At 43.3% G+C, this 57671-nt stretch carries 50 protein-coding genes (2 of these 50 cut by a window edge); 28 read left to right on the top strand and 22 right to left on the bottom strand.

What is annotated here, in order from left to right; all coding sequences use genetic code 11:
- Both csaB and glgX read left to right on the top strand, forming a co-directional pair.
- Positions 1 to 209: the final stretch of a polysaccharide pyruvyl transferase CsaB gene (csaB, locus tag NG798_RS13670; protein ID WP_261223692.1), read on the top strand. 832 nt of this gene lie to the left of the window's left edge; 209 of the gene's 1041 nt are visible here — the last part of the coding sequence; its start codon lies off the left edge, out of view; the stop codon is at positions 207 to 209.
- Between the two features lie 262 nt (positions 210 to 471).
- Positions 472 to 2598 carry a glycogen debranching protein GlgX gene (glgX, locus tag NG798_RS13665; protein ID WP_261223690.1) on the top strand — a complete coding sequence of 709 codons (2127 nt, stop codon included), beginning with the start codon at positions 472 to 474 and terminating at the stop codon, positions 2596 to 2598.
- A 102-nt stretch (positions 2599 to 2700) separates the two neighbouring features.
- Here glgX and NG798_RS13660 read toward each other — a convergent pair whose 3' ends face one another.
- From NG798_RS13660 to NG798_RS13645, 4 genes are all read right to left on the bottom strand, one after another.
- Positions 2701 to 2895: a hypothetical protein gene (locus tag NG798_RS13660; RefSeq protein ID WP_261223688.1), complete on the bottom strand. Its 195-nt coding sequence runs from the start codon at positions 2893 to 2895 to the stop codon at positions 2701 to 2703.
- A 249-nt stretch (positions 2896 to 3144) separates the two neighbouring features.
- Positions 3145 to 3342: a hypothetical protein gene (locus NG798_RS13655; RefSeq protein ID WP_261223686.1), complete on the bottom strand. Its 198-nt coding sequence runs from the start codon at positions 3340 to 3342 to the stop codon at positions 3145 to 3147.
- Between the two features lie 188 nt (positions 3343 to 3530).
- On the bottom strand, positions 3531 to 3959 hold the full coding sequence (locus NG798_RS13650; RefSeq protein ID WP_261223684.1) for a M48 family metallopeptidase: 429 nt from the start codon (positions 3957 to 3959) through the stop codon (positions 3531 to 3533).
- A gap of 103 nt (positions 3960 to 4062) precedes the next feature.
- The gene (locus NG798_RS13645) at positions 4063 to 4419 is read right to left on the bottom strand and encodes an iron-sulfur cluster assembly accessory protein (protein ID WP_261223682.1); all 357 of its coding nucleotides are present in this window, start codon (positions 4417 to 4419) and stop codon (positions 4063 to 4065) included.
- A 336-nt stretch (positions 4420 to 4755) separates the two neighbouring features.
- Between NG798_RS13645 and NG798_RS13640 the strand changes: the two genes are divergently transcribed.
- The 3 genes from NG798_RS13640 (at position 4756) to NG798_RS13630 (ending at position 8844) form a co-directional block, all read left to right on the top strand.
- On the top strand, positions 4756 to 6450 hold the full coding sequence (locus tag NG798_RS13640) for a DUF6930 domain-containing protein (RefSeq protein ID WP_261223680.1): 1695 nt from the start codon (positions 4756 to 4758) through the stop codon (positions 6448 to 6450).
- A 344-nt stretch (positions 6451 to 6794) separates the two neighbouring features.
- Positions 6795 to 7877 carry a hypothetical protein gene (locus tag NG798_RS13635; RefSeq protein ID WP_261223677.1) on the top strand — a complete coding sequence of 361 codons (1083 nt, stop codon included), beginning with the start codon at positions 6795 to 6797 and terminating at the stop codon, positions 7875 to 7877.
- Between the two features lie 43 nt (positions 7878 to 7920).
- Entirely contained in the window at positions 7921 to 8844 is a 924-nt protein-coding gene (locus NG798_RS13630; protein ID WP_261223675.1) for an RluA family pseudouridine synthase, read from the top strand.
- 162 nt (positions 8845 to 9006) lie between these two features.
- Here NG798_RS13630 and NG798_RS13625 read toward each other — a convergent pair whose 3' ends face one another.
- From NG798_RS13625 to NG798_RS13615, 3 genes are all read right to left on the bottom strand, one after another.
- A complete protein-coding gene (locus NG798_RS13625) occupies positions 9007 to 9765 on the bottom strand; it encodes a phycobilisome rod-core linker polypeptide (RefSeq protein ID WP_261223672.1) in 759 nt (252 codons plus the stop codon).
- Between the two features lie 216 nt (positions 9766 to 9981).
- On the bottom strand, positions 9982 to 10596 hold the full coding sequence (locus NG798_RS13620; RefSeq protein ID WP_261223670.1) for a hypothetical protein: 615 nt from the start codon (positions 10594 to 10596) through the stop codon (positions 9982 to 9984).
- A gap of 16 nt (positions 10597 to 10612) precedes the next feature.
- Entirely contained in the window at positions 10613 to 11209 is a 597-nt protein-coding gene (locus tag NG798_RS13615; protein WP_261223668.1) for a phycobiliprotein lyase, read from the bottom strand.
- Positions 11210 to 11434: 225 nt separating this feature from the next.
- Here NG798_RS13615 and NG798_RS13610 point away from each other — a divergent pair, with 225 nt between their 5' ends.
- Complete coding sequence (locus NG798_RS13610) at positions 11435 to 11605, top strand: NblA/ycf18 family protein (protein ID WP_261223666.1); 171 nt, start codon at positions 11435 to 11437, stop codon at positions 11603 to 11605.
- Between the two features lie 79 nt (positions 11606 to 11684).
- Here the strand turns inward: NG798_RS13610 and pstB are convergent, their stop codons facing one another.
- Positions 11685 to 12491, bottom strand: coding sequence for a phosphate ABC transporter ATP-binding protein PstB (gene pstB, locus NG798_RS13605; RefSeq protein WP_261223664.1), 807 nt, complete (start codon positions 12489 to 12491; stop codon positions 11685 to 11687).
- 957 nt (positions 12492 to 13448) lie between these two features.
- Between pstB and NG798_RS13600 the strand changes: the two genes are divergently transcribed.
- From NG798_RS13600 to NG798_RS13590, 3 genes are all read left to right on the top strand, one after another.
- Positions 13449 to 14018 (top strand): biotin transporter BioY, encoded by a 570-nt coding sequence (locus NG798_RS13600; RefSeq protein ID WP_261223653.1) that lies wholly within the window; start codon positions 13449 to 13451, stop codon positions 14016 to 14018.
- A gap of 101 nt (positions 14019 to 14119) precedes the next feature.
- On the top strand, positions 14120 to 14608 hold the full coding sequence (gene lspA / locus NG798_RS13595) for a signal peptidase II (RefSeq protein WP_261223651.1): 489 nt from the start codon (positions 14120 to 14122) through the stop codon (positions 14606 to 14608).
- A gap of 279 nt (positions 14609 to 14887) precedes the next feature.
- Positions 14888 to 17185 (top strand): PBP1A family penicillin-binding protein, encoded by a 2298-nt coding sequence (locus NG798_RS13590; protein ID WP_261223642.1) that lies wholly within the window; start codon positions 14888 to 14890, stop codon positions 17183 to 17185.
- A 337-nt stretch (positions 17186 to 17522) separates the two neighbouring features.
- Here the strand turns inward: NG798_RS13590 and NG798_RS13585 are convergent, their stop codons facing one another.
- Positions 17523 to 18059, bottom strand: a complete 537-nt coding sequence (locus tag NG798_RS13585; RefSeq protein WP_261223639.1) for a DUF937 domain-containing protein — start codon at positions 18057 to 18059, stop codon at positions 17523 to 17525.
- Between the two features lie 271 nt (positions 18060 to 18330).
- On the opposite strand from NG798_RS13585, the gene NG798_RS13580 reads away from it, so the two are divergent.
- The 4 genes from NG798_RS13580 to NG798_RS13565 all read left to right on the top strand — a co-directional run bounded on the left by NG798_RS13580 (position 18331) and on the right by NG798_RS13565 (position 21667).
- Positions 18331 to 19998: a YcjF family protein gene (locus NG798_RS13580; RefSeq protein WP_261223637.1), complete on the top strand. Its 1668-nt coding sequence runs from the start codon at positions 18331 to 18333 to the stop codon at positions 19996 to 19998.
- A 114-nt stretch (positions 19999 to 20112) separates the two neighbouring features.
- Complete coding sequence (locus tag NG798_RS13575; protein WP_261223933.1) at positions 20113 to 20373, top strand: sulfiredoxin; 261 nt, start codon at positions 20113 to 20115, stop codon at positions 20371 to 20373.
- Between the two features lie 140 nt (positions 20374 to 20513).
- Positions 20514 to 20984, top strand: a complete 471-nt coding sequence (locus tag NG798_RS13570; protein ID WP_375338966.1) for a Dps family protein — start codon at positions 20514 to 20516, stop codon at positions 20982 to 20984.
- A 71-nt stretch (positions 20985 to 21055) separates the two neighbouring features.
- Positions 21056 to 21667 carry a helix-turn-helix domain-containing protein gene (locus NG798_RS13565; protein ID WP_261223624.1) on the top strand — a complete coding sequence of 204 codons (612 nt, stop codon included), beginning with the start codon at positions 21056 to 21058 and terminating at the stop codon, positions 21665 to 21667.
- An 11-nt stretch (positions 21668 to 21678) separates the two neighbouring features.
- Here the strand turns inward: NG798_RS13565 and NG798_RS13560 are convergent, their stop codons facing one another.
- Complete coding sequence (locus tag NG798_RS13560; RefSeq protein ID WP_261223622.1) at positions 21679 to 22449, bottom strand: DUF1350 family protein; 771 nt, start codon at positions 22447 to 22449, stop codon at positions 21679 to 21681.
- Between the two features lie 511 nt (positions 22450 to 22960).
- Between NG798_RS13560 and NG798_RS13555 the strand changes: the two genes are divergently transcribed.
- Positions 22961 to 24895, top strand: coding sequence for a PAS domain S-box protein (locus tag NG798_RS13555; protein ID WP_261223620.1), 1935 nt, complete (start codon positions 22961 to 22963; stop codon positions 24893 to 24895).
- Positions 24896 to 24973: 78 nt separating this feature from the next.
- On the opposite strand, the gene NG798_RS13550 is transcribed toward NG798_RS13555, so the two are convergent.
- Complete coding sequence (locus NG798_RS13550; protein WP_261223618.1) at positions 24974 to 25234, bottom strand: hypothetical protein; 261 nt, start codon at positions 25232 to 25234, stop codon at positions 24974 to 24976.
- 289 nt (positions 25235 to 25523) lie between these two features.
- Here NG798_RS13550 and NG798_RS13545 point away from each other — a divergent pair, with 289 nt between their 5' ends.
- The 3 genes from NG798_RS13545 to NG798_RS13535 all read left to right on the top strand — a co-directional run bounded on the left by NG798_RS13545 (position 25524) and on the right by NG798_RS13535 (position 28917).
- Complete coding sequence (locus NG798_RS13545) at positions 25524 to 27056, top strand: NupC/NupG family nucleoside CNT transporter (protein ID WP_261223617.1); 1533 nt, start codon at positions 25524 to 25526, stop codon at positions 27054 to 27056.
- Between the two features lie 157 nt (positions 27057 to 27213).
- Entirely contained in the window at positions 27214 to 27819 is a 606-nt protein-coding gene (locus tag NG798_RS13540) for a DUF3318 domain-containing protein (RefSeq protein ID WP_261223931.1), read from the top strand.
- 381 nt (positions 27820 to 28200) lie between these two features.
- Positions 28201 to 28917, top strand: a complete 717-nt coding sequence (locus tag NG798_RS13535) for a methyltransferase (RefSeq protein ID WP_261223616.1) — start codon at positions 28201 to 28203, stop codon at positions 28915 to 28917.
- A 52-nt stretch (positions 28918 to 28969) separates the two neighbouring features.
- Here NG798_RS13535 and NG798_RS13530 read toward each other — a convergent pair whose 3' ends face one another.
- The 5 genes from NG798_RS13530 to NG798_RS13510 form a co-directional block, all read right to left on the bottom strand.
- Positions 28970 to 30085 carry an iron-containing redox enzyme family protein gene (locus tag NG798_RS13530; RefSeq protein WP_261223615.1) on the bottom strand — a complete coding sequence of 372 codons (1116 nt, stop codon included), beginning with the start codon at positions 30083 to 30085 and terminating at the stop codon, positions 28970 to 28972.
- Positions 30086 to 30298: 213 nt separating this feature from the next.
- Positions 30299 to 31588 carry a hypothetical protein gene (locus tag NG798_RS13525; RefSeq protein ID WP_261223613.1) on the bottom strand — a complete coding sequence of 430 codons (1290 nt, stop codon included), beginning with the start codon at positions 31586 to 31588 and terminating at the stop codon, positions 30299 to 30301.
- Between the two features lie 24 nt (positions 31589 to 31612).
- A complete protein-coding gene (locus NG798_RS13520) occupies positions 31613 to 33364 on the bottom strand; it encodes a glycosyltransferase (protein WP_261223611.1) in 1752 nt (583 codons plus the stop codon).
- A gap of 15 nt (positions 33365 to 33379) precedes the next feature.
- Entirely contained in the window at positions 33380 to 34582 is a 1203-nt protein-coding gene (locus tag NG798_RS13515; RefSeq protein ID WP_261223609.1) for a glycosyltransferase, read from the bottom strand.
- A 4-nt stretch (positions 34583 to 34586) separates the two neighbouring features.
- Complete coding sequence (locus NG798_RS13510) at positions 34587 to 36239, bottom strand: glycosyltransferase family 39 protein (protein ID WP_261223607.1); 1653 nt, start codon at positions 36237 to 36239, stop codon at positions 34587 to 34589.
- Positions 36240 to 36359: 120 nt separating this feature from the next.
- Here NG798_RS13510 and NG798_RS13505 point away from each other — a divergent pair, with 120 nt between their 5' ends.
- The 8 genes from NG798_RS13505 to NG798_RS13470 all read left to right on the top strand — a co-directional run bounded on the left by NG798_RS13505 (position 36360) and on the right by NG798_RS13470 (position 47808).
- The gene (locus tag NG798_RS13505) at positions 36360 to 37073 is read left to right on the top strand and encodes a TVP38/TMEM64 family protein (protein WP_261223605.1); all 714 of its coding nucleotides are present in this window, start codon (positions 36360 to 36362) and stop codon (positions 37071 to 37073) included.
- A gap of 6 nt (positions 37074 to 37079) precedes the next feature.
- A complete protein-coding gene (locus tag NG798_RS13500; RefSeq protein WP_261223602.1) occupies positions 37080 to 39053 on the top strand; it encodes a glycosyltransferase family 39 protein in 1974 nt (657 codons plus the stop codon).
- Between the two features lie 8 nt (positions 39054 to 39061).
- Complete coding sequence (cofH, locus tag NG798_RS13495) at positions 39062 to 40243, top strand: 7,8-didemethyl-8-hydroxy-5-deazariboflavin synthase subunit CofH (RefSeq protein WP_261223600.1); 1182 nt, start codon at positions 39062 to 39064, stop codon at positions 40241 to 40243.
- Between the two features lie 9 nt (positions 40244 to 40252).
- Positions 40253 to 41959 carry a DUF3352 domain-containing protein gene (locus tag NG798_RS13490; RefSeq protein WP_261223598.1) on the top strand — a complete coding sequence of 569 codons (1707 nt, stop codon included), beginning with the start codon at positions 40253 to 40255 and terminating at the stop codon, positions 41957 to 41959.
- A gap of 3 nt (positions 41960 to 41962) precedes the next feature.
- Positions 41963 to 42841 carry an ABC transporter permease gene (locus NG798_RS13485; RefSeq protein ID WP_261223597.1) on the top strand — a complete coding sequence of 293 codons (879 nt, stop codon included), beginning with the start codon at positions 41963 to 41965 and terminating at the stop codon, positions 42839 to 42841.
- 158 nt (positions 42842 to 42999) lie between these two features.
- A complete protein-coding gene (locus NG798_RS13480; RefSeq protein WP_261223595.1) occupies positions 43000 to 44454 on the top strand; it encodes a glycosyltransferase in 1455 nt (484 codons plus the stop codon).
- A gap of 67 nt (positions 44455 to 44521) precedes the next feature.
- Positions 44522 to 46762 carry a tetratricopeptide repeat protein gene (locus NG798_RS13475; protein ID WP_261223593.1) on the top strand — a complete coding sequence of 747 codons (2241 nt, stop codon included), beginning with the start codon at positions 44522 to 44524 and terminating at the stop codon, positions 46760 to 46762.
- 152 nt (positions 46763 to 46914) lie between these two features.
- Positions 46915 to 47808, top strand: coding sequence for an ROK family protein (locus tag NG798_RS13470; protein ID WP_261223591.1), 894 nt, complete (start codon positions 46915 to 46917; stop codon positions 47806 to 47808).
- A gap of 51 nt (positions 47809 to 47859) precedes the next feature.
- Here the strand turns inward: NG798_RS13470 and NG798_RS13465 are convergent, their stop codons facing one another.
- Positions 47860 to 48078: a hypothetical protein gene (locus NG798_RS13465; RefSeq protein WP_261223589.1), complete on the bottom strand. Its 219-nt coding sequence runs from the start codon at positions 48076 to 48078 to the stop codon at positions 47860 to 47862.
- A 39-nt stretch (positions 48079 to 48117) separates the two neighbouring features.
- Positions 48118 to 49755: a CTP synthase gene (locus NG798_RS13460; RefSeq protein ID WP_261223587.1), complete on the bottom strand. Its 1638-nt coding sequence runs from the start codon at positions 49753 to 49755 to the stop codon at positions 48118 to 48120.
- Positions 49756 to 50126: 371 nt separating this feature from the next.
- Between NG798_RS13460 and NG798_RS13455 the strand changes: the two genes are divergently transcribed.
- Positions 50127 to 51872 carry an N-acetylmuramoyl-L-alanine amidase gene (locus NG798_RS13455; protein ID WP_261223585.1) on the top strand — a complete coding sequence of 582 codons (1746 nt, stop codon included), beginning with the start codon at positions 50127 to 50129 and terminating at the stop codon, positions 51870 to 51872.
- 54 nt (positions 51873 to 51926) lie between these two features.
- Here the strand turns inward: NG798_RS13455 and NG798_RS13450 are convergent, their stop codons facing one another.
- A complete protein-coding gene (locus NG798_RS13450; protein ID WP_261223583.1) occupies positions 51927 to 52943 on the bottom strand; it encodes a hypothetical protein in 1017 nt (338 codons plus the stop codon).
- 74 nt (positions 52944 to 53017) lie between these two features.
- On the opposite strand from NG798_RS13450, the gene NG798_RS13445 reads away from it, so the two are divergent.
- Positions 53018 to 53584: a YIP1 family protein gene (locus NG798_RS13445; protein ID WP_261223581.1), complete on the top strand. Its 567-nt coding sequence runs from the start codon at positions 53018 to 53020 to the stop codon at positions 53582 to 53584.
- Between the two features lie 34 nt (positions 53585 to 53618).
- Here the strand turns inward: NG798_RS13445 and NG798_RS13440 are convergent, their stop codons facing one another.
- The 3 genes from NG798_RS13440 to NG798_RS13430 all read right to left on the bottom strand — a co-directional run bounded on the left by NG798_RS13440 (position 53619) and on the right by NG798_RS13430 (position 57381).
- Positions 53619 to 54185 (bottom strand): cold shock domain-containing protein, encoded by a 567-nt coding sequence (locus tag NG798_RS13440; protein WP_261223579.1) that lies wholly within the window; start codon positions 54183 to 54185, stop codon positions 53619 to 53621.
- A 148-nt stretch (positions 54186 to 54333) separates the two neighbouring features.
- A complete protein-coding gene (locus NG798_RS13435) occupies positions 54334 to 56448 on the bottom strand; it encodes a TIGR00300 family protein (protein WP_261223578.1) in 2115 nt (704 codons plus the stop codon).
- A gap of 369 nt (positions 56449 to 56817) precedes the next feature.
- The gene (locus NG798_RS13430; protein WP_261223576.1) at positions 56818 to 57381 is read right to left on the bottom strand and encodes a hypothetical protein; all 564 of its coding nucleotides are present in this window, start codon (positions 57379 to 57381) and stop codon (positions 56818 to 56820) included.
- 144 nt (positions 57382 to 57525) lie between these two features.
- Between NG798_RS13430 and NG798_RS13425 the strand changes: the two genes are divergently transcribed.
- Positions 57526 to 57671 carry the 5' end (the start) of a glycosyltransferase gene (locus NG798_RS13425; RefSeq protein ID WP_261223574.1) on the top strand. The gene runs 1255 nt beyond the window's last position, so 146 of the gene's 1401 nt are visible here — the first part of the coding sequence; the start codon lies at positions 57526 to 57528; its stop codon lies off the right edge, out of view.

Raw genomic sequence — 57671 nt, 5'->3', positions numbered from 1 at the left:
TTGGCCTCAGCTATGACCCAAAAGTAAAGCAATTGATGACAGAATTAGACATCCCTGGCTACGAATTATCACAACTTCCTGATAATTCCCTTGCCATTAGTACCGCTTGGATCGAACATTATGCTAATGGGGAAGCTTTAATGCCGGTGCAAATAAAAGCGCTTATAGATCGCGCTCACATCCATCAAGAAATCTTACATCAATTGTAGGGCTATAGGGCGATGCTCTGCCCACGATTAGGGATGCCGACAGAGTATCACCCTACTTACATATTGACAAAAAAATAAAATTGTGCTTTTTTCTTTTCAAAATTTAGAAGCGCCCATAAATTTAATTTCAGCACCTACCTTGAGATAGAAGCAAAGCCAACTACAAAAAAGATACATTAAATGCCATGCCGGCTGAAAGCTCAAACAGCTTGGCACTCCCAAGGACTTTACTGAACAATCTCTCATACCAAAATAGTCATATATGCACTTAGAACTCTGGCCGGGTAATGTTTATCCTCTCGGTTCCTATTGGGATGGAAAAGGAACAAACTTCGCCCTTTTTACCGAAAACGCCACAAAAGTTGAACTTTGTTTATTTGACAAAGACGGCAAAGAAGAACGTCTCGAACTCAAAGAATATGATAACCAAACTTGGCATGGTTATATCCCCGGAGTAGCCCCCGGACAACAATATGGTTTCCGCGTTCATGGCCCCTATGAACCCAATAACGGCCATCGTTTTAACCCTAATAAACTTGTCCTTGATCCCTATGCCAAAGAAATCGATGGAGACTTTACCGACAGCCCCGAAATTTTTGGTTATGCGATTGGGGATGAAGAGGAAGATTTATCTTACAACGAAGTAGATAGCGCCCCATTTGTTCCCAAAGCAGTTGTTATTGATGATACCTTTGATTGGGAAGGCGACCAACTTTTACGGACTCCTTTTCACGAATCAATTATTTATGAAGTTCATGTAAAAGGCTTTAGCAAACTGCAACCCAATATCGAAGAAGAATATCGCGGAACTTATGCGGGGTTAGCACATCCTGCTAGTATTGCTCACTTGCAATCTTTGGGAATTACCGCAGTAGAATTGTTGCCGGTTCATCACTTTTTTAGCCATCCGGGGTATCTCACCGGCAAAGGTTTAAAAAATTATTGGGGTTACGACAGTCTGAATTTTTTTGCCCCCTATAAAGGCTACAGTTCTGACCAAACGCCGGGGGGTGCAGCCCGCGAATTTAAGGAAATGGTAAAAGCCTTACATAAGGCCGGTATTGAAGTCATTTTAGACGTGGTTTATAACCACACCGGCGAAGGCAACCACATGGGCCCAACGCTATCATTTCGTGGCATCGATAACGTCAGCTATTACCGCACAGTAGAAGGTGATGCGCGTTATTATATGGACTTCACCGGCTGCGGAAATTCTCTCAACGTACGTCATCCTCAAGTGCTGAAACTAATCATGGATAGTTTGCGCTACTGGGTATTAGAAATGCACGTTGATGGCTTCCGTTTTGACTTGGCATCAGCGTTAGCACGAGAATTGTATGATGTCAATAACTTGTCGGGATTTTTTAACATTATCCACCAAGATCCAGTTTTGGCAGATGTGAAATTAATTGCCGAACCTTGGGACTTGGGAACTGGCGGTTATCAAGTGGGTAATTTCCCCTTACTCTGGTGTGAATGGAACGGGAAATATCGTGATTGTGTACGCGATTTTTGGCGCAGTGAAGATCAAACCTTGGGCGAATTTGCCTATCGTTTCACCGGCAGTTCTGACCTCTATCAAAGCAACGGACGTAGCCCCTATGCCAGCATTAACTTTATCACAGCCCACGATGGTTTTACGCTGGCAGATTTGGTGAGCTATAACGAAAAACACAACGAAGCAAACGGTGAAAATAACTGCGATGGCGAAAGCCATAACCGTTCGTGGAATTGTGGTGTAGAAGGCGAGACAGATGACCCAGATGTGTTGGCGACGAGGGAACGCCAAAAACGCAATTTCTTGGTAACGCTATTTCTATCTCAAGGTATCCCGATGATTGTTTATGGGGATGAGATGGAACGCAGCCAAAAGGGTAATAATAATGCCTATTGCCAAGATAATGAGATTGCTTGGATTAATTGGGATTTCCCCAAAGAAAAAGAAGAGTTGTTAGATTTTACTCGTCAACTTATTTTCTTCCGCCGCAAACATCCGGTTTTCCGCCGCCGCAAATGGTTCCAAGGCCGGCCTATTTATGGCAAAACCATCAGCGATATTGGTTGGTATAACTACGATGGTAGCGAAATGGGTGATGAAGAGTGGAATAGCGGTTTTGCGAAGTCAATGGCGGTGTTTTTAAACGGCCAAGAAATTACTCGTGTTAATGCTAGAGGTCAACGCATTATGGATGAGAGTTTCTTGGTGATTTTTAACGCTTACTGGGAAATGCTGGACTTTAGTTTGCCAGAGGTGATGCAAAAGGATCAGTGGGAGGTTGTCATTGATACCAAAGAACCGACTTTTGTTAAGGAAGGGTTGATTTATACGGATGGTAAAAAAGTGCCGGTTACTGGCCGGTCGGTGGTGGTCTTACGCCGGCTTACCTAATGCTTTGCCAAAATAAACCCTTGTAACTAAAAACCCGGTTTCTTGCGGAAACCGGGTTTTTTATTGCTGGAATGTTAAAAAAACAATGTTTATTAACTTTTCTCAAACTAAGTTATCTCCCATCTCTTCACAGCTTTCTAAGCTCTCCGGATCGACATAGTGGCAAACTGCCTCATCGAAGCAAATTAAGGCCCATCCCGCCTCATCTATTCCCATGAGTTTATAGCTTGTGTCTTGGATAAAAAATCCTTTGTGATTACGGGTTTCTGGCTTGACTGCTACATCTTGACCGGTCATAATTATTTAGGCTCCAATTTTATTTGATGGTTTTTAAACAGATAAAAAAGTTTTATCGTTGTGGTTATAAAATCCTATCATTAAATCCGTGCGTTTTGGGTTAATTTATGTTAATAACTATACTAATTTTTGTTAAGTAATGCTACAATATATAACAAAGCAACCCCAAAAAAAATTTGGCTGCACTTTAATCAGTACAGCCGTCCATTTTTTAGATTCAGAAACGTTCTTTCAAAGCTGGACGTGCATTTATTCTGCACTACCACCGCCCTTGTTAGGTTTTTGGAGGTTATCAGGATCAACATAGTGACATACAGCATCATCAATGCAAATTAAGGCCCAGCCAGATTCATCAATACCCATTAGCTTATAGGAGGCCGGTTGAATAAAAAAGCCTTTGTGATTGCGGGTTTGGGGTTTGATATTAACGTTATTCTCAAGGCTCATCGTTTTCTCCTGCGGTTTACATAAGTTAAGGTTTTGAAAGCTATAGGATTTTCTAATCCTTAAGTAAACCACAGTTTATCATTAGAATTTGACTTTTTGAGTGAAGTTATTTAAATAAATATTACGAAATCTAAATAAAACCAGCGTTTTAGACACTCAAAAGAGCACAAAACGCTGGAAATAAAAATTTAGCCTTCATACAACCAAGCTTTGACGCGCTGTAAGCTTGGCCATTCGGGTTTTCTGGTTAATCCTTCGTCGAGACTTTGAAGCAGTTCAGTTTTCAATTCTGAGGAAACCATAATTAACTGCATAGCGGTGTCAACATGGGGACGAACACCTTTTTGCTTAGTTTCGAGCATAGCGATAGCCAAATTCACCCGTGCTTGAGGATCGTGGGGATTGAGTTTGACAGCTTTTTGAGCCGCTTTTAATGCTTGAGCAGGTTTGTTATCTAGCAGATAAAGCCAAGCCAAACAAGTCCAAGAGGAGCTATTTTTGGAGGAGCGGTCGCAAATATCTTTAAAAAGAGGAATTAGAGTAGTGGGCCCCTCACCGGCTTTATAGCGTTCAAGACCTTGGTCAAAAAGAGCTTCGGGAGTTTGAGTTTGATTCATAAACAAGAGTTTGGTGGGCAATCGGCCACTATTAATAATCAAGGGTGGGTGGCCGGTAGTGGTTGGCCGGTGAGTGGAGCAGAGCCCCACCCCCTAAAAAATCTTAAGCCGAAAAAGACTTGCCACAACCGCAAGTTTGATTTGCGTTGGGGTTGGTGAACTGGAAACCACCGCCGATCATAGCATTGCTATAGTCGAGTACCAAACCATAAAGATAAAGCATACTGCGCTTGTCGCAGAGTACCTTAAATCCGTCATAGTCAAAGACCTCATCTTCAGGACGGATATTGCTGACATCTTCAAAATCCATCATATAGGACATCCCAGAGCAGCCACCTTGACGTACACCCACCCGCAGACAAAGATCCTTCCCTTGGCTTTGCCGTAATGAAATCACTTGACGCAAGGCGGCTTCAGTCATTTGAATGCCCCGTTGGGGGGTCTGAGTTGCTTGTGTCATTTTTTTTAAAACTCCTAGTGGCGTAGAGTGGATACTGCATTTACCTCTAGATCTATTGTATCGACTTCTCTAGCACCAGATTATTGATCGCTCAGATACACCCTTAAAGGCAAAAAACTCTCTATGCTTGTAATAGTCGCTTTCAATAGAGCCGCTCACCACCGGCCGGTTTTTTTAAGCCGCTGTAATTGGGGAGTAGTTTATTAAATTAGCGCATCCTATCCATTGCATAGCCCTTGATCGTAGCATTACCGACCGCCCGCCGCCTTGATGGGGTTCTGTTGGTTAAACCGCTTCCTCGTGTAAGATTATTTGTCCATCCTGTTGCCGGAGTCTATGACTGCTCTCAATCACTCTACTCGCCGTCGCCTGCAAAAATTACCCCAAATTCCCAGCGTGTGGGAGGGTGATCGCCGCCCCTTGTCGCCACAAACTGCGGATGATTTAGAATGGGTACCCAGGGAAGCCGACCGACCAGGCGAGTGTATTCTTTGGGTCGATGGTTCTCAGGGTTTTGTCCGTTCAATGGACATGGTGACGCCAGAGATCGGCTCTGAAGCCGTTGTTCGCACGCTGTTACGGGCAATGGAACACCCCCATAACCCGGCTCAACCCGCCCGCCCGCAAAAAATTGTTGTCCGCGACCGCCAATTGCAATTTTATTTACGCGGTGTCCTACAGGGTCTGGAAATTTCTATTGAATATGTCCCTGAATTGCCTCTTATTGATGAAATTTTCCGCAGTTTTCAAGAAGTAGTAAATAATAACCCGCCTACCGTACCGCCACAATATGCTAAGGCGCTTACGGAAAAGTCTTTTGATATTTGGCAGGATGCTCCTTGGGAGTTGTTGGGCGATCACCAAATTCTCAGTATTGAGTTGAAAAAGTGGGATATTGATACGCTCTATGTCTGCGTTTTGGGAATGTTGGGCGTCGATTATGGGGTGTTGTTCTATCGCTCTCTTGAATCGCTACGTCGCTTCCGCGCCTCGGTTTTGTCTCACGATTCTGCTGAAGGTTTAGAAGAAGCTTTTCTCGGTCAAGATTGCTTGTTTTTGAGTTATGAAAGTGCCGAGGAGACTGATGATGAAGATGAAGAGGATTTTGATTTAGCAGATTTGCCTTTATCGGAAATTAAACCGTCTTTTGGTAATCTTCATCCTTTGGAAGGTTTGCGCTCTTTTTTATATGAGGAAGAAGCGCTGGTGGTTTGGGTTGCTCTGGAAGCTTTACATCGTTTTTGGCGCAATGCTCAACACAAACTTGATGAGGAAAATTTGCCGGTTTTGACCAGTAAGTTTCGCATTTCTTTACCTCCGTTTGCTAAGAAAAAAAAGGGCGAAAAGGCTGGGGAGGGTGAAACTCCCCAATCAGAAACTATTTCTGTGAAGGTTTCGACTGAGCCGGAATTAGAACAGGAATTGTTAATGATGGTTCAGGGCGATTTGGAGGAGGATTTTGATGAGGATGAGGAAGATTACCAGCCTTTGTTACGAGATGATTTAGTGCCTGATAATTCATTTCTCAGTTTAGGAATGATGCCTTGGGAAACTGTCCAAAATTTAAGAAATGGCCCTGCTCATCACTTTTCTGTGGCTTCTGTTCAGACTCTTGGCGAAGGATTGCCTATTGTTTTAATTCAAACTTCTCGTCCTAAAGCTAAGGCGATGATTCAAGAGTTGCAAGAGGCCGGTGGGTTAAAAGGTATTTGCTTTAATCCCGGCGAAGATCCTTTTAAAGAAGTTAGTTACGATTTAGGTATTCTCCAAACAGAGGATGGTCAGCTTCATTTGTTTGGTGAGTTTGTTGAGGATGATCCGACTCATGTTGCTGCTCGCAAAAAATGGGAGCAACGTTGTAAAAAAACTAAGGGATTTTGTGGTTTGGTGATTGCTCAGGGTCTTACCGGCGCTGCGAGAGGAAATCCCCAAATTAAGGATATGCTTGGTTTGTTTGAGGTGCGGTGTATCTCCCCTAAAGAGTTAGGAATAGGCAAGCTCCAGCTTGTCTCTCAGTTTGATTTTGAATAATTCTGCTGATCTTGACTTTTATTGTTGTTGAGTTCTGTGGGGAGTTTGGCTCTTATTCTTTTTGGGTGGGGGCCCGTGTCCTTTTCTTTTCAATATTTAATGTTAAATTGTAAAAGTGTGGCGGGGTACGAGTTTAGTGTAAATTCCGTGTGTCGCGTAAAATTATATCCGCTTGAATGATTATTCTTTCACAAAAGAATAGTCGTAGTATCTCACAAAATCACCAAAATAAAATCTTCTATTAGGCTGATATAATTCGGAGCGGAAAAATTCTAACATTTGTTTAATGTTCTCCCCGCCTTACTGCCCCACAAAACGGTAAACCTTGACGATACCAGACAAGTATGGTGAACCCTATTAATCCTCGTTACGCTTCCTATATTCGCTCTCCAGAGAAACCTACGTCAAAGACGGTGGCATCTTTTGCACAGCAATGGGCCAAAAAATATGTCCAAAGTCAGGACAGCGATTTGCAAAAATCTGATTTTTCTACAACACCCGATCAGACAAGAAAAACTGGCTTTGCTAAACGGCTGGAAAATGCCGAAAATCTGCGCCATTCTTTAAGGTTGGCTGTCTCGCTGGCGTGGACAAAAACTGAGACGATTTTGGCAGTGGCGATTAAGCAAAACCAAATTGATCCTCAATTAGTCAATGGATGGGAAATAGCGGCGGATGCTCATAAAATTTATGAGAAACTTTTAGAGTATTATTCCGACGGGGAAACGCCAGAGGCTCTTTCTCTAGCGGTGGGAAAAGAATTACTTCGTTTAACTCAAAGTTATCGCACTCCTGATCCGCGAGTGTTGGGATTTGTGAATTTATTATTCCACCACACCGGCCTATTATTGCTCCAAGAAGTTCCAGAGTTTGAACAAACGCTGCTCGCGGATTATATTAAGGTGATTGAAGAGCACCTCAATATGCCTTTAGTACGACTTTATGCAGCAGCGGCTACCCATCCTCCCGATTCACCGGCCTTATTAGCGGTCATTCAATTGTTGCCTGATATTGGTGAAATTGCTAAATTTGTTAGCGGTCGAATTCAAAAAATGTATCCCAACTACCGCAGTTTTACAGGCAAGTTGAGCGATGTAATTGTTCATCGTTCCAGCCTCCGAGATATAGAAATGTTCCAGGTTTACTTGTGGACTTGCGTATTGGAGGGGAATTTGTCGGCGCTCAAAGACGAATTATTCCCTTTGTGTGTATTACTATATCCGGCTTTGAAGGTAGACTGGGAATTGGTGCGGCAAATGCTTTATTTGCTGGCGCAAGAAATTTCTGGCCACTTAAGTGAAGAACAGCGCTCATTATTTGTGCCCTATTTTAATGCGTGTTGGGAGATGTTCGCGCCCGAAGTTTTTAGCCAAGAAAACCGGCAGGAAACATCGATTGAAGGGTTGGCAAATTGGGTGGCTGGGTAAGGAAAAGTCAATTGGTGCTCTGACCATTTATCAATAATTAACTGTGACCGAAATTAATCTACAAGTCGAACATCCCAACCCCCGACTCGACCGCTATCTGGCCGAACACCTGAGAGATTTTTCTCGCTCCCGAATTCAAGACCTCATAGCACAAGGAAGCGTAAAAGTCAATAGCCAAACCCAAACTTCTAAAAAAATCGCTGTTGGTGCCGGCGACATTATCGAGATTACTATCCCGTCAGCGCAGCCCTTGGAACTGGAAGCCACCGATATTCCGCTGGATATTCTCTATGAAGATGACCACCTAATCATTATCAATAAACCGGCCGGCCTTGTGGTTCATCCAGCAGCCGGTCACGAAAACGACACGCTGGTAAATGCTTTGCTCTACAGATGCCCCAACCTGGCCGGTATTGGCGGAGTGCAGCGACCGGGGATAGTCCACCGGCTCGATAAAGACACTACCGGCGCGCTGGTGGTGGCAAAAACAGACCTTGCTCATCAACATCTGCAAGCCCAACTCAAAGCAAAAACAGCCCGCCGAGAATATTTAGGTATTGTGTACGGAGCTCCAAAAACGGAAACCGGCACAATTGATCAACCGATAGGCCGGCACCCAGTAGACCGCAAAAAAATGGCTGTGGTAGCGGTGGAAAAAGGCGGACGTGCCAGCGTCACCCATTGGCGAATTAAAGAACGCCTCGGCAATTATACTTTAATGCTATTTCAACTAGAAACCGGACGTACTCATCAAATCCGAGTTCACAGTGCCCAGATTGGCCATCCCATTGTCGGCGATCCAATTTATGGCAAAGGTCGTTCTCTTGGCGTGAATATCCCCGGACAAGCTTTGCACGCCGTGCGCTTACAATTACAACATCCCGTAACAGAAGAACTCATAGAAGCCATAGCGCCGCCACCAGAGAGTTTTACAACGCTTTTAGAAGTCTTACGCCGGCGCCGGTAGGGGTCAGTGGTGGAGGTGGAGCGGCTGTAGACCGGCCTCAAAAATCCCCAATAAAAATTTAGGGGCCAGCTTCTAGGTACTGCTGAACGCGGCAATAATACCCGCCCATAGCAACTAGATTCTAGCCCCTAAAACTAAGCCAAAACCTTCAACAAGAGAAGATTAACGACGGCGAGGAACAGCGCTTTCGTAGTTGAGGTTAAACACAGAAACGCGGGGAACATTGGTAATGTTAGGCGCAACTTCCCGTGCCATACCCAAGTAGCGGTTGGGATCGCCCTCTTTGGCTTGTTTTTCTTGGGGAGTAAAGCGGCGGACTTGGTTTTGCCAAATCACTTGAGGGAAGCCCAACTGAGAACGATGGTATTCACCATAGCGGGGAGTTTTCAGGTTAAAGGGAGTTTCACCTTTGGCCCGTTGGGGGAGAATGCGGCGCAGTTGGTAGGGCACCGTATGGTCACCAAAGTTGTTTAAGTATTCATCGCTATCGAGCAAGGCATTGATAAAGCCATCTAAGCCTTTAGTAGCCAGCACAATAGACCATGCAATTTTTTCGCGTTCGCTGTACACATCGCGGCCTAAAACGCGCTGTACGCACAACTCAACAAAGCGGTAATTGCTGTTGGGTTCGTAGTTTAGCCGGCGGAAAGCGTCAGAAGTTGCCAAACCGCGAATGAAGTCCCGGACGGTGATTTGACCGTATTTAAGCTGAGATTCCAACAAAGTTTGACGGTTGCTTTTGAGGATTTGGTGTTCGCTGAAAATTTGGCGGTATGCAGCCCAAATTAAATCATCGACTTCTGCCGGGTCTAGCACGTTTTCAGTGGTATAAATTCTCGGCTTTTCTTCACCCGGTGTTTCATAGCCGGCAACGCGCTGGTTTTGACTTTTGGGTGTGTATTCTAGCAATGGAATAGCCACGTCCGAATCTCCGTTATCTCAAAAATTTGTTTGTCAGTTGTCTGAGGCAGGCACAGGGGCACTGCCCGTACAATTCTCAGTTGCCGTTTGTTTTTAACTTTTGACCCCTGAGTTTTGACGGCTGACGTTATAGCAGACAACACTCAGGTTAAGGGATTTGGGCGATCTGCGGCTTACTTTTCTGAAGAAATGCAACAATCTGTAACATTTTTTGTCTTAAGCATTCGCGCCGCCGCGCCAAAAAGCCAAAGGGTCAGCGACCGGCGGGCAATGGGGCCAATTTTGTAACCAGATTTCTTGCTGTTTGGCCTCCATTCCTTCGGTGTAAGGCGGTTCTAAGCCTAAACCCAGGCAAAGATGCTGAATAGTTGCTAAAAACTGCCCTTGGTGGCCGGCGGTGCCTAAATGAGCGTGAGCATATTCGTGGGCAACAACGCTCAACCAGTCGGGCCGGTGAAGGCGTCCAGCGTCGATTAAAATTGCCACAGGCTCGACTTTAAGATTACAAAACGCATCTACACCCAACTTTTGCGCTAAAGGTGCAGCAAAAATTTGAATCTTTTTCCGTTGTTCTGGATAAAAGCAGCTATGACAAGCTTGCAAATATTCTCCCAGTTCAGCATTCACCGGCTCAATATTTTTGCCAATCCAGCTACAGATGCGGATACGCTCAACAATATCCTCACTCAACGCGATCATGTCTGACTCTAAAGCCAGCCTTCGCATTGTCTTAAGATATTCCGTACCCTTCTCTACAGCATCACAACAGACCACCCCCTCTTCAGATTTTTGCTCAAAACCTGTCAACCATCTGCGTTCATCTGCGTTCATCTGCGGTAAAAAACAACTACCAACCCAAAACCGAATAAAATTCTTGACTGTTGCTGGCCGGCTGGCTGGTTGCTTGAGAATTCTCCGCCTCTGCAATAACGCGGGTTTCGGTACAAAAAGACGCAGTGCTAAATCCGCCAAATCGTTTAACTGTGCTGGTTCTCATCCGCACATTCGGTGCGGCAAACCAAAACCGCTCGACGGAACTCATGGTTTCATATTCGGTAATTAATATCAACGCACCGTCTTCATCAACAATATACTCACCGGCCACCGGCACAATCTCGGCATAACCGCGTTCGCGTAACATTTTGCCTTTGTTGGGGTCTTCTGCATCCGGCACAATGGCAAAGACGGTTTCGCCGCTATGATTTTCGTCTTCTTTGTCCCACTGCATTACTCCCTGCCATTTCACAAAGGCTCCACCGGCTGCTAAATTGGGAGCGACTCCGTGTAATTCACAGATTTCTGCAACTTTTGGGTCATCGGCGGCTAGGGTTTCGACGGTGATTTCGGAATCTCCTAGCTCGGCTCGTCTAAAAGGTAGATGGTGGGTGCCGCGTTGTGATATCCATTTTCCGGCACTTTTTTCAAAAAACTCCATTGCATTCATTTTTGTTATCTTCCTTTTTTTCAACCAGGAGTGCGGCTTTCTCGTTTTTTATGATATAGCTTCGCGGCTTGGGTTTAATTTTGTGTTGGCTGCGATCTTGTAATGTATATTACCAACTCTTTGTCAAGCCTCTGTTACGATAATTTACAATTAAGTCGAGACAAAGAGGCGGGCAACCACGTCCTCTTATGTGTCAGCCAATAACAAGCAGAGGAGTGAATGGTTATGGAACTTCCTACGCAACTCACTTTAGAGCAAGAATTCAAAATGCAAATTTTGCGCGAACAAGTCAAGAATTTGAGCAGAGAGCAAGCTCAAGATTATTTGATTGAAGTCCTCAAACAAAATATGGTGAAAGATAATCTATTTAAGCACTTCTTGAAAAAAGCGGCCTAGAAACATTGGCCAATGGCAAAAATCCCCCCTTTTTGAAGGGGGGTATCGCAGGCTCATGGTGATTCATTAATGGACAAATTTAACCAAACCGGCCACTGACATATTCTTGGGTGGCTTCTTTGGCGGGGTTGTGGAAAATTATTTGCGTTTCGTCGTATTCAACCAAATAGCCAACTCTACCGCCTTTTTGGGTTGGTTCGACGTTAAAAAATGCTGTCATGTCGGAGACGCGAGAGGCTTGCTGCATATTGTGCGTCACGATAACAATTGTGTACTGTTGTTTGAGTTCGTGCAGCACTTCTTCAATTCTGAGGGTGGAAATCGGATCGAGTGCAGAGCAGGGTTCATCCATTAAAATTACATCGGGTTGAACTGCTAAAGCTCTGGCAATACAAAGACGTTGTTGTTGACCCCCCGATAAGGCTAAACCGCTTTGGCGGAGTTTGTCTTTGACTTCTTCCCACAAAGCGGCTTGTTTGAGAGAACGTTCTACGAGTTCATCCATATCACCTCGGTAGCCGTTGATACGGGCTCCAAAGGCGACGTTATCGTAGATTGATTTGGGGAAGGGGTTGGGTTTTTGAAAGACCATCCCGATGCGCCGGCGGAGTTCTACGGGATCGATATCTGAGGCGTAAATGTTTTGTCCGTTGTAGGAAATTCCGCCGTTGGCTTTAAATCCTTTAATGAGGTCGTTCAGCCGGTTGTAACAGCGCAAAAGGGTACTTTTACCGCATCCTGACGGGCCAATAAAGGCAGTAATTTTGTTTTTGGGAATATCTAATGAGACATTCTTGAGGGCGAGAAAATTTCCGTAATAGACGGATACATCTTCTGTGCGTAAAACGTTGGACGTGGGTCTTTCGAGCAGGGAATTAGAAGCCATAAAATATCTAAATAGTGGGTTAGGATTCGCAGTGCTATTTCCCTCAATATCGCAGTGCTAGTACGGGCGAGGATACCTACAGATATCTGCTAAGCGCCTAAATCTAGGTGAACCGGCCCCTCCGAACTGTGACGGTTAGGGAAATTTAGTAACTTGGTTGCTATGTCTTTTCTGCTAGGTTTTGCTACGAACGAATCCGACAGTCTGGGACGGTAGTTTGATGGGAAGATTTTAGACCATTACCTCAATGAATCTCACCGTCAAAGATCATGGAATTCTACAGTCATCTAAAATCTGCGTTTTTTGGGTGTCTTCTTTAAGGCTCAGCCAGCGACTTTGGGGTGGCGGTGAGTCTTGCGTTGACTTGTTTGCCCTTCAGTTTTTGAGGCTGAAATGCGGCTGTGTTGTTTTTGAAACAGGCGAGTGACCTGGTGAGAATTTCATGGTTGGTAAATTTTTACTGTATTTATTATCACCATTAGTGTCTCTGTGTTTAATTTTTTAGGCCGGCTTTATTGGTTAAGTTTCTTTAAAACCGCCTGGGCGACTGCGGAGCATTGCTTTGATTTTTAGCTGCATTAGCTGGGTTTCCGCCTTGGCAGGATAATTTTTGTTTTTTTGGCCAACCCCTTGACAAAATTATTAAATTGTGAATTTTGACTGCCAAAAAAGGGAGATGCCAATGGCTAATTATACAATCGGCAGGTTTAAAAAATGTTAAGGGCAGTTTAAGAATAGGTAGTGGGAGCGAATATCTGCCGGTGGGGGAATACTGTTGATGTCGAGTTAGAGTGATAAAATGCCTATGCACTTAGGCTATCAAACAAATTAATGCCATGTTGCTCTTTCTAGTTTTGGTTTTACCGGCTCTGGCTAACACTGGCTAAGAAGCTGAAACTGCTACTTACAAAAGTAGTCAGCATAAAGTTAAATTTTAAAGAAATGCAAAAATTGCTGATGCCCAAATCCCTTGAGTTAGTGTACGCTCTAATTGGCTTGCTGTTGACTATCGGTGGCACATTTGTGGAGGCTTCAATTGCTGGGTTGTCTTTGAAGTGGGGACAAGATGTGGTCTTGTTTCAGTCTTTGGGGGTTTCTTATCAAATTGGGGCGGTGCTGTTGGTGGGGTGTTTGGGTGGAAAAAATGCCGGTGCTTTGTCTCAAATAGCTTATCTGGTTTTGGGTTTGACTGGGATGCCGGTTTTTACCAAGGGAGGGGGTTTTGAGTATCTAAGGGAACCTTCGTTTGGATATTTATTAGGGTTTATTCCTGGGGCTTGGGTTTGTGGTTGGCTGGCTTTTCAGGCGCCGGTGCGTTTAGAGTTTTTGGCGTTGAGTTGTATTGGTGGTTTGTTAGTGGTTCATTTGGTTGGGTTGGGGGTTTTGGGGTTGAGTTGTGGTTTGGATGCTAATTTGTGGGTACCGGCTGCTATGAAATATTCTTTGCATCCTTTACCCGGACAGTTGGCTGTGGTTTGTGCGGTTTCGGTTTTGGCTTTTATTTTGCGTCAAATGATGTTTTATTAAACCGGCAATTTGATGAAGCAAGGAAAGGTCAAATTACCAAGGTTGCCAAACCCGAACAAAATTTACAGGAATCGATAGGCGCTTTTACGAGTAACAGAGAAATGATTAAGTTTAAAAACCGGCTGTTTTGGATTGTTGCATTTTTTAGTTTGGCAATTGACCATCTAACAAAATTATTGGTCGTGCAAAATTTTAAACTGGGGGAAAGTTGGCCGCTTATTAAGGGCGTTTTTCATTTTACTTATGTAACAAATCCGGGGGCGGCGTTTAGTTTATTTAGTCAAAATGGGGGTTGGTTGCGTTGGTTGTCTTTGGGGGTGAGTTTGGCAATTATGGCTTATGCTGGGTTGGGGCCAAGGCTGGATCGCTGGGAACAAATCGGTTTTGGTTTTATTTTAGGCGGGGCGCTGGGCAATGGCATTGATCGGTTTTTGACCGGCGAAGTGGTGGATTTTTTAGATTTTCGCTTGATTCGCTTTCCCGTTTTTAATTTGGCGGATGTTTTTATTAATATTGGCATTGTTTGTCTGCTTTTGGTGGCGCTGCAACAACCGCCGGCTGCTCGCAAAGATAACGGAGGAAGTCTTTAAGGAATTGTTTACCCAACCGGCACAGCGCCAAATGTTTATGATCAATAAATACTCGCTATCTGGAGCAATGTCTTGTGGGGTTGGCCGGCAGATCCCAAAAAAATGGCGACCGCTGGAGACATTTTTGGCAAACTCACCACCGGCACCTAGGGCAAAAAATACGACCAATTTGTTATATTTTGGAAAAACTAATCAGGGAAGTGTAGTTTTTGCAGGCCGGCAGGGGCATTTCCGTTTAACCTCGACACATAATATTACTAAGCACGATTTGTACAGAGTATGAATTCACCGCAAAATCCGCAACCACCCAGTCCGCCACCACAAAATCAACCGCCGCGCACGATTTTAGGGGCTTTTACTCAAGCGGTACAGACTATTGCTAAGGTGAATTTTAACCAACTGGCCCTTAAACCAAATGCCAGAGTTGCCGAAATTTGGGTGCAGGATGCGGGGGCTCCAACAGTTCAAAAATACCCGCTTTTGGGAGAACGTTATTTAATTGGTCGCAGTTCTAAAAGCAGTGATATTGTTATTCGCAATCCGGTAGTCAGTCAGACTCATGTTTCAATTTCCCGCGATAGTAGCAAAGCCAATGCTCCTTTTATTATCCGCGATGAAAATTCTACCAATGGCATTTATTTAGGCAAACGCCGCATCAATCAATTACCCTTGCGTCATGGTGATTTGTTGACGTTGGGCCCGCCAGAATTAGCTGCTGCTGTCCAAATTCGTTATATTGATCCGCCGCCTTGGTATATCAAAGCGTTTCGATATTCGCTTTATGGTGCCGGTGGTTTGACGGCTTTGGTGGTGGGTTTGGTTTTACTGGAATGGCAAAAATTTCGAGTCCGACCTTTACCAGTTTCTACTCAAGGGCCGGTGGTGGTTTATGCTCGTGATGGTCAAACACCGCTGCGTCCTCCCTATAATAATTCTCACCAAGAAATTAAACGCCTTTCGGAATTTCCTAAAGCCTTACGCGATGCTGTGATTGCTTCGGAAGATAGCCGGTATTACTGGCATTTTGGCGTTGATCCGCTGGGAATTTTACGCGCTGTGGTGGCTAATGTGCGCGGCGGGGGAATTCGTGAAGGTGCGAGCACGATTACTCAACAACTTGCCAGAAGTTTATTCCGTGATTATGTGGGTACTGATGACTCTGCCGGTCGCAAATTGCGCGAGGCGGCGGTGGCTTTGAAATTAGAAACAGCTTACAGCAAAGATTACCTGTTACAGACTTATTTAAACCGCGTATTTTTGGGTTTAGATTTGTATGGTTTTGAAGATGCAGCCCAATTTTATTTTGGCAAGTCTGCTAGGAATTTGAATGTTTCGGAAGCAGCGACTCTGGTGGGAATTTTACCGGCCCCAAATAGTTTTAACCCGGTGCAAAATTATGAGTTGGCAATTCGACAACGCGATGGTGTAATTTACCGAATGCGTGCTCTGGGAATGATTAGCCAAGCGGATGCAGATCGGGCTCGCCGTTCGAGAATTGAGATTAATGAAAATGCTCGCAAAGTTCTTGAACAAACTATTGCGCCGTATTTTTATAATCATGTGTTTAATGAACTTGACCGGCTTTTGGGTGAAGGTTTGGCAAGAGAAGGTAATTTTATTGTTGAAACCGGCCTGGATCGCAAATTCCAGTCGGCGGCTGAATCTTCTCTGCGAAATTCTGTGGCCGGTAGCGGTGGTAGTTTTGGCTTTTCGCAAGGCGCAATTGTGACGCTTGATTCCACCACCGGCCAAGTTTTAGCAATGGTAGGCGGTGTTGATTACAAAGAAAGTCAGTTTAATCGCGCCACACAAGCTCAACGACAACCCGGTTCAACTTTCAAGGTTTTTGCCTATACAGCCGCTATTGAAAGTGGCATTTCTCCGGGTCGAGTTTACTCTTGTTCTCCCCTTAGTTGGCAAAGCCAATATTTTGAAGGTTGCGGAAGTGGCAGCGCAGATATGTATTCAGGGATGGCTTCTTCTTTAAATGTGATAGCGCTGCGGGTGGCGCAGGATGTGGGTTTAGATTCGGTGGTGCGAATGGCGCAGCGTTTAGGTGTGCAGTCGAAGTTAAATCCGGTGCCGGCTTTGGTACTTGGTCAAAGTGAAGTGAATGTGCTGGAAATGACCGGCGCTTTCGGTGTATTTGCAAATCGAGGTGTTAAAAATACTCCTCATACAATTACCCGAATTTATGATAGTAATGAGTGCGAAAATCCGAATGATCGCCAAACTTGCCGGTGTATTTATTCCTATGTTCCTGATACTAAATGCGAATCTTCTGGCGGTGGAAATGTAAATATTTTATCCCCAGAAGTGGCAGATAGCATGACAACTTTAATGCAAGGGGTTGTAGGTTCTGGCACAGGCAGGCCGGCATCAATTGGTTTGGGTGAAGAAGCGGGGAAAACCGGCACCACAAATGATAATGTTGATCTTTGGTTTATTGGTTATATCCCTTCTCAACAAGTCGTAACTGGTGTTTGGTTAGGCAATGATGATAACTCGGCTACTTCTGGAAGTAGTGCTCAAGCGGCTCAGTTATGGGGCGATTATATGGGGAAAGTGGCGCGGTAGTTTAAGAGGAATTAAACTTAGGCGAAAAACTAGGAAAGTTTTATTTTAACCGCGTTAATTTGCGGTTAAACTCAACCTACATTAATTTTTGAAAGCCTATCAATGGGATTGAAAAAATCATAAGTAGAAGCACTTAATTATTTGTAGGATAGTTTTAGCGTAAGCCTTACCCATCAAAGCCTTGAGAGTGTTGGGTTTCGTTCCTCTACCCAACCTACATTACACCCAGAGTTTAATTAAGTTGACTTACTTATCTGCTGAAATTGTAGAGGAACCCAGACAAAAAGCATCAGTAGGTGCCGGTTCATCAAAGACCTTTTTTTGTCTGGGAAAAAATTTAGAATTGTTGTCCTTTATTGAAATACCGGCCCGCCAAACTCATAGCATCGGCAATATCCACATCGCCATCACCATCAGCGTCTAAAAAATTATTCAAAACCGGGTTTTGCCCCTGCTGAGGATTTTGAGGATTTGCTCCCATTTTTAAAAGATTTAAAATCACCGGAATCAACAAAGGCAACATGGCTTGAATCATGCCACTATCTAACCCGGTTCGTTGAGAAACTTGCTGGATAATTTGGGCTTGCCATTGGGGAGGAAAAAGAGCTTGAACCGCTTGGGGATTCGCACCGAAACCGCTATAATTATTAACTAAACTTTGGGCTTGTTCTACACCGCCATTGTTCCGCTGTTGTTGCAAAGCCGAACGCACATGACTACCCACCAAAGACAAAACTGTTTGGGTTGTAGCCGGATCTAAACCATAATTATTGCCCATTGTTTGAGCAACATTGGCAAAGGAATTAAGTTCATTAGAACTTCCTTGCTGATTGGGGTCATTCACGGCATTTAAAAGCATATCCACTAAAGCCATTACTTTTCTACTCCTTTTTGGGGATGACAACTGCAACAAAAAAACTTAAATGAGCAAAAATCGCTCTTGGTAAATGTGTGTTCCTCTGGCGTTAAAAATTTAACTCAAGTCAAGAACACCACAAATTTAATCATAATCACAAAATCCTCTGCCGACACCCCCGCCAAAACCTCACCCATTGCGAATAACCCAAACAAATAGAGAAAATATTAAACTACTACCCAATTTTTTAACCTTCCCCCACCGATGGGAAACCCACAACAACATACCCATGCCTCTAACGCGCCTTTTAACCATCATTGCCGGTGTTACCTTTATCCTGGGGCTGATGCTTTGGTTAATCAACTCCTTTTACCGGCTTTACCTCGAACTTGCCTATGCTTCCCCGTTTTTAGGCAATTTGCTGATTTTGCTGATGATTGTATTGTTGGCTGTCTTAATAGCAGCCTTTGTTTATTATCTGGGGCTGTTTCCCAACTCGCCTGGGCGCAAAACTCAGCCCCGCAAAATTCGGCCAAAAATTCCCGCCCAAAAAACCGAAGCCGCCGAAGAAACCCTCAAAGCTATACGCCGGCAAGTTGACCAAATTCAAGATGAAGTCGCTCGTCAAGCCTTAATTAGCCGTTCCCGCGAAATTGAAACCTACCTCGCTCGCGGTGACTTACAAGTAGTTGTTTTTGGCACCGGCAGCGCCGGCAAAACTTCCCTAGTAAATGCTTTAATTGGGCGTATGGTGGGCCGCGTTGCCGCCCCAATGGGGACAACAGAAGTCGGAGAAACCTATCAACTAAAACTCAAAGGTTTAGATCGAGAAATTCTGATTACCGATACCCCCGGAATTTTAGAAGCCGGTGTCGCTGGTACAGAACGCGAAGAAATTGCCCGTCAGCTTGCCACCGAAGCCGATTTATTATTATTTGTTGTCGATAACGATTTGCAAAAATCTGAATATAACCCCCTACGAGCCTTGGCCGAAATTGGCAAACGCTCCATTGTTGTTTTTAATAAAACTGACATTTACCCCGCTGAAGATCGAGAGGCAATTTTAGCTCGTTTGCGCTATCGTGTCCGGGGTTTTGTATCTTCAATGGATGTGGTGGAAACAGCAGCAAATCCTTTACCGGTGCGTTTAGAAACTGGTGAAGTTTTCCAGCCTGATCCCGATATTATGCCTTTAATTCGGCGCATGGCTGCTGTATTACGCTCCGAAGGTGAAGATTTAATTGCAGATAATATTTTGTTGCAGTCTCAACGCTTGGGTGATGAGGCGCGCCGGCTTTTAGATGCTCAACGTCGTCGGCAAGCCGAAAAGGTGGTGGAGCGTTTTCAATGGATTGGTGCGGGGGTAATTTCTGTAACTCCTTTGCCGGTGGTGGATTTGTTGGCAACGGCGGCGGTAAATGCTCAAATGGTAGTAGAAATTGGTCGCATTTATGGCTGTGAATTAAATACAGAACGCGGGCGAGAGTTGGCGCTTTCTTTGGGTAAAACTTTGGCAAGTTTAGGAATTGTCAAAGGGGCGATTGAATTGGTTGCTACGGCTTTGCAGTTAAATTTAGGCACGTTTGTAATTGGCAAAGCTATTCAAGGCGTAACGGCTGCTTATTTAACACGAATTGCGGGGAAAAGTTTTATTGAATATTTCCGCCACGATCAAGATTGGGGAGATGGGGGAATTACAGAAGTTGTGCAACGTCAGTTTCAATTAAATAAAAAGGATGAGTTTGTTAAAGCTTTTATTAAAGATGCAATTGCTCAGGTGGTGGAACCTTTGCGGGATAAGTTACCGGGGGGACGAGCAGAGCTACAAGAGGGAGAATTGGAAACTGAGGGAGTGATCGAAAAGGTGCCGGTGTACAAACAAGAGGCGTATTTGGAAGAAGAGGATGAGCCTGGGGATGATTGGCAAAGCCCCAAAAAACGCCGCGATGAGTGGTAGAAGTGGAGCAGGCATCTTGCCTGCTAACAAATATCAGGATTCCTTAACATTGCTTACTAACTCGAAGTCGTTATGAGTATGATTAGAGGAGAAGCAGAAAAAGGGAAAGCAAAAATGAAGATCGAAAATATCCCCTTGAATAAAATTCGCCGGCCTCTGCCACGCAAAAACGACCAGGCAAAGGTGGCTGCACTGATGGAGTCGATTAAAGAAATTGGTGTCCAAGAACCGATAGACGTTTTAGAAGTAGAGGGAGAATATTACGGCTTTTCTGGATGTCACCGCTATGAAGCCTCACAACGCCTGGGGCTCGAAACTATCCCCTGCAAAGTCCGTAAGGCACCGCGTTCGGTATTAAAAATGCACTTAGCCTAAATGAAACACCGGCCCCAGACTGGAAATCTTTCTTAAGAACGATTGCTTTAAGACAGCCTAGCAATTGAATAGAAGATGAGACGTGCTGTGCAATTTTATTGTCATAAGGAGAACCAATCATGCAAATACAACCAAAACCCATGAAAATTGACATCGGTATTGAAGAAAAAACTCGCGGTGAAATTGCCGAGGGGTTATCTCGCCTGCTGGCAGACACTTATTCGCTTTATTTGAAAACGCATAATTTCCACTGGAATGTCACCGGCCCGATGTTTCAAACGCTGCATTTGATGTTTGAAACTCAGTATAATGAGTTAGCTTTGGCAGTGGATTTGATTGCGGAACGAATTCGAGCTTTGGGCTTTCCGGCACCGGGCACTTATAGTGAATTTAGCCGCTTGAGTTCCATTGAAGAAACAGCGGGAGTGCCGAAAGCAAAAGAGATGATTCGCTTGTTGGTGGATGGTCACGAAACGGTTGCTCGCACGGCGCGTTCTCTGTTTTCGACGGTGGATAAGGCGAGTGATGAGCCTTCGGCAGATTTGTTAACTCAGCGTTTGCAAGTGCATGAAAAGACTGCTTGGATGTTGAGAAGTTTGTTAGAAGAATAAGGATTTTAGATTGTTTCAGAAACCGGGTTTCTTTTAGGAATCCGGTTTTTAATATTTAGGAATAATGAACTATGAATAATGAATTATTAGAAAGTTTGATGAAGCAGGCGGGAATTGCAAGTTTTAGGGAACTGGCAAAAAATGCTGGGGTTTCTCAGTGGCAAATTAAGCAACTGCGGGGGGGGAAAATAGGGCAAATGCGGGTGGAAAATTTACAGAAAATTGCTAAGGCGTTGCAGATGTCGGTGGGGGAATTGTTGACGGTGTTTGAAATGAGCGAGCCGGTAAAATCGATAGCGGTTGGGGAATGGGAAAGTGAATATAAACGTCTGCAAGAAGAGTTAGGGCAACAGAAAAGTGTTTTGTTGCAAAGTTTTCGGGAAGAAACGTTACAGAAAATTGAGTCTTGGTTGTTGCAATGGCCGACTGCGGCGTATGCGGTACAACAAAAACCGGATATTCCTGCAACTCGGTTGTTGCCGTTGGTGAGGCCGGTTGAGCAGTTGTTGCAGGAGTGGGGAGTGGAGATGATCGGGCCGGTGGGTGCAGAGGTGGAGTATGATCCTCACCGGCATCAATTAATGGAAGGTAGTGCGGAGGCTGGACAACGGGTAAAGGTGCGTTATCAGGGGTACCGGCAAGGGGAAAAGTTGCTTTATCGGGCGAAAGTGAGCGTGGTTTAGGGGTTTTTTGGTCAGATGGAGCCGAGGGGGTTGAGCCACCGGCAGATTTCTTGTTTAAGCTTGTTGAGGTCGCGGTAGGCTTCTTGTTTGAACCATTGGCCAATGGCGTCGATGGGGGTGAAAACTTGACCGACCGGCCAGCTTACATCTTGACCCAAGGGGGTGACGTGGGTGCCGGTGATGGTTTGTAACGATACCATCCCTGGAAATTTGGCTTGCAGGAGTTGGTTGAGGGTGAGAGTTTGGTCGATGTCGTCGTTGGTAAATTTGACGAGGAGGTTGCGGCGGACTTGGTAGCCTTTGGAGATGATGGTGTCGGTTTCTTTGGGGGATGGGGTGAACTCGACGGAGACGAAGGGGGAGACTTGTTCGAGGAGGGGGATGGCGCGGGAGGCGGGGTAGTTGTTAAAGGAAATGAGGATATTGCCGGCGCGTTCGATGTCAAATAAGCTGCCGATGAGGAGGTGCAGTTTGCAGCCCATGCTGTGCCCTACGCCATAGATGGGGAGGTATTGTTTGCGGATGAGGCGGGTTGATTGGAGCCGGTTGAGGGTTTGCTCGAAACTCCAGAGGACGTCGCGGGCGATGGCGGTGTGATCAAGGGTGTTGATGAATGGGGTGGCGACGATGGCGTAGCCTTGTTGATGAAGTTGTTCGAGTAACCAGCGATAAGTGAGTTGGGGGGCGGTGGCTACGAAGGCACCGCCGAGAAAGTGTACGATGCCGGTGGGGCGTGGGGGAATTAAAACCCAATTGCCTGCTACTTCCTGCCAGTCGTCCATGCGGATTTTGTGTGATTATGGTTTCTTTTTTTAGTTTAGCGGGGGGGTGGGGGATTTTTTGTTTGCTTGGCTGGCATTGAGGTGGGAATTGCAGACGATGGGGTGAATCAATTTTATATTTAATAGTTTTCTGAGGTTCTCTTATGCTTTTTTCTGGTTAAAAACTGTTGGTATCGGGGAGAGTCTCAGAAGTTGGGATTTTTTATGAGAATAGTTAAAAAAATATTACAGTGTATTCGAGATTACAAATAATGTATTGACGACTACCAAAAATCAGCTTAAATGTAGATTTATGAAGAATTATAAGAGGGCTAATTATTTCCTATAAAATAAAAAGCAAAAGTTGGGGGTTAAAAGAAAGGTTTGGTTAAGATAGAGTAAATTTTAAGTAAGTCAAAAAAGCCGATGTAAGTCTTAATGTTGTTGTAATAATTGATACAGCAAGGCAGAGCTATATTGGTTACTAACTAGGGAAAGAGTAGAGATAAATATTGGAAGGAGAACAAGGGTTATGGTTAATGTTAAGAAAATTACGGAATTGAGAACAAAGCGAATCAAGGCGGTTGAGGGAGGCTACACGAAGGAGCAAAAGGCTTTCATCACCAAGGAATTTGTAGAGGGGCAAAAGGTACAATCTGGTAGTAATTTGGTGGATTCTCTGCGTCAGGCGTTGGATTTTTATCAGATGAAGCAGGAATTGCGAAACTCTCAGCAAGAGTTGCAAGTGCTGGACGAGAGATTTCGGAATGTTATTGATAAAAATGCTGATAGTATTATTATTGTTGATGAGGGGGGGAGAATTTGTTTTGCAAATCCGGCCTCAGAATTGCTGTTGAATTGTTCAGTTAGTGAAGTTTTAGGGAAAGAATTATTTGGAAAGTTTGTGATAGAAAATAGTTCTTATGATATGAATACAGATATTTTGCCGATGGGGAAGGATGCGGCAAATGCAAAAATGCGGGTGGTGCAATTGCAAGTGGATATTCAGCCCTGGTATGGGGAAAAAGCGATAGCGGAAATGCGGGTGGTGGAGACTAAATGGGAGGGAAAACTTGCGTTTTTGGTGCTTTTGCGGGATGTAACGGAGCGAAAATTGGCGCTGGATGCTTTGCGGCGAGAAAGAGATTTTACTAAGACGTTGGTGGAGGCTTCACCGGCTTTTTTTATGGCGCTGACAGCAGAGAAAAAAATTTTGATGATTAATGAAGCGATGCTAGGGGCGTTGGGTTACACACTGGAGGAAGTAGAAAATCAAGATTATTTATCGATGTTGGTGGGAAGTGGGGAAAGGGTGAAAGTTTGTGAGGAGTTTGAGCGTTTAATAAAGTTTAAAGAAAAAGTTTCTGGGGAAACGCATATTCTGGCTAAAGATGGCAAGTTACTGTTGGTGGAATGGCACAGCAGGCCGGTTTTTCGAGTAGACGGGGAATTGGATTTTATTTTGGCGATGGGTATTGATATTACGGAAAGGAAGAAAGCAGAAATTGCTTTGAAAGAAAGTGAAGCGCGGTTGAGAGAGCAGACGGAATATTTACAAAAAACGCTTTATGAGTTGCAGCGAACGCAGGCGCAATTGGTGCAAACAGAAAAAATGTCATGTTTGGGACAAATGGTGGCGGGGATAGCGCATGAAATTAATAATCCGGTGAATTTTATTTATGCAAATCTCTGTCATGCAAACAAGTATATGAAAGATTTATTGGAACTTGTGAATGTTTATCAGCAGCACTATCCAAAACCAAATTCTGAAATTTTAGAGAAGATAGAAGAGATTGATTTTGAGTTTTTGAGGGAGGATTTTCCGAAATTACTGGGTTCGATGGCGGTGGGGGCTGAGAGAATTGGCGATATTGTGTTAAATTTGCGGAATTTTTCACGGATGGATGAGGCGGAAATGAAGCCGGTAAATATTCACGATGGTATTGATAGTACATTGATGATTTTGCAGAACCGGCTGAAGGCAAAAGGCAGTTTGGGGGAAATTAAGGTGGTGAAAGAATATGGGGGGTTGCCGTTGGTGGAGTGTTATGCCGGTGCCCTGAATCAAGTGTTTATGAATATTTTGGCAAATGGAATTGATGCGCTGGAGGAAAGGCAAAGAGAGTGCCATAAAAATCAAGAAAACCGAGGAAGTTTCAGAAATGATGAGCGAGAAATTTACGTTCCTCAAATTGAAATTTCCACGAGTTTGAAAGATGACAAATTTGTGAAAATCCGAATTGCTGATAATGGAATGGGGATGAGTGAGGAAGTGAGAAAGCGGTTATTTGATTTGTTTTTTACGACGAAGCCGGTGGGGAAAGGTACGGGTTTGGGGATGTCGATTAGTTATCAAATTGTGGTGGAAAAACACGGAGGAAATTTGATGTGTAATTCGGCACCGGGAGAGGGGGCTGAATTTGTGATTGAGATTCCAATTTCGCCGAAATTCCGGGGTAATTGTTAAGGCAAAACAATCAAAAACTGCCGGTCGGCAATGAGGGGGATGTGTTGAAAAGAAAGAAAAAACCACAATTATTAAGCATCAAAATTCGTCTAATTCATCGGGTGGGCACAAGGGAGAGGGGGGGCGTTCACTACTCCAAGCCCACCAGGCAGAACCACAGTTACATTCATAAAATTCTTGCCATTTGCGGCGGTGATCTTCGGTGTAGACGGGGGAACGTCGGTTAATCCAAACTTGCACGGCTTGCATTGAAGTTGCTTTGCATCTGGGGCAGGAGAAGTCGCTGGCATGAATGGCTTTGTTTGTCCACTCAGGCGGGTTTAGCTCAAAAGCATCCATGTCCTGAAATTCCTCGATTTATTCATAATGATTATCACCGATTTGAGGCCGGTTCGTGCATAGGGGTGGAATTTGAGTGGAGTAGTTTACAAAATGTTAAGATTGCGAGAAAATTGTCTGTTACTTAACTATTTTAGAACGATTGTCCTATTACATTGTCTCAATTTTGGTTATTCTTTTATGGTCTGGGTGGTGTCGTTGCCGGTGCATCGAGTTGAAGTGAGACACAGATGGCACTCACGCAGGCTAAGGGTTTTTCTTCTGTCAACCAGCACGAGGATTGAATTTCATGCCTCCTTTGATGTATAACCTTATCTCGTTTCTCGGCATTTTTGGTTTGTGCGCGATTGCATGGTTGTTTTCTGAACACCGGCGCATTATTCCCTGGCGTGTGATTATTTCGGGTATTGCTTTGCAATTAATTTTAGGGGCTTTTGTTTTTCGGGTTCCAATTACGCGAGATTTGTTGCAAGGTTTTAGTAGTTTGCTGGATGGTGTGTTTTTGGCAGCAGATACGGGTGCTAATTTTGTTTTTGGTAGCAATATTGTGCCGTTACCAACCAGGCCGGCTGCTGTGAATTTAGGTTATATTTTTGCGTTTCGGGCGTTGCCGACGGTGGTTTTCTTTTCTGGTTTAATGGCTTTGCTAGAAAATATTGGGGTGATTCAAGTAATTACCAATGTTTTCGCTAAGGTTTTTTATAAAGTTATGGGTTTAAGTGGGGCAGAAGCGCTGAGTGGGGCGGCGAATATTTTTGTGGGAATTGAGGCGGCAATTGTGGTGAAACCTTATTTGCCGAAGATGACTCGCAGCGAACTTTGTGCGATTTTGGCTTGTTGTTTTGGGACGGCGGCTTCTTCGACTTTGGCAATTTATGTTAGTTATTTGAGGCCGGTGTTTCCAAATATTTTAGGGCATTTGGTGTCGGCTTCTATTATGGCGATACCGGCTTGTTTTGTGTTGTCAAAAATTTTGGTGCCTGAAACAGAAACGCCGGTAACGGCTGGGGGAATTCCTGAAGAGGAAAAAATTACGAAACGCCGATCAAAAGATTACACCGGCACAGATTTTGATGGGGAAGATTTAGAAGAAAAAGAAGAACTGATGGCAAAAGAAACGGCTATGGGTGAACCGATTCAGCGAGTGAGTCCTTTGGATGCTGCCATTTTGGGGGCTTTGGAAGGGGTAAAAATGGCGGTTTCGATAGCGGCGGTGTTGATTTTGATTGTGGGGTTGGTTTCTTTAATTAATCAAATTTTTGCGGCTTTGGCGGCGTTGCCGGCACCGATAGGGAGTATTTTTAAATTGCTGACTTTAGCAAATATTCAAGGGGCGTTATTTTATCCTTTGACTTTGTTAACGGGTGTGCCTTTTGAGGAGTCTTGGATCGCTTCAGTGATTATTGGCCGCCGGCTTTTAGAAACGGCAATTCCGCCTTATCAAGCATTAGCAGAAGCTGCTAAAAATGGGTTGGTGAGTGAGAGAACAGTTTTGATTGTGAGTTATGCGCTTTCTGGGTTTGCTCATTTGGCTTCGGTGGGTATTTTTGTGGGTGGTACAATTGCTTTAATTCCGTCTCGACGTAAGGATATTTCTGAGTTGGGTTGGAAGGCTTTATTTATTGGGACTTTGGCAACTTTGATGATTGCTTGTATTGCGGGGGTTTATGATAATGGTGATGCGAGTATTTTAGGGCAGAAAGCGGCGCCGGTGCAGCAAGAACAAACTACGCCGCCACCGCCACCGGTAGCAACACCGGCAGCAACACCAAAAGCAACGCCTGAAGCGAATAAAACGCCAAAAGTGCCGGTGAAAAGGTGATAAGTAAGGGGGAATTAAAAACCGCAGATGAACGCAAATAAACGCAGATAAACACAAATAACTTGTTTACTTTAACGATAAAACATCTCCTCTTCATCCGCGTTTATCTGCGTTTATCTGCGGTTAATTTATTAACTTTATCCACCAAGGAATTATGATTGATCAAGACTCAGAAATTCAAAGATTATTAGATTTATTACCGGCTTCAAGTCGAATGCGGACAAAAATTGTTAATTCCAAGCAGCAAAAGGTGGTCATTGAAACGAAATTTCCGATGCCTTGGGCGGCGGAAAGACCAATTTTAATTAATTTCGATTTGTGGCGGGAATTGCCAGGGCAACAAAGGGATTTATTGTTGTTGCGAAGTGCAATTTGGTTGAGTCAAATACGCTGGTTAAAGTTTGATTTGTATCAGGGATTAATTGTTGCCGGTATTGTGGGGACTTTGGTGGAATTGGTACAAGCGGATGTGGTGGGTACTATTGTTGGGGGGGGGTTGAGTGTGGTTGCCGGTGGGCAAATTTGGCGGTCTAATCGCAGTTCTCAAGTGGAATTGCAGGCGGATGAAGAGGCAATTCGGGTGGCGCAAAGACGGGGTTATTCGCCAACGGATGCGGCCAGTTTTTTGTTGAAAGCAATTGAAAGTGTGGCAATAATTGAGGGGCGATCTGCGTTGAATTTTACGGAGTTAATTCGCTGTCAAAATTTGCGGATGCTGGCGGGTTTGTCTTCGGTTGATGTCCCTGATTCTCTGAAGCGCTAAGGGTAAAGTTTTGAGGTGTTAAGTGCTAAATCTTTATGGGGGGCTTCCTTGTAGTTGGGCCGGTGAAATTGGGGTGGGGTGATTTTATTTAGGCTGAAAATGAGGGTTTTTTCAGTCTTTTGAGGGATGACAAAATGGGGTGGTTTATATTTTAGAGTTGAGGTTTTAAATTGTAGCTTTAGAGGAAAACAACGCTGGATAATCTTTTTAAAAGATGAGATTGTTTTGAAGTAATCATAATTTATGAAGCTGACTGAAGCGGGGCCAAAATAAGGTGCCGGTGAGGCAGCCTCAAGTTTTAATAATGATACAACTCACGATAGAGGTATCTTAATTTTTTGAAGTTTAAGTTAAGTTTAGTTGTCTAAATTAAATGGTTTTATGTTTGTCTCAACAACAGCCTCAAAGGATGTTTTCTTTTGTCCAGAAGAGTCAGATTTTTATGCTTATTGTATGGAGTCTTTAGTTTTAAATACTTGTGGGAATTCTCAGTCTATTGTTGAATTTGGATCTGGGGATGGAATGCCGATAATTAAGGCGTTGTCCAAAACAAATTTTACGGGCCGAGTTCACGGCTATGAGTTAAATAAGCTTGCTTGTGAGGTGGCAAAGGCAAAAATTGCTAAGGCGGGTTTGAGTCATCAATATATTCTTCATAATCAGTGTTTATTTGAGTCTATAAAGCCGCCGGCGGATTATTTGGTTTCAAATCCTCCTTATTTGCCGGCTAGTGATAATAAGCTTTATCAACCGTTATTACATGGGGGAACTGATGGCATTACGGTTACAAAAAAATTGCTTGATTTGGGTTATAAAAATGTGATGGTTTTGGCTGCGAGTTATTCTAACCCAGTTGGTTTGATTGAGGATGCGAAATCAAAGGGTTATTTGGTTGCTAATTTTACAATTTCGCCTTTGCCATTTGGGGAATATAGTTCGGAAGCAAAGGTGAGAAATCAAATTGCAGAAATGCGCCAAAATAATCAGGCTTTTTATTCTGAACGGCTTTATTTATTGGCTGGTGTTTTGTTTACGAAGCAGCGTAAAGGTGTGGTGGATGTTTCTCGTGAGTTGCTGCATCTTTTGACCGCTTTATAAAGATTAAAAGCTGATTATAAAACCCGGTTCCTATAAGGAACCGGGTTTTTAATTAAGTGGAAGATGCTGCCATTTCTGCGTCTTGAATTGAGAGGACTACGGCTTTAGCGGCCCGTTCGCCAATTTGTTTTTCTTGGTCGTATCCCAGCACTAATTCCCAAGCGTCATTTGGATACATTTCGGCTAGGGGAAGGGCGACATTTTCAAGCATCCATTGTCCATGACGTTCATCTTCTTTGATGTGTAGTTCCCAGTAGCCCATTGCTGCTTGAGATAGTCCGAGACGTTGGGCGGCTACGAGGTAGGTTTGGTAAATGGCGGGGCCGGCTATTTCAAAGTAAGTAAGACCGCCATTGTAGCGGAGAAAATGGCGTTTTCTTTCGGTAAGTAAGAAGTTGTGATTAATCGAGGCGAGGATGTCTGCCGGCACGATATTAAAATAAGCTTCTGGTTCGGTATGTAGTCCGAGATCGGCTAACATTTGTGCAAAAAAGGTGGAGTGCTTGCGTTGCAGACGACCGCCGCCATATTCTTCAAAAAGTACGCGGGTAAGGGTTGCTTGGACTTCGTTAGCGGCGCCGCCGATGATCCGAGATAGCCGGCTTGCTTCAACTAAACCGTCAAAGGAGGCGATAGATAAAAGATGCCGATAGCCGGTTAAACTCATGCGTTCACGCATAAACCGGCTTTCTTGGCTGAGGGGTGGGTTTAAGTCATATTCGTAGCGTTCAATTAAGGCTTGTTTGACATCGAGTTTTTTGATTGATTCGACATCCATTTGGGATAATTCCCAGGCTTGCCAAGGTTCCTCGATTTGGTCACGGATTTTTCGTAAATAGAGGGAGCGTTCGTTTTTGTAGTTCTGCAAATCGTCATACCAAAAGAGGTTAAGCCGGTTGATTTGGTATAATATCCGCATTAAAAAAAGGTGCGCTGCTTCTTCACAAAGCGGCGGCTGATAAGCGGCTTGAATGGCATAATCGATGCTGTTTTCAAAGTCACTTATAAGGGCGCTTTGTTCGGTGACTTTGTTGTCTAAGTCCTCCATTTCTAACAGGCTTATAAATTGCTGCTCTGCTTTTTCGTAATTGGGAGGTGTTGGTGGCTTTACTGGCAGCCCTGGTATTTCTAATTCAGTGTTTAGAAATAAAACTTCTGTGTTCGTCATGGGAGTTTTTTAAGTTGTGAGTGGGGTGGGGTTGTTGGGATTCTGCAAAAAATAGCAGAGTTCGTTCTGATTTTTACCTATAAAATTTACGATAACAAGCCAATCAATTAATTACGTCTTTCAATTGATAGAAAAAATAAACAAACTTAACCCCGCTTTCTCTCTCTCTTAAGGAGGGAAGGGGGAGTAGAAGAAATGTTTTAACATTTTTAATTAGCGTTTAGGCCAAGGAATGCTGGAATCTGCTGCTAACTGGCGGGCTACGGCGGCTGCTCCGTCGCTGTTGATATGGCTGGGATCTTGAAAATAGTTGTTGTGTCGCAAAGCCGCCAGTGATAAATTGCGAAATAAAAAGCTTTGTTGACGGGATTCTTGCTGCATTTTTTGCACGAATTTCTGTTCGGCTGTATAGCGGGTGGTATCTAAATAATCATCCGTTAGAGGTAAGTTGACGAAGAGGAGGGTAATTTTAAGAGATTGGGTGAATTTAACAATATTATCTAAGGCTTTTTTTTGTTCGCCATCAAGTTGCAATTCGGCATAGTCTTTGTCAAATTGTCCGCTGACTTTGGGATTAATTTGATAGTATTGGCTGGGATTAAAGCGGCTGAGAATGGGCAAAAATCCGTTAGAGTCAATTTGGTTAATGATTTCGCTTTGCTTTTTTTGGCCTAAAGCTGTTTGAATTGGATTAAAAGAGGTAAGGCGAAAAGAGTCTTGGTTATTGGGTACAGAAATTGAAGTTAATTCACCCAGGGATGGGTAAATACCTGCAACTAATCGCTCATAGCCGGGGGAGGATAGAATTGCTTGATAGGTGCGATCAAGACGACCACTATTAAAGGCTCGCACGCCATCAGCCCAAATAATCATCCGGGGTAATTGTTCAGGTTTAAGAAGTTTTCTGAGCATAAAGTCTACAACTTGAGCCGTTGCGCCATTGACGGAAAAATTATAAATTTGCAGCCCCGAATAACCGCGTGTTGCTAAGGATTGTTGTAAGGATTTTGGATTTATTCCTTGTAAGGCGCGGGAACTGCCAACTATTAAAATATCGGCTTTGCCAACGGCTGCTAAATAAGAAAGATAAAGGGCAAGCTGTTGATCTAATATGTGGCTATTAAAGGTGGGAAAAGAGACGGATAAATCACTTTTTGCTGCTTTTTTTTGGGCGATAGTAAAATTTTGCAAATATTCAGCGGCTTTTTTTTGAGCAAAGGCGCGTTTGGGGCTGTGGGGAGGGACTTTTTGCATATATTCTACGGCTTTTAGCCACGCCAAGGCGACATCGTTTAATTGTTGGGGGGTTTTTGCTGTTTGTGCTAAATTTGAGGCTTTAATGGCGCTTCTAACGCCTTCAGAAAAAAAGTCTGGTTGGGGGACTGTGGGGGGTGCTGGTGCGGTTGTCACCGGCTTTTTTGGGGGGGATGTTGTTGAACAAGCGGCAAGAATTAATACTGCTGTTGCGGTTAATGAATGGGTGATTAAGTTTTTTTTGAGCATGGTTACACTGGTTGTTTTGCAAGGTTAACGTTTGCAGTGATAAAGTTGGTAGCCATAGCCGTTAATATAAGGCCATTTGCCGATTTTTTGGGTGCAGTTTTGAGCTTTTAAATTAACCGGCACTTCAAAGTTTACAAGCCATAAATCTAAAGGTCGGGGAAGTTTGGCGAGGGTTTGTTGCAAAGTTTTTGGGCTTTTGCAAGTGTTTTCTTGACAAGGTATAGTTTTTTCATGGGCTAGGAGAAATTGGGGTTTTGTGTTTGGGGAATGTTTTTTAAATTCCCAAGCTAAACCCATCATTTCTCCAACTTGTACTAAAGTTTGATGGTTGGTGGCGATTAAAACTGTGGCGTTTGGAGTGGTGTTTTGTTCAATAATGGGAACGAATAAATCGGGACGATAATATTTTTGGTAGCCAAGATTTGAGACGACGGTGATGGCGCTGAGAAATGCCATTATCCAAATGATTACTACTGATTGTTGGGGATGAGAAAGCGAGGAAATTTCGTTTTTCCAACAAGTTGCAAGGCTGGCTGCAATGAGGAGAATTACGGCGGGAAAGTAAACAAAGTTGTATCGGGCACCGCGTGTAATATCGATGCCCAAAACGTAACTAATGAGGAAAAATTCCGCCATAGCGCTGAGAATAAAGGTGATTAATATGTAGGTGTAAAGTTGGTTGATGTTGCAAAGTTGTTTTTTGATGCCGCGCCACAAAATCGGTAAAGCCCAAATAAAAAATATGAGCATGATTAAGCCAGAAATTATGAGGATGAAAAGGTTGGGAGATTCCACCGGCAATAATGAAAGCATGGTTATCCAAGCAGCTAAGGCTTGAACAATTGGGTTAATTAGGCTTAATATATTAAAGCTACCGTCGCCGCGTATCCATTGGGTTTGCTCATCTGTAGAAATTCTTATCCAAAGCGGTACCCAAACTAATGATCCAGCTATAGTGCCGATTATAACTGCATAAAATGATGAGAGATTAGCAAAAGGTAATTGAGGTAACTTTTGACAAACTTTATTAGTCTTGAAGAAGGGTAATCTGGGGGCGAGTAGTAATAAAAATAAAACGCTTGTTTCGGCAATTAAGGTGAGGGCAAAAAAGAAATGAGTAGCCATTCCCAGGGTATTTATGAGTACCCAAGTTAGGGATAACCAGGCGGGTATTTTGTTATTTTTAAGGATGCTTTGTATGGCTTTAATTAAACAACAAAGGGAGGCGATAACCCACAAGTTACTGATACTATAGTGGCGGGCTTCTTGAGAGAGAAAAATGCCGTAGGGAGAAACTGCCATGAAGGCGGCGGCTAATTGTCCGACTAAATTTGAGCGAAAAGCAAGCCGACCAAAAAAATACATCGCGGGGATAGAAAGCACGCCCAAAATGGCCGGAAAAGAACGCGCTATCCAGATGGAAATGTATTCAGAAGATGGGGGGAATAAGTATGCCCAAATATGAGCTAAAACGAAATAGAGGGGGGGATGTACATCTTCGCCAGTGATGTAATTTACGACATTGTTTAGAGGTGCTTCTGGCAGCAATTTTAAGGGGGTTAATAAGGTTTCTATTGAAATTGCTTGATTGAGGGGCGTTGTTTTAAAGGAACGCCCTAACATGGCTATGAGGGTGGCAAATTCATCTGTCCAAGGAGGTTTACCGGCCAGGTGGGAAAATCGCAGGCCGGCACCAATTATCACCCAAAAGAATAGCAGTAATAAATCTGAAAATGGGAATTGATAATTTGGAATTGGTGAGGTTTTTTGATTCATGTTGATTGTTTATTTTTAATCAATTTCCGTGACGCGCCAACTTAGTTTTAGGTTAATCCAGAAATTCCAGAAAGTTACCAGGCCAATTGCCATTAAATTAGCGAGATATTCATTAATGCCTAGTAGATTATACAGCAGGTTTAACAAGGCTACATTTAAAATTAGGCCGGTTAAACAAATCAAATTAAACTTCAAAAAGCGTTTGATACGTTGGCGTTGACCACGCTGGCGGGTGGAAATATCGCCAAATGTCCAGATATCATTCCACAAAAAGTTATTGATAATTGCAACTTCTGCGGCAATAATTTTACTGCGAGTTAAGGGTAAATTGAAAATCCCATCATGCAGTAAATATAACACCACCATATCGACAAAAACGCCGCTAAATCCCACAACTCCAAACCGCAAAAATCGCTCCACCGGCCACAGGGAAAGACGCAGGCGAATGAGGTGTTGAATGTACTCGATATATTGTTTGGCTGTGACTTTACTTTCGCCTTCCTGGCGTTCTTGAAAAACATAGCCAACTTCACTTATCCAACGAATGTTTCCGCGTCCTAAAACTTCAATCAAAATTTTATATCCTAACGGGTTCATTGTGACACCCGCCAGGGCATTTCGGCGCACCAAAAAATACCCACTCATGGGGTCAGAAACTCGGCCAATAACTTCTGGTAATAAAACTAATCCTAAGAGTTGAGCACCGCGTGATAAAACGCGACGAATCATACTCCAATCACTGACTCCGCCGCTGTCTAAATGTCGGCTGGCGGTGGCTAAATCGGCGCCGCGTTGTATTTCTCGCCAAAGTTTTAATAATGTCTCCGGTGGATGTTGTAAATCGGCATCAATCACCCCTAAAACATCACCTCTTGCGACTTGCCAACCCCTAATAACGGCGGTAGAAAGTCCGCGTTCAGTTTCGCGGCGCATCACGCGCAATTGTGGGTATTTTGGAATCAAGTTTTGAGCAATTTCCCAGGTGCGATCTGGGCTGTTGTCATCAATGACAAGCAGTTCATATTCACCGAGTATTTCTGTGTCTAAAATTTCGCTCAGTTTTGAAATAATGTCACTGATATTATTGGCTTCGTTATAAGTAGGAAGAACTAAAGAAAATCGCAAAGTTTGCTCACCGTTTTGCAAAATAGCTTGGGGTGGAATTTGCAAAGATGTGGCGGGAACGGGTAAGAGAAAGTTAGGTGAGTTGGAAGTCATTATTTTATTTAATTTCGTAAAGTTTAATGCTCAATTTGTCAAGGTCTTGGGTTCCAAAAAGTTCTTGAGTTTGGGTAAGTTTAAATTTGGGATTTAAAACGTTTTCGACTTTTTGTTTTTCTGCGGGTGTGGATGCCGGCGACCAAATAGGCGCTGCTACATCTATCCAGAGAATACGCTGATAAATGGATGCTTCATAGTTGAAAAGTTTTTCGAGGTTTGGGGCTAGATTAGCAGATTCTTGGGCTAAAAGCATCACTGCTGCGTTAGGCTTGATGTAGTAGGCTAGGCGCAAAATATAGCCCCAAGCGCGTGCATTCATGGCTATTAAGGTGGGGGTTGTGGGTTGTTGTTGGATAATGCCATTAATTGTATGAAACATTTGGCGGTTTCTGAGGCTAAAGTCGCCGGCGCTTAAACTTAAATACAACAGCAAGAAAGTTGCAATTAAGGGTTTTTGCCAACGCGGCGAGAGGTGGGTAATAGCAAGAGATAATAATAGCAGACTCCCTGGCAAAATTATAATGCTTTTGGAGTTTTCGGCAAGGGTATATTTTTGGGTGGCGCAGTCTACGGCGAAAGCAATGAAAAGAGGTAAAAAACTTAAAATTAAAGCAATGCCTAATTTTTGGCGTTCTGGTTTCCATAAAATAAAAACTGCCGCAAATAAAAACAGGGAAAATAAAATGCCGGTGCTGACAATGAGGTGGAGGGGTAAGCTGGTTTGCCAGTCTCCAATTAAAAGGTTAACGCCAACAGATTCCGCCACATCTCGAAGGTGTAAAAAGAAGGCTATAAAAACATTATTGGGGGTGTTAAACCGGCCTAAATCAGCATTCTTGATTTGTTGAGAAAACCCCCACAGCATCCAAGGAACTGCCAGCAAAACACCGACTCCTAAACGCAACAAATGGAGGATAAGTTTTTGAGGGTTTTGGGGGTAAAGAAATAAGGCTAAGGCGGCTAGGGCGACGATGAAATAAGCATATTGGTAAAAAGTCATTAACCCGCAAGTTACCGAAAAAATTAACAGGATATTCCAGAAAATTTGCTGACGCCGGGATAAGTCTTGCGTCATAATTTGAAGGGATGCTAAAGCGCTAATAATTACCCATAAAATTAGCGAGTTATACATTCGGATATTGAGAGATTGGAAGAAAAAGAAAGGATTGAGACTTAATAAACCGGCCAATAGTAAACCTGAGCGGTGATTAGCAACAATTTTGCCTAATTTATACGCACCAAAAATTGAAATACAGCTTAATAAAACCTCTAAACTTCTCATAGCGGTTTCGCTATTGCCAAACAAGCGCAGCCAAAAATGTTGAGTAATGAAAAATAAAGGCGGATGAGGTTCGGCGGCTAATCCTCGCAATAAGTTTTTAAAAGTTGTTAAAATGTCCCCTAGGTTAGATTCCACCGGCAACGTCAACAGGGATGCGTAATCTGATAAAGATACAGGAAAAGCTTCAGGCGTTTTGTAGCCAAGCTTTTGCCCTGTGGCTAATAGCAAAGACAAAACCTCATCATACCAAAATTCTCTGTTTCTTATATAAATAAATCGCAAAAATACCCCTAAAAATATGGCAAAAAGTAACCATTTATCTAAAGAAAAAAACTGAAAAAGTTTTGCCGACTTCAAAAAACGCTGAGTCATAAAAAATAATTGTGTTGACAAACATAGCTAAGATAGACAAGAATAAGAGCGTTTGGGCATCGAATAGGCGACAGCCCCCCACATCAATCAGTAGAAAAAAGCCCGCAGGAGGGGCGTTAAGTGTTGAACAATAAAAAAATCATATTTTTGATCTCAATTGCCTGCCTTATTGCTACCGCAGTCACCATGTATTTGATGGGATTTATCAACCCCGAAATTATCCAGCTTTGGTTAAAAAAAGCCGGGATCTGGGCTCCGGTGATTTACATTATATTGTATGTGGTTTTTACCATTTTAATTATTCCTTCCACAACCCTAAATTTAGCCGGTGGTGCAATTTTTGGGCCTTGGTTGGGGACGTTTTGGACGGCGGTTGCTGCCGTTATTGCGGCGGTGGTTAGCTTTGCATTTACGCGGACAATTGGGCGCGAATGGGCGGCGAAAAAACTGGCGGGGCGTTGGCAAGCAATGGATGCAGAATTGCGTCAAGGCGGCTTATTTTATATGTTTGCAATTCGGCTTTTGCCTTTGATTCCTTATGGGATTGTAAATTTTACGGCGGGCTTAACTTCGATTCAATTTAAAGATTATTTTTGGGGAACAGTTTTAGGCACAGTACCCGGAATTTTGCCCTTTGTTTTAATTGGCAGTTTTGGTTTAAAAGCTTTGCAAACCGGCGATGTTTTGCCTTTGATGGCCGCTTTTGCACTCACCGGCTCGCTCGTTGGGGCTGCAACTTGGTATCGCCGTCGCCGCATGAATCCCCAAAAAGCTTTGTTAGAATATGAGCAATCTCGTCAAATCAATCACCCCGGTACACAAAATCTGGATTAATTAAATATGCTGGTAATGCTACCCGCAATTGCGCTGATTTTATTAATTTTCCTGTTTTATAAAACTCAAAACTGCCGGCGAAAAGCTGTGCTAGATGCCGGTTTGGTGATGGGATTTTTAGTAACACTTTTTAGCGAAATTTTCAGCTTCTTTCACGGGTTAGGCAAACTTAGTTTAACCCTTGCTTGGTTGGGGGTGATTGTTGTTGCTGCTTATTGCCAATTTAAAACCAGCCGTTACACAAACGAAACCCGCCGGCCTGGTTTTTTTGAAAAGTTCTCCAGCCTAAAACCGGCAGATTCGATTTTGCTCTCAGGAATTGCCTTTTTTATTGGCGTAATTGGCATTATTGCTATTACTGCACCACCTAATAATTGGGATTCGATGACGTATCACATGAATCGCGTTGTCCACTGGATGCAAAATCACAGTGTCGAGCATTATCCGACTTACTATTTACCCCAATTATTTCATCCGCCTTGGTCAAGTTTTGCAATTTTGCATTTACAAATTTTAAGCGGATCAGATCGCTTTGCAAATCTGATTCAATGGCTATGTATGATTGGCAGTATGATTGCCGTTTCTTTGATTGCAAAACAACTCGGTGCCAACCAAAAAAGCCAAATTTTTGCGGCGGTATGTTGTGCAACAATTCCAATGGCAATCCTCCAAAGTTCCAGCACCCAAAATGATTTTGTTGTCACTTTTTGGCTAGTTTGTTTTGTTTTTTATACTCTTTTAATTGTTCAATCAGGAATCAATACACCTCGTTTGTGGGCCGTTTCCGCAAGTTTTGGGCTGGCAACTTTAACCAAAACAACCGCTTATTTCTATGCCTTGCCTTTCGCGGTTTGGCTTGTGGTTTGGGCTGTTCAAAACCACCGCTCAAAAATTTGGAAATTACTGCTGACTGCTATCCTGATAATACTGGCCTTGAATGTCAACCATTACCTGAGAAATTTTGAATTATTTGGCTCGATTCTGGGCGCACCGGCTGAGTATCAAAAAGAATATAAAATAGAAGTTTTAAGCTTGCCAACTTTTGCCTCTAACCTCCTCAGAAATCTCTCTCTTCATCTCGATATCGTCCGAAACTTAGGCTTACAACCGTTAATTACACCCATCACCGGCATCGCAGATAAACTCATTCGCATCATCCACACCGGCCTAGGGGTTAGTGTCAATGATCCCCGCACAACTTGGCCGCCAAATTCCTTTGCCGTTGCCGGTTTATCTTTTGATGAAAATACCGCAGGCAACCCGTTACATTTTCTTTTAATCTTAACAGCAACTTTCTTATGTTTCCAGATGAAAGTTTGGCAAAAAAACAAATTAATTTTTGCATACTTAGCGGCCCTAATTTCAGGCTTTTTAATTCTGTGCCTGTTGTTAAAATGGCAACCTTATCACAGCCGACATCATTTATTTTTATTCGTGAGTTTTTCTCCTTTTGTCGCTGTTGTCTTATCGAAAGCCCTCAGCAAACAAGTCTTATTTGCCCTTGCTCTCGGTTTACTTTTGTTTTCAAGCCCTTGGCTTTTTCTTAACAAAAGTCGCCCAATCATAGCCGCCAGCAATATCTTTAATACTCCTCGTCTTGAACAGTATTTTGCCACAAGACCTTGGGTGAAAGAGCCTTATATTCAAGCCGTGCAATTTGTGCAAAATCAAAGCTGTTACAACATTGGTTTTTCCCTCGAAGAAACTTCCTTTACCAGTACCACCGTTCCCTGGGAATATCCTTTTTGGGCAATTGCAAGAGAAAATAGCCAAAATCTCACCAAAATTGAGCATTTTAAACTAAAAAATTCCTCCGCCGTTCTCTTAGAAAAATCTCCCCACCCTCAGTTTCAGCCTTGTGCTATCATAGCCTTTGAACCCGAAAACAGTCCCCTCCAAAACCGACCCACCTTTACTGCAAAAAAAATGACCTTTCAACGAAAATGGTCACTTTCGCCTCTAACCGTTTATCTGAAATAAAACTGATTATGAATTCTGTTAATGCTATTTTAAATCGCGCCTTAGCTGGAATTGATATTTCCCCCGAAGAAGCAGTCATTCTCCTAGCTCAAAAAGACCCCGAACCAATTTCTGCAATTCAGCAAACCGCCGATCAACTCCGCCAAAAACAAGCAGGAGATACCGTAACTTATGTGCTGAATCGCAATATAAATTTTACCAATATTTGCGAACAACATTGCAGTTTTTGTGCCTTTCGGCGCGATGCAGAAGAAGAGGGCGCTTTTTGGTTAGATTTTGGCAAAATTTTGGAAAAAACCGCCGGTGCTGTTGCCGAGAATGCTACCGAAATTTGTATGCAAGGCGGGTTAAATACTGAGGCAAAAATCGGGGGCAGTTCTTTACAGTTTTATGTGCAGTTAGTCGAAACAATCAAAAAAGAATTTCCCCACCTTCACCTCCACGCTTTTTCGCCGCAAGAAGTGCAATTTATCGCCAGAGAAGATAACTTAAGCTATGCAGAAGTGATTGCAACTTTGCGAGATGCCGGTGTAGGTTCTATGCCAGGAACCGCCGCAGAAGTATTAGTTGATGAAGTGCGGCGAGTTATTTGCCCAGAAAAAATTAATAGCGCAACGTGGTTAGAAATTGTCGGTACTGCTCATCAACTTGGTTTACCCACAACCAGCACCATGCTTTGCGGACATATCGAAACTCCCCCGCAACAAATCCAGCATTTAAACTTGTTGCGAGAATTGCAAAAAAAAGCAGTCGAAAAACAATATCCTGCCAAAATAACAGAATTTATTTTATTGCCTTTTGTGGGAGCAATGGCACCGGCACCATTGCGGCGGAGAGTTGGCAGAGATCAGCCGGTTTTATCGGATACTTTGCTTTTAACCGCAGTAAGTAGAATTTTCCTCGGAAATTGGATTTCTAACCATCAACCAAGTTGGGTAAAATTGGGATTGGCCGGTGCCGTTGAAGCGCTTAACTGGGGGTGTAATGATATTGGTGGAACGCTGATGGAAGAACACATTACCACAATGGCAGGAGCCGTTGGCGGAACTTGCAAAACTCCCCAAGAATTACGCGGTGCAATTGAATCTTTAAACCGGCCCCATCGGCAGCGAGACACCCTTTATAATTCGATTGGGCATTTTTTAAGTTATTCTGGTAAATTGGCAACTGCACCGGCTTCTTCACACTGACAAACGGCGATGTTTGACAAAATAAAAACACAAGTAAAAACCGCAATTGAGAAAAAACCGCAATCGGCTCGCTTACTCACCGCAGGGGGCGTAGTTTTGCTGATAGGAGGCTCGCTGGCAACCTTCTGGCTGATTTTGCAAAACAGCCAACTAGGTAATGCTCCTGCCGGTTCTGCGGTGGTGCCGCCGAATACTGCCTTTGCAGTTTCGCTGACAGCAGATAGCAATCAGTGGCAAAAATTAAGGCAATTTGGCACACCAGAAAGTCGAGCATTGCTAGACGAACAAGTGAACCAGTGGCGCACTCAACTTTTCACAGAAAAAGGTTACGATTACGAAAAAGATATTCAGCCTTGGGTGGGGCGCGAAGTGATGCTGGCTTGGGTGACTCCGCAAACTTCAGGCGGTGCCGATCAACCCCTATTAATGGTGTTGCCGGTGAGCAATGGAACTCGCGCCAAACAGTGGTTTAATAACTCTTCAAAAGCCCCCACAGAACGGACTTATAAAGAGGTAAAAATCAAAGAAAATACAGGGGGAGCAAATAACTTTTCCATCGCCCTTTTAGATGAGAAATATGGGCTGATTAGCAATGATGCCAAAGCAATAGATCAAGCCATAGATAGTTACAAAAGCGGCGAATCCATTGCCAAAACGCCGGGGTATTCTCAAGCTTTGGGTAAAATAGAAAATAACGGCTCAATTGCTCGTTTCTTTGTGAATATGCCGGCGGCTAAGCAGCTTGCCTTGATGAATTCTGTTCGCCCCATTGCCCCGCAAAATTTAGACAAATTACAACTACAAGGAATCGCCAGTAATATTAGCTTAGAACCGGAAGGATTGCGTTTTCAAGGCGTGTCTTGGTTGAAGCCAGATAGCGACAAAAAAAACATTGTTGAAAATAAGTCCAAAAGCATGAGTGCCAAAGTGCCGGCCAATAGTTTAATGATGATTTCTGGCACAAATTTACAGCGTTTTTGGCAAGATTATGCAGAAAATGCCGATGAAAACCCCCTCGCACCCATGAGTCCGCAATGGTTAAAAAATGGCATTGCTTCCAGCACCGGCCTGAATTTAGAAAAAGATTTACTCTCGTGGATGTCGGGAGAATTTTCTTTATCATTAATTCCTGATCCTGCCAAAACTAACCCGCAATTTCCAACAAGTTTGGTGTTAATGGTGCAATCAAATGATCGCAGGGCGGGTGAGCAAACCCTCAAAAAACTCGATAAAGTGATGAGTGACAAATATCGCTATAAAGTCGAGGAAACTAAAGTTAATGATCAATTTGTAACAAATTGGACATCCCAATATGGAGGCATCACCCTCAGTCACGGTTGGTTAAATGGAAACGTGGCATTTTTAAGCTTGGGGGCGCGAGTTGCAAAGAGTTTTAATCCCCGCCCCCAAAGCCCTTTAGCCGCTTCTGAAACCTTCCAAAAAGCGATGAAATCGGAGTTAGAAAACCCAGGCGGGCAGTTTTTTATTAACCTCGAACAAATCATCGGTAATAAGCAGTTTTTCTTTCCGCAACTTCCGCCTTTTCCTCAAACAGTAGCCGGTGCTATTCGCACGATTGGTTTTACAAGTACAGTGGTTAATGACCGTAGTACAAAGTTTGATATTTTGGTACAAATGAAACAAGAAAGTCAGCCGACTGTTTCCCCAACTCCCACCAATAAACCCCAGCCTTCCCCCTCTCCGCAGAAAAAATAAATTATGACTCCAACCAAACTACCATTGCCGCGTTTTTTACGTTTCAAGGGTCATTCAAGCCTTTCGATGATAATGATGTGGGTGGGAATTGCCATCACTTTGTTATTTGTTTTGATTGCCTTTTTAGCGCCGGTTTTTCAATCTTGGGGATGGGTACAAAACCCGAAAGAATTTTTAAATAATCCTGTCCACGAAGCCCCCTCTCTTAGTTATTTGTTTGGCACAAGTCGCCAAGGCTACGATGTTTTTTCTCGAACATTATTCGGGTCACAAGTGGCATGGCAAGTTGTTATTTTGGCAACAGCTTTAAGCTTATTAATCGGCGTTCCTTTGGGGCTACTAAGCGGATATTTGGGGGGCCGGCTTGACAGAATCTTGCTGTTTTTCATGGATACCATTTACACCTTGCCCGGACTTTTACTCTCAATCACGCTGGCGTTTGTTGTTGGTCGGGGAATTTTTAATGCCGCCATTGCTTTGAGCATTTCTTATATTCCTCAATACTACCGCGTCGTGCGAAATCATACCGTCAGTGTCAAAACTGAATTGTTTATTGAAGCCGCCCAAGCAATGGGCGCATCTACTTGGGAAGTTCTCTCAAAATATCTGTTTTTAAATGTCATTCAAAGTGTGCCGGTTTTGTTTACTCTTAATGCAGCCGATGCGATTTTAACGCTGGGCGGTTTAGGATTTCTCGGCTTAGGTTTACCCGAAGAAACAGCAGAATGGGGACATGATTTGCGGCAAGCTTTAGAAGCATTACCCACCGGCATTTGGTGGACAACTTTATTCCCTGGTTTAGCCCTAACTTTAATGGTAGTCGGATTATCTTTGTTAGGTGAAGGATTAAACGAATTTGTCAACCCCAAATTCCGGCAGTAGGGCAATCTTCTTTGAATTAATAACAGCAAATTCGATACCAAAAAATAACCTATCTGTGGAGCAGGCATCTTGCCTGCTTTACATCTGGGGTCATGTTGCAGTTAAAAAAATAACCCCCGAAATCGGACATGATATATTAAACCGGCCTACCCTCCTTTATGAGTAAAAAATCATCAATTTATCCGCTTATTCAACCTATCCCAGAAGGTGAAAAACGACCGTTTTGGTCTGTAATGATTCCTACTTATAATCCTTCAGAATTTTTAGCAGAAACCCTCGAAAGTATTTTATCCCAAGATCCCGGCATTGAAGAAATGCAAATTGAGGTGGTTGATGATTGTTCAACTCAAAATACTGCCGAAAAAATTGTTAAGGAAATTGGCAAAGGAAGAGTAAATTTTTATCGGCATCCTCACAACCTTGGCATCAGCGGTAATTGGACAAGCTGCATCCAACGCGCTAAGGGTTATTGGGTGCATATTTTACATCAAGATGACCGAATTTTGCCCGGATTTTATAGCCGATTTCGTCAGGTTATCCAACAACAACCAACCCTTAATACTGCCTTTTGCCGCAATATTTATATGGATGAATTGGGCAACTGGCAATATCTTTCTAATTTGGAAAGTTACCAGGCCGGTTTTTTATCTGAAGGGTTAAATAAAATTCTTGTTTCTTGTGCAATGATGTGTCCGGCGGTGGTGGTTCGGCGCAGCGTTTATGAAAGTTTAGGTGGCTTTCATCCCGACTTAAAATATGCCTTAGATTGGGATATGTGGAAGCGCATTAGCGCCCATAATCAGCTTTGGTATGAACCGGAACCCCTCGCCTGTTATCGCATTCATCCAACTTCTACCAGCAACCGCTTGATTCGCACCGGCGAAAATATTTCGGAGTTATTCAAATCTATCGAAATCACTCAAGAGTTTCTACCCGATTTTTTTGCCGATGAGTTATTACAACAAGCCAAAGAATACCAAGCAATGTTTGCTTTTCACCTCGCCCAAGGTTTACTTGCTAACAATGAAATACCGGCAGCAATTGCTCAAATTCGTGAAGCTTTAAAAGGCTGTCAATCTGCCCAAGTTTTAAAAGCATTTGCCGAGGTTTTAAATAAACCTGAATCAAGCCAATTATTACCAGGTTTAGCTCAATTATTTGTTAATGCTGACACCGAGCAATTTTTGCTTCCCCCATCTTTACCCGAAGGCATTTTTTTAAAAGACATTAACTTAATTATTTTTCCTGATTGGAATCAACCAGAAGAACTGTTATGCGAAGAATTAAGCGCTGTTTTTCAACAGATTCTCAGCCATCCTGATAAAAATCAGATCGCTTTACTGGTGTACACAGGCTCTTTTCCCCAGGAAGATGCGACATTAATCTTATCAGGAATTATGATGAATTTGTTCATGGAATACAATCTGGAAGAAACCGATGCGCCAGAAATTAATTTAATTGATGATAGCCTTTCTCCCCAACAATGGCAGGTATTATTACCTCAAATTAAAGGTCAAATTGCTTTACAAAATGAAACGATTAACAAAGCGCTTGCTGCCGGTGTACCGTGTTATCAGTTAAACAATCTCAACAATATTCGGTTTTTGCCTTAGTTAATGCAAACTATAAGTTAGATTTCCAAAAAAATGTTATAATTACTAACAATTCTCCTAAATTTATATGGACGCTCATTTCCCCAACACCGGCAATCTTGAAGAAGCCGAAAAAACCTATCAAAAAATTTTGCAAACCGAACCAACAAGCCCTGAAGCTTTGCAAAATTTAGCCGTGATTTATTATCTGACTCAGCGCTATCAAGAAGCTAAAGAGTTGCTGGTGAATGGCATTCAAGAAAACGCTCTGAATGCCAGAGGTTATTATACGCTGGGTTTGGTATTAGAAGAATTAGGTAATCCGGGGCTGGCGGCGCAAGCTTACAAAGATGCAATTGCCCTAGATGAAAGCTGGAGTGATGCTTATAACAATTTAGGAAATATTTATCTATCTGTCGGTAATATTGAACGCGCCGAAGAAATTTTCTGGCAGGGAATTCTAGCAGATCCCGATCAGTTTGGCAGTTATGTAAATATGGGAAATGTGCTTGTGCTGCGCTGCCAAATTGATGAGGCAATGGAGGCGTATGAAACCGCCTTGCAACTCAAACCAGGAGACGAGGAAATTTTGCAAAACCTGGAAATTGTTAGGGAGTTGAAAAAAGAGCCAGAGGAAGCCTTATTATATGCAGGAAATTACTTTTATAAACATCAAAGATATCAAGAAACAATTGAAATTTTTACAAAATTTTTAGAACACCAAAAAGGCGAAGAAAATTTATACGAAGCCTTAGCACAGAGCTATCAAAAACTCGAAGAATATGAAAAAGCCATAAAAACTTACCAAAAAGCGATTAGACTTTACCCCAAAGTTGCTGAATTGTATCTTGGGTTAATAGGAGTTTTAGGCGAAACCGGCAACCCCCACGAAGTAATAGAAATTGCCGAAACCGCGTCAAAAATTTTTCCTAAACAAATTTTGTTTAAATTTATCTATCACTTAACCTTGCCGATTATTTATAATAACTACCAAGAAATTGAATATTACCGCACTCGATATAGCGAAGAATTAACAAACTTCATCAAAAAAACGCCCTTAAAAACCGAAGAAGATAAGCAAAATGCCTTAGCAGGAATTAGCCAACATTCCAACTTTTTTTTAGCTGCCCAAGGTTATAATGACCTCGACTTACAAAAACAATACGGTAACTGGGTACATCAAATTGTTGCAGGCAATTACCCCCAATGGGTACAACCTAGAAAAATGCCGCCCGTAGGCGAAAATGGCAAAATTCGCATAGGGTATGTTTCCGGTTGTTTTTGGGGGCATACTGTTGGAAAACTAAGCCTTGGATGGGTGCGCCATCACAACCCAGAAAAGTTTGAAATTTATTGCTATTATTTAAACACGCGCCGCGATGAATATACCGAAACCTTCAAAAAACACAGCCATAAATTCTCAGAAAATTTTACAGATATCGAAACACTTGCTCAAGAAATTTTAGCCGATAACCTGCATATTTTAACCTATATTGATATTGGACAACAAGCTCAAATAACTCCTCTAGCAGCGATGAGACTTGCGCCGGTGCAGTGTACAACGTGGGCGCATCCAGAAACCTCCGGTTTGCCAACTATTGATTACTTTTTATCAAGCGAATTAATGGAGCCGGCAAACCCACAACAACATTATTCAGAACAAGTAGTTTTACTGCCAAACCTTGGTATTTCCTACGCAAAACCGGTTCTCCCCCAACCCACAAAAACCCGTGCAGACTTTCAACTCCGTAACGATGGGGTTGTCTATCTTTGCTGCCAAACATTCCATAAATACTTACCTCAATATGACGGAGTATTTGCAGCTATTGCCCAGCGAGTCCCCCAAGCCCAATTTGTATTTATAGCCCGCCCCAACACCGCTATAGCCGAACGATTTAAACAACGAATCAAACGCGCTTTTGCTAACTATAACCTCAACGCTGATAATTATTGTGTAATCTTACCCAAACTCAATCAAGATGATTACTGGAATTTGAATTTAATTTCTAATATTTATTTAGACAGTTTTGGCTGGTCTGGCGGACACACAACCCTAGAAGCTTTAGCCTGTAATTTGCCGGTTGTCACCTATCCAGGGGAACTAATGCGAGGCAGACATTCCTACGGAATTTTAAAAAGGCTCAACCTAACTTCCCTGATCGCCAAAGAAAAAGCCGACTACATAGAAATCGCCGTCCGTTTAGGTACCGATACCCTCTGGAAAAATAACATCCTTGAACGCCTAAAAACTAACGAAAACCTCCTTTGGGATGATTTAAAACCGATTAAAACCTTAGAAAAATTTTATGAACGTTTGGTTACCAACTAAAACCAAACGATCTCCAAAACAAATAACCTATCTGCGTCCATCTGCGTTAATCTGCGGTTCAAAAAACCCTCTTTTTCTTTCCCCTATTTTTTCCTTTACAACTTCCCTGTCACAAAAAAAAGTAGAATAAACAAAAAGCATATCAAATAACCATGAAAAAGAAAGAAGTCATAGGCATCGATTTAGGCGGAAGTGCAATCAAAATAGGCCGTTTTGATCACAGCGGAACTTGTCACCAAAACCTCAGCATTCCCACCCCTCATCCGGCCACTCCTAACGCCGTTTTTCAAGTCATGGCAGAGGCCATTTCCCAACTAGATCCCCAGCAAGAATGCGTCGCCATTGGTGTCGGGACTCCGGGGCCGGTGGATGCAAAGGGACGCATTGCCAAAGTCGCCATTAATCTCGCCGACTGGCACAATGTACCCCTTGCCGACTGGCTGGAAAAAAACACCGGCCGGCCTGTGATCTTAGCCAACGATGCCAACTGTGCCGGCCTTGGCGAAGCTTGGTTAGGGGCCGGTCGGCATTTTCAAAATTTAATCATGCTCACATTAGGTACAGGTGTTGGCGGCGCAATTATACTTAATGGGAAGTTATTCACCGGCCACACCGGCGCCGCTGGAGAACTTGGTTTAATCACAATTGACCTATATGGTGCAGAATGTCACAGCGGCAATAGGGGATCTTTAGAGCAGCACGTTTCTGTCCAAGCCATTCGCCGCCGCACCAGCACAGAACCGGCGGAACTCGGCCACGCAGCGAAAGCCGGCAACCGCCAAGCATTAGAATTTTGGGAAACCTATGGCCATCAATTAGGGGCCGGTTTAGCAAGTTTAATTTATGTTTTAACACCCGAAGCGATTATTTTAGGCGGCGGAGTTGCGGCGAGTGCAGAATTTTTCTTACCGGCAACAATGGGAGAAATTGAGCGCCGAGTTATCCCAGAATGCCGGTCAGATTTGCAAATTTTAACCGCCGAATTAGGTAACACTGCCGGTATGGTAGGCGCGGCTAAATTAGCGTGGCAGCTAATAAATCATTAGTCAAAAAAAACACTAAGATAAGCACTGTGATCCTGCGCCTGCCCCCAGTGACTAATGGCTAATGACAAACCCCGTCGTTTTTTCAATGTAATCCAAAACTTTTTGATAAGATTCTGGGTCACTTTGCTGAGTTACAACGAGGGGTTCGCCATTCGGTAAATAAATAGTTACACGGCCATTCCAAGAAAGAGAAAAAGCAGCTAAGCGCTCCAGATCGATGACGTGGGTTTGTTTATCCCGTTCGTAATTAATTTTGATCCAGTACGCCACAAAACCCCCTCATCTTTCGGTAGCGGTGCTATCATTCCCTTAAAATACTTCCGCCGTTAATTGACGTACTGGCTCAGGTTGCAATTGCTGGAGGCCAGCTTCGATAAACCCCTGAAACAGAGGGTGTGGCGAGTTGGGGCAAGATTGAAATTCTGGGTGAAATTGCGTGGCAATAAAAAATGGATGGTCGCGCAATTCAATAATTTCTACCAAACGCCCGTCCGGTGAAGTTCCACTGATAGCAAAGCCGCTTTCTAAGAATAAATTGCGGTAAGCATTGTTGAATTCATAACGGTGCCGGTGGCGTTCATAAACCACTTCTTGTTGATACATTTTAAACGCCAAACTATCTGGTGCAACGCGGCAAGGATATAAACCTAAACGCATTGTTCCCCCCAGATCCACCACATCATGTTGTTCTGGCAATAAGTTAATGACAGGATTTGTTGTATGCGGGTCAAATTCCGCACTATTTGCATCTTTTAAACCGCCAATATGCCGTGCCCATTCTATTACTGAACACTGCATACCTAAACATAATCCCAAGAAGGGAATTTTGTTGTGACGAGCGTATTCAATCGCAGCTATTTTTCCATCAACACCGCGAATGCCAAAACCCCCCGGAACGAGAATTCCTTGCACGCCTTCCAAATATGTTTGAGCACCGTTTGTTTCGATGTCTTCTGAGTTTACCCAACGCAAACTTAGCTCACATCCGGCGGCAATGCCAGCGTGACGCAAAGCTTCAACAACGGATAAGTAAGCGTCGTTTAATCTCACATATTTACCAACAATGGCAATTTCAACGCGCTCGCCGCCTTGATACAAACGTTCTACTAAAGTTTGCCACTGGCTGAGATCCGGCTGCCGCTGTTCTAAATTCAGCAACTCTAGCACTTGTTGTGCGAGTCCTTCTCGTTCCAGAGTTAGGGGTACTTCGTATATGCTGCTGGCATCTCGCGCCGTAATCACACATTCGGGAGGCACATCACAAAATTCTGAGAGTTTATCTTTCATTCCCGGTTGCAGAGGCCGGTCAGACCGGCACACTAATATATCCGGTTGAATGCCAATTGAACGCAATTCTTTAACTGAGTGTTGCGTTGGTTTTGTTTTCATTTCACCGGCTGCGGGAATCCAAGGAAGCAAAGTAACGTGCATATATAACACATTATTTCGCCCCACATCTTTACGAAATTGACGAATTGCTTCCAAAAAAGGCAGCGATTCAATATCACCAACTGTGCCACCAATTTCGGTAATAACTACATCAGGATTAGTGTTTTTTGCAACACGCCGGATGCGTTCTTTTATTTCATTGGTGATATGAGGAATCACCTGTACCGTTCCGCCTTGATAATCACCGCGACGTTCTTTATTAATTACTGCTTGATAGATACTGCCGGTGGTAACACTATTTAAACGCGACATAGAAGTTTCTGTAAAACGCTCATAGTGTCCCAAATCAAGGTCAGTTTCGGCGCCATCTTGCGTCACAAAAACTTCACCATGTTGAAACGGACTCATGGTGCCCGGATCGACATTTATATAAGGATCAAGCTTCAAAATTGAAACCGAATAATCCCTTGATTTCAGCAGCCGGCCCAAAGAAGCCGCAACAATTCCTTTACCAATACTGGAGACAACTCCGCCGGTGACAAACACAAATTTCGTCATAAAATTCTTTTGACCTAACAATTCTACGCCCTACGCCTGCTCTCAATTGTGCCACAGTCGGTTACAGTTTGCAGCCGCCTAACTTGGATGCTGTGACCGGCACAAAGCGACACATCTGGTGATTGGCAAACAACCATGACTCTCTATTGCAGAGGTTTTCTGACGTTATTATTAATTTTACCCTCTGCCGGGAGAATTTGCTCAAAAAAATTTATAATAAAAATTTTCTGACAGACTTTTTTACTGTCTCTCCTTTTTTTACCTACGGCCCAGTATTGTTACATTCTTGCCTATCCCCCATTTTTATGATTGTGCGGATTACTGCTATATTGGCAGGAAAGATTTTAGCTAAGGTGTTTAAAGGTTACGCCATGAAAAAAATTCTAGGATTGGCTTTAATTGGTTCTATGATCAGCGTTTCTTCGGCTCATGCTCAACAAGGTTTATTTGTGGCCTATCCCTCCCCAAATCACACAACCAATTCGGATCGAATTTTTTTAATTGGCAGTGCACCCCCAGGCGGAGAAGTGCTAGTAAACAATCAAAAAATAGAGCGCAGTCCGGGGGGTCATTTTGCCCCAACTTTTCCCTTAAAAATGGGCGAAAATTTGTTTAGTTTGCGCTATCAAAATCAAGAATTACAAATCAAAGTAACGCGAGAATCGACTTTGCCGGTGATGCCGGTGGGATTAGCATTTGCCAAAGATTCTTTAACTCCCGCCGTTGATATTTATCGGAAACCAGGGGAATTAATTTGTTTTGGTGCAGTTGCACCGGCCAACGCCCAAGTTTCTGTGCAATTAGCCGGTCAAAGTATCCCCCTTTTCCCCACCCAAAAAGTCGAACTTCCCCCCAATTCTGCTGTTTTAACCGACACAAATCAACCCACCACCACAGCAGGAAAATATCAAGGTTGCGCCAGCGCTTCCGCCCCCGGAAATTTAGGTAAACCTCAATTCCAATTAACATTAAACGGCCAAACAATTACCCAAAGTGCACCCGGAAACGTAACAATATTATCACCGGCAGAAATAGAAATTGCCGAGGTAACAGTTGATAGCGGTGTAGCCAGAACCGGCCCCAGCACTGATCATTCTCGCCTCACCCCCTTACCCAAAGGAACACAGGCAATTATTACCGGACGCGAGGGAGAATGGTTGCGTTTAGATTATGGTGGATGGATAAAAAGTGGAGAAACGCGAATTTTTAAAGCAGCAGTTCCACCAAAATCAATTATTCGCAGTGTCACATCACGTCCGGTAGCTGGGGGGATGGAAATATTATTTCCTTTACAAGTAGCTGTGCCGGTTTCTGTACAGCAGGGAACGAATACATTTAGCCTAACTTTATACAACACAACGGCTCAAACTGATACCATTCGGTTTGATGATAACCCCTTGATTTCTCGCCTCGATTGGCAACAATTAGCACCCGAACAAGTGCAGTACGTTTTTAACTTAAAATCCGCGCAACAATGGGGATATAAACTAGAATATCGCGGCACAACATTGGTGCTAACCTTGCGAACTGCACCGGCCACAAATAATCCCAATCAACCGCTATCTGGCATGACAATTATGCTTGATCCGGGGCATGGCGGGCCAGAAGATTCGGGGGCGCGGGGGCCGAATGGTTATCCTGAAAAAGAAGTAACTTTAATTGTCTCCAAACTATTGCGAGAAGAGTTAATTAAACGTGGCGCAACTGTTTTAATGACGAGGGAAGGGGATATCGATTTGTTACCCGGAGATCGGGCAACGATGATTAATAAACAAGAGCCAAATTTGGCTTTGAGTATTCATTATAACGCCTTGCCGGATAACGGTGATGCGATGAATACAAAAGGCGTGGGGATGTTTTGGTATCATACTCAAGCACACAGTTTAGCCGTGTTTTTGCAGAATTATTTGGTGGAAAAATTAGGCCGGCCTTCCTATGGAGTGTTTTGGAATAATTTAGCCTTAACTCGACCTGCTGTAGCGCCTTCTTTGTTGTTGGAATTGGGCTTTATGATTAACCCTTATGAGTTTGAATGGATTACCAATTCTGAAGAACAGAAAAAATTAGCCGTTGCGTTGGCGGATGGCATTGTTGAATGGGTTGCAGAAAGCCGGTAAAACTGTAGGGTAGCCATTGCCCACCGGCCTCGACATGGTGGGCAGAACATCGCCCTACGGCTTCCAAACCGGCAATTTATCCACTTCTTTTACCGTTAATTGCACATAGGTAATATCAGGGGATTTAGCAACATCTTCGCCAAAATAACCTTGGGGCCCATCATGGCCGTGTGGGCCGCTAATTTGCTCAGTATATTTGCCTTGGCGTCGCGCCATATTAAAAGGAGAACCGACCACCCAAGACCAACGAGAAGCAAAAACAATAGCACCAATATTGTCAATAGGATCGCGTTTTCCTTTTAAATGATAAACATGATTTGCAGATTCAAATCCATGATTTCCATCAAAAACTCCACCAATGGAAATAACCGTAATTTCGGAACTTAACCACTGTTTTAAATAAGTCGCCGCCCCCAAAGAAACTTGGACACCACCACTTGTACCAACCAACAGAATTTTAATCGGTTGTTTCGGGTTTTCAGGAACGGGATTTTCGTCATTCATTCGCTCAATAATTGCGCTGGCAATGCCTTGATTATAAACCGGCCCATAACGAGAGTCGGCAGAAATTGCAAACCGCCAAAGATTACGAATTTTAATTAAAATATCGGCTCCTCCCAGCCAGCCGGTGGCATCATTTGCAAACTGCCAAAACTGAGCTAAAGGTCTTCCACCGCCTAAACTTCTATTCGCCGCAGAATAGGGAAAAACATCAGAAACCGCTACACAATTGGGGTGAAGCTGAACTAAACGAGCTAAAAAATAGGTTTCGCCTGGTGTTAATTCATCGGCAGAAAAATCACCCACTCCAGGCAGAAAAATAATATAACAAGTTTTGTCTTTATCACCGGCTTTTTGTGGCGCTGGTGTTGTTTTGCTACTGGGTGGTAATAAATTTTTAGGCCGGTTTTTTCGCAGTCCTAAAGACTCTGCACCTTCCCCCAACCACCACACCAATGTTCCCACCGGCGAAGTGATTCCCCACACCAGCAAAATCACCAAGCCGATCCCCAACAGATTTAACGTTCCACCCCGCAGCCACCCAAGCAGCCGGCCAATTAATTGCAGCATTTAACTTAATTTAAACTATGCAGGTTCGTAGTATTCTATCAAAGTTATCAGCTATTGCAACCTCCGAGGAACCCATGAAAGACAAACCCATAAAAACCAATTTTAAAACCACACTTTGGAACGCACTTATTTTGAATGCCGATTTTTATGAAGCGGCTAGGAACACTCCCAAAAATCAACGCATTGCCCGAACAATTGTAATTTTAGCCGCTTTTTCTCACGTTTTGGGAAGTGCTATTATTTTGTTAATAAATCTTGCTCAACCTTTTATTCTTTTTTTGGCCCTGGTATTGGATGGGCTTAGCGTTATCGGGGGTTACTATTTTTGGACATTTAGCATTAATTTAATCGGTGATAAGCTTAAACCCAATCATGTCTCTTACCAAGATTTATTAATTCCGATTGGCTTTGCTTATGCGCCGCAAGTATTAAATTTTTTAACGGTGATTCCTTTATTGGGCCGGCCTATAGAATTAATTTTATCAGTTTGGAGTTTGCTTGCAGTTATTGTGGCTGTTCGGCAAGGTTTAGATATTAAAACTCGTTTGGCGGCTTTTATTTGTTTAGTGGGGTGGCCGGTGATTCAATTAGCTATCGGTTTTGTGCAAGTTTTTGAGCAAGAATTGGTGAAAAGGTTTTAATTATTTACGTTTTTTGGCAATTTTACACTTTCTTTTATCTTGGCGCTCTTCTCCATCCATTTTGAATTGCTTCTGCTTCCGTGCAAAACCACCGCTCTCCACGACTCAAATCAATAACAGTGTTTCCATAATCCTCCATCCCAGGAACGTGATAAAGTTTATTACCGCTGCTTTGGGAAATATTACCCTTGATAATACAAGCGGGTTTTACTACAGATTGAATCGGAGCGAATTGTCTAAGAAATGTATTGAATTGAAAATTCCGAAGTTGAGTAAAAATAATTCCCAAAATAGCGAGCGTAGCTATGCCACTAAGATAAGAAGATTTGGGAAACAACTTGTCATTTTTCCTTTTATGCTTTCGCGCTGCCGGTTCAGAAACAACCCCTTGAATAGAAGCATTACAAGCGCGAACTTTACCATGATCCGCAGTGGCTAACTCATAAAAAATAACATCCCCCACTCGCGGACGACGAGCCGATCCTTTTAGGGCGCTGATATGTATAAAAACCTCTGCCTTTCCCCTATCGGGTTTGATGAAACCGAAACCTTTATCATCTTTCCATGAAGTTAAAATACCCCGCTGTTTTCGATTCTCCATAAAGCCTCCATTGAGCGACCGGCCTTAATTTTCTCTAAATCATAATCTAGCAATTTTAAATCTGCCCGCAGGATATCCCAACCCGATGCTTTATTTCAGCATAAATTTAATTTGGGTGGAGTTTGAACCCCACCCAAAAAACCACATATTAAACAGCAGAAGCAACGGCGTAAGGACTCGTTAACTGTTCAAGTTGTTTCACCAACAAACTCAGGAACAAACCAACATCAGTTACCACACCAGTTGACTCCACAGAACCGCGATCACTGAGCTTTGTAACCACAGCAGGGTTAATATCAACACAGACCATTTTTACCCCACTTGGCGTCATATTTCCCACACCAATTGAGTGCAACATGGAAGACAACATCAAAATCATATCAGCACCGCCAATCAAGCGGCTGTACTCTTCCTGTGCCTTAATCAAATCCATCTGCGTATCCGGTAGCGGGCCATCATCCCGAATCGAACCGGCCAGCGAAAAAGGTATATTGTTCTTCACACATTCATACATTACACCTTTTGTGAGAAGACCTTGCTCAACAGCCTTAGCTATACTTCCATAGCGGCGAATTGTATTAATCGTCTTGAGATGGTGCCGGTGGCCACCGCGAACCGCTACCCCGCGCTTCATATCCACGCCGAGAGACGTTCCCATCATCGACTGCTCCATATCATGCACCGCAATCGCATTACCGCCGAGCAACGCCTGCACATATCCCTCACGAATCAACCATGACAGATGTTCTGCACCGCCGGTATGTATAACAACCGGCCCAGCAGTCACAACAACTTTACCGCCGCGATCCCGAATTTGGCGCAACTCCCACGCCACCTGATCCACAACTAACTCAACGCGGCGCTCGCTGGACACCCCAGACGACATAAACGTGAATTCCTGAGTATTTCGCTGTTCACGCGATTCTTTTTTGCGAACCGTGCGAATGCCAACCACATCCACCACCACCTGCTCACCAACTTTGAGATCACGAAGTAATTTACAGGTAGCCACCGGCGTTTGTCCCTCGTAGGTAATCGCAATTGCCCCATCCATACGCTGATAGCGCACCCGCACCCACTGACCATTTACCCTTACTTCCGTTGGATAAATCGTTGTAACGTAAAAATCATCAGGCCCAACGCCGTCCATTTCCACCGGCTCCAGGTTGGCGTCGCGTTCTTCTTCTGGCAGCGCCACCGCACCTAAATCGATCAATTGTGCGACGATTTCCTCCATCACATCGTGAGAAGGAGCCGATACTTTTACCTCAGCCGAGGATGTACTTTGGCGCTGTTCACCCAAGTTAAAATTCAACACTTGGAAACTGCCGCCACACTCCATCACACGGTCGAGAGCACGGCTAATTAAACCAGAGTCAAGCAAATGACCTTCCATGCGAATGACGCGACTTTCCACCGGCACATTTGCCTGCCTTTCTTCGCGCACCGGCTCTGTGACTCGCAGCGTCAAACACTTCGACGCACCCCCCGCTTTTAAAAACTCCGTCAGCGGCGTTTCAAGCACTTGAAAACCAACGGCTTGCAAGCGATCTCTTAGATCCTGACTTGCTTTATTCATAATCACAATTTCGTCAACATTCACCGCATTGCAAGCAAAGTTAACGGCATCAGCTTCAGAAATTGCAATTCGTTTTTCAGGCGGCACACGCATTTCGATAATGCGGTTGGAATAGAAATCAAAAGCCGGGGGAAAATACAACAAATAACCGCCGGCCAAAGGACAAAAACAAGTATCAAGGTGATAGAAACGCGGATCTACCAACTGTAAAGAAACTACCTCAATATTGAGCCATTTGGCAATATAAGGATGCGAATCTAATTCTGAGCGAAAACCATAACCGGCCCACAACCAGCGGCCTTCCCGATCTAAAAGCGCATCCCCAGCACCTTCAAACGGCAAATCTTTCGGCAATTCATAAACATTATAACCTTGCGATTCAAACCATTCTTTAAAATGCGGTTCTTCGCCTTGCCGTTCTGGATGATAAAACCGCGATAAAACAACATTTTTACCCAAAACCAGGCCGGCATTTGCCGTAAATACCATATCCGGCCAGCCTTTTTGTGGGGGAACTAAATCTACAATTGCATGATTTTTAAGGGTGTGGTAAAGCTTTTGCCACTGCTCAACAGCGCGATCCCGCGAGGATTTATGAATATTGCCCTCCATCCAAGGATTAATCACATAATCCACATCGTAATGATCAGGAGAACACATCAGGTAGCGAATCGAATCCGTCATAATGAAACCAAGTTATAAGGAAACAAACTTTTATTAAACTGTGCATTATTCCCAGCAGCCACCGGCCCCTTCTTTAAAAAGCCGCGCATTTTATTCTGGCTGGTTGATTGCAGACAGTCCAATTTTTTATCCTAACACGCTGTTGTCTGCTAATTCTGTTTTTTACCTTACATTTTAGAGTTTCCTGTTTTCAATTTTAAATCCCGCTTCTTTTTTTGCCTTTCTATCGTTTTGAAATAAAGCAACTGAACCGCAAATTTTTTTGTTAATTTCTGGTTATTGTCAATTTTGACTGGTAGCGGGTGGGGGTCTTTTGTCATAAAACCTTAACATAATTGCCAAAAAAAAACCAGTCCTGCCGGTAGCCCTTCAACCTTGGGGGTAAGTTGAAAGATTTTCTAAAAGTTTTTTATAAACGATTTCTACATCTGTAAAATAGCGTTTTTCATCTGCATCCACTCCGACAAAAAATAAATGCAAACAAGCCAAACTACACTCTTCTGAGTCTACTTGATCTTCATCCACCCACAACCGCACACAACTACCCGGAATTTGAGCATTAGTTTGTTCTGCTAAGTTCAAGAAAAGCTTTTTAATTTTTTGGTATTCATTGTCATTGCGGGGGATAACTCCCACATATCTTTGTCGCATTACTGCATCAGCGGTGGAAAAATGACCTTGACAACTTGAATAAGTAATGCAGTTAAATTTTAAAATGAGAATGGTTGCAAGTTCTCTTATCCCTGCTTCCAGCGAACGTTTAAACTTGCGATGATAACGGGTAAAAATTGGCGAATTAAAACAAGCTGTTGTACCATCGGTGTTAATGTGTCCCTCGGCACTTTCTCGGATGATTTCGCCTTCTTTTTCTTCCACAAAAGGATCATCCCACGAGGCGATAAATTCCTTGATTCCGCTTAAATAAGTTGGCATATTTTAAAAAAAGCTGATTTTCAGCCGGCGACACCCTGATAATAAGTTTACCCAATTTTGGGGCCGGTTTAACATTTTTAACAGAACTGTGAGAAAATTTTGGGTTATTATGATATAAAAATTGCTCAGGGATGATAAATTGAGATGAAAATTGCCTTTCTCGACTTAAGCGACAGAAACTATAACATAGAAAGCGTTTATCAAATGCCAATGGGAGGTTCCGAGTCTGCGCTTTGTTATCTCGCCGAAGCTTTGGCACAACAAGGACAGGAAGTTTGGCTATTGAACAA

The organism is Ancylothrix sp. D3o (assembly GCF_025370775.1).
GTDB lineage: Bacteria > Cyanobacteriota > Cyanobacteriia > Cyanobacteriales > Oscillatoriaceae > Ancylothrix.
The sequence above is the reverse complement of the archived record's forward strand: the minus strand, read 5'-3'. Positions and strand labels throughout refer to the sequence as shown.

Coding starts and splice junctions, on each gene's coding strand:
- NG798_RS13475 (WP_261223593.1), top strand. CDS start 44,522: ATGGACGCTCATTTCCCCAACACCGGCAATCTTGAAGAAGCCGAAAAA.
- NG798_RS13440 (WP_261223579.1), bottom strand. CDS start 54,185: ATGGAGAATCGAAAACAGCGGGGTATTTTAACTTCATGGAAAGATGAT.
- NG798_RS13525 (WP_261223613.1), bottom strand. CDS start 31,588: ATGCTCAAAAAAAACTTAATCACCCATTCATTAACCGCAACAGCAGTA.
- NG798_RS13585 (WP_261223639.1), bottom strand. CDS start 18,059: ATGGCTTTAGTGGATATGCTTTTAAATGCCGTGAATGACCCCAATCAG.
- NG798_RS13460 (WP_261223587.1), bottom strand. CDS start 49,755: ATGACGAAATTTGTGTTTGTCACCGGCGGAGTTGTCTCCAGTATTGGT.
- NG798_RS13500 (WP_261223602.1), top strand. CDS start 37,080: ATGCTGGTAATGCTACCCGCAATTGCGCTGATTTTATTAATTTTCCTG.
- NG798_RS13485 (WP_261223597.1), top strand. CDS start 41,963: ATGACTCCAACCAAACTACCATTGCCGCGTTTTTTACGTTTCAAGGGT.
- NG798_RS13430 (WP_261223576.1), bottom strand. CDS start 57,381: ATGCCAACTTATTTAAGCGGAATCAAGGAATTTATCGCCTCGTGGGAT.
- NG798_RS13550 (WP_261223618.1), bottom strand. CDS start 25,234: ATGGATGCTTTTGAGCTAAACCCGCCTGAGTGGACAAACAAAGCCATT.
- NG798_RS13545 (WP_261223617.1), top strand. CDS start 25,524: ATGCCTCCTTTGATGTATAACCTTATCTCGTTTCTCGGCATTTTTGGT.
- NG798_RS13530 (WP_261223615.1), bottom strand. CDS start 30,085: ATGACGAACACAGAAGTTTTATTTCTAAACACTGAATTAGAAATACCA.
- NG798_RS13645 (WP_261223682.1), bottom strand. CDS start 4,419: ATGACACAAGCAACTCAGACCCCCCAACGGGGCATTCAAATGACTGAA.
- NG798_RS13435 (WP_261223578.1), bottom strand. CDS start 56,448: ATGACGGATTCGATTCGCTACCTGATGTGTTCTCCTGATCATTACGAT.
- NG798_RS13510 (WP_261223607.1), bottom strand. CDS start 36,239: ATGACTCAGCGTTTTTTGAAGTCGGCAAAACTTTTTCAGTTTTTTTCT.
- lspA (WP_261223651.1), top strand. CDS start 14,120: ATGATTAAGTTTAAAAACCGGCTGTTTTGGATTGTTGCATTTTTTAGT.
- NG798_RS13640 (WP_261223680.1), top strand. CDS start 4,756: ATGACTGCTCTCAATCACTCTACTCGCCGTCGCCTGCAAAAATTACCC.
- NG798_RS13565 (WP_261223624.1), top strand. CDS start 21,056: ATGAATAATGAATTATTAGAAAGTTTGATGAAGCAGGCGGGAATTGCA.
- NG798_RS13650 (WP_261223684.1), bottom strand. CDS start 3,959: ATGAATCAAACTCAAACTCCCGAAGCTCTTTTTGACCAAGGTCTTGAA.
- NG798_RS13575 (WP_261223933.1), top strand. CDS start 20,113: ATGAAGATCGAAAATATCCCCTTGAATAAAATTCGCCGGCCTCTGCCA.
- NG798_RS13450 (WP_261223583.1), bottom strand. CDS start 52,943: ATGCTGCAATTAATTGGCCGGCTGCTTGGGTGGCTGCGGGGTGGAACG.
- NG798_RS13455 (WP_261223585.1), top strand. CDS start 50,127: ATGAAAAAAATTCTAGGATTGGCTTTAATTGGTTCTATGATCAGCGTT.
- NG798_RS13600 (WP_261223653.1), top strand. CDS start 13,449: ATGCCCAAATCCCTTGAGTTAGTGTACGCTCTAATTGGCTTGCTGTTG.
- NG798_RS13560 (WP_261223622.1), bottom strand. CDS start 22,449: ATGGACGACTGGCAGGAAGTAGCAGGCAATTGGGTTTTAATTCCCCCA.
- NG798_RS13660 (WP_261223688.1), bottom strand. CDS start 2,895: ATGACCGGTCAAGATGTAGCAGTCAAGCCAGAAACCCGTAATCACAAA.
- NG798_RS13580 (WP_261223637.1), top strand. CDS start 18,331: ATGCCTCTAACGCGCCTTTTAACCATCATTGCCGGTGTTACCTTTATC.
- NG798_RS13590 (WP_261223642.1), top strand. CDS start 14,888: ATGAATTCACCGCAAAATCCGCAACCACCCAGTCCGCCACCACAAAAT.
- NG798_RS13555 (WP_261223620.1), top strand. CDS start 22,961: ATGGTTAATGTTAAGAAAATTACGGAATTGAGAACAAAGCGAATCAAG.
- NG798_RS13515 (WP_261223609.1), bottom strand. CDS start 34,582: ATGACTTCCAACTCACCTAACTTTCTCTTACCCGTTCCCGCCACATCT.
- NG798_RS13615 (WP_261223668.1), bottom strand. CDS start 11,209: ATGAATGCAATGGAGTTTTTTGAAAAAAGTGCCGGAAAATGGATATCA.
- NG798_RS13470 (WP_261223591.1), top strand. CDS start 46,915: ATGAAAAAGAAAGAAGTCATAGGCATCGATTTAGGCGGAAGTGCAATC.
- pstB (WP_261223664.1), bottom strand. CDS start 12,491: ATGGCTTCTAATTCCCTGCTCGAAAGACCCACGTCCAACGTTTTACGC.
- NG798_RS13610 (WP_261223666.1), top strand. CDS start 11,435: ATGGAACTTCCTACGCAACTCACTTTAGAGCAAGAATTCAAAATGCAA.
- NG798_RS13480 (WP_261223595.1), top strand. CDS start 43,000: ATGAGTAAAAAATCATCAATTTATCCGCTTATTCAACCTATCCCAGAA.
- NG798_RS13635 (WP_261223677.1), top strand. CDS start 6,795: ATGGTGAACCCTATTAATCCTCGTTACGCTTCCTATATTCGCTCTCCA.
- NG798_RS13535 (WP_261223616.1), top strand. CDS start 28,201: ATGTTTGTCTCAACAACAGCCTCAAAGGATGTTTTCTTTTGTCCAGAA.
- NG798_RS13445 (WP_261223581.1), top strand. CDS start 53,018: ATGAAAGACAAACCCATAAAAACCAATTTTAAAACCACACTTTGGAAC.
- cofH (WP_261223600.1), top strand. CDS start 39,062: ATGAATTCTGTTAATGCTATTTTAAATCGCGCCTTAGCTGGAATTGAT.
- NG798_RS13655 (WP_261223686.1), bottom strand. CDS start 3,342: ATGAGCCTTGAGAATAACGTTAATATCAAACCCCAAACCCGCAATCAC.
- NG798_RS13620 (WP_261223670.1), bottom strand. CDS start 10,596: ATGAACGCAGATGAACGCAGATGGTTGACAGGTTTTGAGCAAAAATCT.
- NG798_RS13570 (WP_375338966.1), top strand. CDS start 20,514: ATGAAAATTGACATCGGTATTGAAGAAAAAACTCGCGGTGAAATTGCC.
- glgX (WP_261223690.1), top strand. CDS start 472: ATGCACTTAGAACTCTGGCCGGGTAATGTTTATCCTCTCGGTTCCTAT.
- NG798_RS13520 (WP_261223611.1), bottom strand. CDS start 33,364: ATGAATCAAAAAACCTCACCAATTCCAAATTATCAATTCCCATTTTCA.
- NG798_RS13490 (WP_261223598.1), top strand. CDS start 40,253: ATGTTTGACAAAATAAAAACACAAGTAAAAACCGCAATTGAGAAAAAA.